Below are 53,700 nucleotides of genomic sequence, written 5' to 3'. Positions count from 1 at the left end.
TCCAAAGGCTCAGGCAAGTGTTAGAACTTGAGGAGGAGATGGAAAAGGGAGTGGAGTTTGTTGGTCTGAAAGAGGGTATAAACGTCCAAAGGCTAAGCGTATCTATTGATGGGAGGGATATTTTAAAGGGAGTTAGTTTTTCCATAAGAAAGGGGGAGAGGGTGGCGGTGATGGGTAGCACGGGCAGTGGCAAGAGCACACTGCTTAGGGTTCTCTGCGGTTTTGTGCCCTACGAGGGACAAGTCTATTACGATGAGAAAGAGCTCAGGGAAATTAACCTTAGCACACTGCGTTCTAAGATCGCCTATCTTTCTCAGGAGAGCTTTGTCCTTTCGGGAACGGTCAGGGAGAACCTCCTTATTGCCAATCCCAACGCAACGGAGGAGGAGATGTGGGAAGCCCTCCGTCTCTCCGCGTGCCACTTTGTGGAAAGCCTTGATGAGGTAGTGGATAAGGAAAGTCGTATGCTCTCGGGTGGAGAAAGCCAAAGGCTGGCGTTGGCAAGGCTCTTTTTGAAAAAGCCCGAAGTCCTCCTTTTGGATGAGGCAACCTCCGCCCTGGATGCCCAAACGGAAAGCTTTGTGCTGAAAAATCTCTTTGAAAAATTTCCCGATACCACCTTCATTGTGGTAGCCCACCGCTTTTCTAACATACTAGCCTGCCAAAGGGCTTTGGTTTTGAAAGATGGTGAGATTATCTTTGACGGCGAGCCCAAGAGGGCTATTGAGGTTTTTCTTTCAGAGGACCTCCAGGTAGATGCCTTTTAAGTACAGTGTGTTTGGCATCTGGAGGATCCAAGGATGGTCTAAGTCCTGAAAGCTTTCACCCACCACCCGCACCTGCTTTTTAACATCCTTGCAGGCTTCCAATATAACAGATAAAAGATGTTCCCTTTGAATATGGAAGGAGCAGGAGTATATGGCAAGGTATCCTCCCGGCTTGGTGATCTGGAGCCCTCTAATGCAGAGTTCCTTGTAGCCTCTCATGGCGTTTTCCACCGTAGCCCTTGTCCGGGCAAAGGACGGTGGGTCTATGACAACCACGTCAAACTTTTCTCCAGCCTTTTGGAGCTTTCTCAAAAAGTGAAAGGCATTGTCCTCCACCCACTCGATGCTATCAATCTGATTTAGCTTGGCGTTCTCCTTTGCCAAGTTTAAGGCCCTTTCGGAAAGGTCCACCGCGATCACCTTGCTGGCACCCTTCTTTTTCATGCTTAGGGCAAAGCCACCCGTATGACAAAATACATCCAAACAAACATCTCCGGGTTTCACCAAGTCCCTTATCATCTTTCTTGCCCTTCTTTGGTCCAAGTAAAAGCCCGTCTTTTGTCCCTTTATCACATCCACAAAGAACTCCAGATCCTCCTCCCATATCTTTATGCGTTCGGGCACCTCTCCATAAAGTACACCCTCCTCCGCAGAAAAGCCCTCTATGTTCATGGCGTAATTGCTCACCCGCAGGTATATACCCTTTGGCTGTAGAACCTCCACGAGGGCTTCTTTAACCCAATCGGTCAGTTTCCACATGCCATAGGTGGTGACCTCCATCACCGCGTACTCGTCATAGACATCCACTATGAGCCCCGGCAGAAAGTCTCCCTCCGAATGGACAAGCCGGTAGGCGTTGCTTTTCAGGTGAAGCCGTTTCCTGTACTCAAGGGCAGACTTTATTCGTTCTTTTATGAGTTCCTTGCTCGGCACTTCATCTTCTTTGAAAGAGAGAAATCTGACCATTATCTTGGTGTTTGGGTTTATGTATCCGTAGCCTAAAAATTTCTTTTTTGAGTCTAGCACCTTTACCAGGTCTCCCGGCTCTGGACTACCTTTTATTTCTTCAATCTCTAAGTTATAGACCCACTGAAAGTACGCCTTTATCTTCTTTTCTACTCCGGGTCTGAGTCTTACTTCAATCATACTTTACAAGCATTCTCTTGGCTACTTCCCTTGCCTTCTCTTTGCCTTCCAGCTTTTCCAAGAGCTTTAGACCAAACTCTAGGGCGGTGCCCGGTCCCTGACTGGTTATAACTCTTTCATCCTCCACCACAGGCATATCTACAAAGACTGCTGGCTTTATTTCCTCCACAAGGGTAGGATAGACGGTTGCCTTCTTACCCTCCAAAATTCCAAACTTTGCCAGGGCGGTGGGTGCGGCGCATATGGCGGAGATGTACTTGCCCTTCTCCTCCATTGCCTTCACAAGCCTTTCTACCCTTGGGTCATGCTTTAGCTTTTCCACTCCGCCCGCACCACCCGGAAGTATCACCATATCAAGTTCGTCTGGGTTTAACTCATCCACGCTAACATCGGGCACGATCTTTACATTTCTGGCACTTGGAACGGGATCCTTTGTTAGCCCTGCGATAATCACCTCTACTCCACCCCTTCTTAGCACATCAATGGGTGCAACCGCTTCCACTTCTTCAAAGCCCTCAGCCAACAAAATGGCTACCTTCTTTGCCATGGCAAAACCTCCTTACTTAATAATTTCTTTTTCTCTGACCCTTGGGTCAATGTACGCCAGCAGTAAGTCCGCCAAAAGGTTCCCTATAAGTAGCATTATAGTACCAATGTACAGCCCACCCATCACCAAAAAGAGGTCCGTAGAAAGCACCGCATCAAGCATCAAAGAGCCAAGCCCAGGCCAGCCCACGATGATCTCCACCAGCGCAGCACCCGAAAGAAGTCCCGCTATCTCGTAGCCTATCAGCGTAGTAAAAGGGTTCATAGCATTCTTTAAGATATGCCTTGTAAAAGCCCAACCCTTGAGCCCTTTGGACCTGAGAAGTTGCACCATGGGAGAGTTTAAAACCTCTATGACGGAGCTTCTCATGAGCCTTATAAGCCCCGCGGAGGATATCAAAGTCAGCGTGACTACGCCCACCACCAAACTTTGCCATCCACCCAACTGGAAAAAGCCACTTTTGGACAAAAACAGCAACAGCAAAAAGGCTAAGAAAAAGGATGGAAAGGACATAAAAACGTAGGAAAAGAGCCTTATGGCTTTGTCTGTCAGGCTTCCCTCTTTCATGCCCGCCAAAAAGCCCAAGGGAACCGCCAAAAGCCAAGACAACAAGGCAGAGGGAACCGTCAGAAGGAGGGTGTTTCCGATTCTCTCCTTTATTAGGTCTAACACGGGTGCGTTGTACTGGAGGGAGATGCCAAGGTCAAAGACCAAGGCAGACTTTAGCCACTTGAGATATTGAATAAGCAAAGGCTGGTCTAAGCCATACTGTTTTCTGAGAAGCTCTATGGTCTGGGGTGATACCTGAGGGTTTAGCTTTAGCTGGGCAAAGGGGTCCGTGGGCGAGAGCTTTATGATCAAAAAGGAAATAAAGGTTACCCCAAGCAGTGTTAAAAAACCCTGAACCAACCGAACGATAATAAACCTAGCCATCAGAAGTAGTTGGCTACGAAGAAGGGAGTGCTCTCAAAGTATCTGTCTATCTCTCCCTTATGCTTTTCCTTCACATACCTAACGAGCTTGTAGTCGTCCCACAGACCTATGATAGGGATGAAATCCGGGATTGAATCCCTTGGTTCCACAAAGTATAGAAGTGCGGATATCATATCTTTCCTTGCGTCTTCTTTCAGAGGAAAATCTTCGTCCAGAAGAATCCTTAGCAACAGCTTAACATCAAGGATGAGGTTTCTAACATGCTCCATGGTGGGAGGAGTTTTTTCTAACTTTCTCTCCACCAAAGCTTTAAGTTCAAGGATGTCTATATCCCTGTAGTACTTTTTAAGCTTCTCCTCCATCTGAACCTTCCCTAATGGATTTAGCTATCCGCCCATACAAAATCCACATAGGGTAATGTGTGGGAACATGTATGAATTATAACATACTCTGCAAAACTACAGCTCACTAAAAGAGCTCTTCCAAAAGGCTGTTGATTACCAAGTAGCCCTCCTCCGGTTTGACCTCTAAGACAAACTCCTTGATAAAGGGAATGATTACCTTTCCATCGTTTATCTCCAAATATACCCTGTCTTTATCTGAGGACAGCCTATCAACCCTTCCCAATACTTTCCCTTCTTGACTTCTTACCTCTAAACCCTCCAGTTCGAAAAAGTAGTATTCATCCTTCTTTCTCTTGGGAAGGTTCTCCTTTGGCAAAAAGACCTTCGCACCCAAAAAACGGGTAGCATCCTCCTGACTTTGCACAGCCTTTAACTTTATAAGCACCCACTTTTCTCCATGTGGTCTGAGCTTTTCCAACTCAAAGGGCACATAATCTCCTCCCCTTTTTTTGAAATAGACTTTCTTTATCCTCTTCCACTCCTTTGGAGGAAGGTATGCGAGCACCTTTAGCTCCTGATTCAACCCGTAGGTGTCTGCAATCTTGCCAATAACCACAAAATCCTCCATTTTTTAAGTTTAATTTAGCCCTTCTCCTTCAGAATTTTCAAGATGCACCTTTCTAAAGCACAAACTCCGTGAGAGTGGCAAAAAATGCACCTTTCCTTTGCATACCTTTTGGCGAGCTTTACCATATTATGCCCACTCATAGAGGTAAAAACGATCACCCAATCTGCACAAGCCAAAGCACTGTCTATGTTCTGCTGGGTCTCTTGATTTATGAACTTAAGGCTGATGTTATATTTCTTTGCAATCTGTTCTACCCTTGCCTTTAGCCTGTCGTGTCCTCCAAGCACAACTACCCTCATTTCAACCTCCTATATTGAGATTTGATTTCAATTTTAATAAGCTTGGCGAAGAGGCGAGTATGATAAATATCAAGGACACCCTTTTTCTGTGTAAAAAGTTGTGTTATAATGCTACATACCTTTTAAGGGAAGTAGAGGGTTCCACTTGGGACCCTTGTTCAACTTGGCAACTGAATATGGGTTAGTGTGCCCTTTCGGTGGCTGTTTCAATTTTGAGAGGGTTAAGGTTTTTATTTTCAGGCTTTTTGGGAGGCAGTATCACCGTAAAGCCGTAATTATGTAATGCCGTAATACCGTAATTATGGTCAGTGGCGGAAAGTGTTGGGAGACAGGGATTTAAATTTGACAATAACATACTCAACTTTGTATGATCTCGGATTTCGGAAAATTAGCTTCATTTGAAAGGGGTACCCTCTTGACAAAATTATTGATATGTCTTATCTTAGTTAATGTGGTCGTTTGGGTTCCTAATGTACCGTGTGGAGTTGAAAGTTGAGATTGTGTCTCAATTTCAAGAAGCGGTTCTTACTGCGTTCCTAATGTACCGTGTGGAGTTGAAAGCGCATCTTGTAGCCTTGACATCAAAGTTTGAAATTCGTTCCTAATGTACCGTGTGGAGTTGAAAGTATTCCGTTGGTTTAGGTTCTTAGCTATTTTGAGATGTTCCTAATGTACCGTGTGGAGTTGAAAGTGGTTGTTTGAGGGTGTGGGATGGCTTGGGTTGAGTATGTTCCTAATGTACCGTGTGGAGTTGAAAGTAGAACTGCCAAGCGAGCGTATCCCAGCGGTCTCCTTGTTCCTAATGTACCGTGTGGAGTTGAAAGTTGTTAAAGGGTCATCCATATAAGTGGCAAGTATACGCGTTCCTAATGTACCGTGTGGAGTTGAAAGACTCTCTTTGAACATCGTTGTAAGCCTCTTGCAAATAAGTTCCTAATGTACCGTGTGGAGTTGAAAGGGGCTTTAACCAAGCACGAATTTCCACAGCAGGAATGTTCCTAATGTACCGTGTGGAGTTGAAATTGTGGAGTTGAGAGATTGACAAGGTGCTTTTTTTTGTAGGATAATAATTCCATGCAGTTGGACGATAAAGCTATAGTCCAGAGGGTAAAGGAGATGGTTTTGCCCATTGTTAGCAAGATGGGATATAAGCTTTTTGATGTGGAGTTTAAACCTGAGAGGGGGTGGGTTTTGAGGATAATAGTGGATAAGGAAGGGGGAATTACAGTGGGAGATTGTGAAGAGATCAGCAAGAGGATTTCCGCCCTTTTGGATGTGGAGGACATTATTCCCGTCTCTTACATGCTTGAGGTTTCCTCTCCGGGGCTTACCCGGGAGCTAACAAAGGCAGAGCACTTTAGCTTTTTTAAGGGTAGGCTCGTTAGGGTTGTTCTAAGGGAGCCCATTCAAAACAGAAGGGAGCTTATTGGAAGAATAGAAGACGTAAAGGATGATGTGCTGGTGCTTAAGGATAAAGGGACTGAAGAACTGCTACATATTCCTCTTTCAATAATAGCAAGGGCGAACTTGGAGATAGAAAAATGGTGAGAAATCTAAAAAAACTCATTGAACAGGTGGCGAAGGATAAAAATCTACCCGAGTGGCTTGTGGAAAAAGCCCTTAAAAATTCAATAGTTTTAGCCATAAAAAAGGACAGAAAAATAAAGAACAATTTAGAAGTAGAGCTCACAGAGGACGGCATAAAGGTTTATCAGGTTAGAAAGGGAGAAAAGTTTCCCTTGGATATTGTTCCGGAGGAGTTAGACCGTATCGCAGCGTACGCTGCAAAGGAAGAATTTCTGAGGGAGCTTGAAAGGGCAGACGAAGAGAGAAGATACTTAGAGTTTATTGAGCTGGAAGGTGAGATTGTAATAGGTATTGTGCGTAGGGTTTTGGAAAACGGCGATTTGGTGGTGGACCTTGGAAAGGTTATGGCGATCCTTCCTAAGAGGGAACAAATACCCAAGGAGAGCTACAAGCCAGGAGACCGAATAAAGGCACTGCTTTTGAAGGTTATCAGAAAAAGAGGAACTTACGAGATAATCCTCTCCAGAACCCACCCTAACTTTTTGAGAAAGCTTTTGGAGGCGGAAATTCCTGAGATAAAAGAGGGAGAGGTGGAGGTTTTAAACATTGCCCGGGAACCCGGCGAGAGGGCAAAGGTGTTGGTAAAGGCTAAGGACCCACGCATAGACCCAGTGGGATTGGTGGTAGGATTACGAGGTTCCAAAATCGCACCCGTAACTCAAGAGCTCTCGGGAGAGAGGATAGACATAATAAAATACACCGACAACATAGAGGAGCTTGTGAAGAAGAGCCTTGCACCAGCCCCTGTGGTGGATATAAGAATTGACCCAAACCAAAAGAGGGTTGAGGTGGCTGTGCCAAAGGAAAAGCTCTCCTCTGCCATAGGAAAAAGGGGCGTCAATGTAAAACTGGCGAACCGAATAACGGGATGGTATATTGATGTGATGTCGGAAGAGGATTTCAAAAAGCTCTCCCAACTAAGCTAATATGGGTTTAGACCTGTTTGTAAAAAAGCTCGTGTATGGTGGATATGGACTTGGGGAGGATAAGGGTAAAAAGTTCTTCATCAGGTACGCCGCACCAAAGGAACTGGTGGAGGTGGAAGTTCTAAAGGAAAAGAAGGACTACACGGAGGCAGTGGTAAAGACCGTAAAGATAGGCTCCCAATGGAGAAGAACGCCTCCCTGCAAATATTACACCCACTGCGGTGGCTGTCAGTGGCAGCATATAGAGTATCAAGAACAGCTTAGAGCAAAGGCGGACATACTCTTAGAATCCTTAGAGAGAATAGGAAAGATAAAACTGGACTCTGTTAACGGTATCCTTGGCTCAAAGGAGGAGTTTGGCTACAGAACGAGGGTTCAGTTTAAGATAAGGGAGGGACATCTGGGCTTCTTTGCTTGGGGCAGTGGAGAACTGGTGCCCATTGAAGAGTGCCTTTTGGCACATCCAAGGATCAATCAGCTGATACCCTCCTTGAAAGAAACTGCAAGATTGATAAAGGAACTTCAGGAAGTCCATGTTTTTTACTCACCTCATGAAGACGAATTTCTTCTAAAGCTCATAACCATAAGCCCTATGGAGACTCAAAAACTGAGAAAGCTAAAAGAACACATCCTGCCCAAAGAGGTGGTAGGGCTTGGCAACTACACTCTGCTCGGTGGAAGGTTCATCAAAAGGGCGGTGGTGGGAAGGGAATTTACCTTTGTTAGGAGCGGGAGGTTTATCCTCAGAGTTAGCAACGATTCCTTCTTTCAGGTAAATCATACCCTCTATGAGGATTTTCCCAAATTGGTGGCGGAGGGAGAGAAGGTAAAGAGGATTCTTGAGCTTCATAGCGGTGTGGGTTTTTTCAGCTTTTGGCTCTCGGAACATTGCGAGTTTCTTTTTGGCTCCGATGCCAATCAGAGTGCGGTCAAGGATGCCATCTACAACGCCAAGCTAAACCAAGTTTCAAATGTCTCTTTTGCCCACGAGAAGGCTATAGACACCCTTAAAAACCATGCGGGAGAGGTCATAGACCTTTTGGTTCTGGACCCTCCAAGGGAGGGGCTCTCGGAGGGCGAGGCAAAGCTCATCGTCCAAAACAAGCCCAAAAGGATCATATACATATCTTGCAATCCCACCACCTTGGCAAGGGACCTAAAGGTTTTAACCTCCGGTGGATATAAAATAGAGGGTGTGCATTTGGTGGATAACTTCCCTCAAACCTATCACATAGAATCTGTGGTTAAAATAACTATTTAGGAGGTTCTGCTATGGGTAAAGTGTTGGTGCTTTATGATTCAAGAACGGGGAACACGGAAAAGATGGCATACCTTGTGGCAGAGGGTGCAAAAAGGGTAGAAGGTATTGAGGTGAGGATCAAAAAGGTGGATGATGCTACAAGGGAGGATGTGCTTTGGGCGGATGGGTTGGCGGTGGGTTCTCCTACCCACATGGGAATAATCTCTTGGAAGCTTAAGAAGTTCTTTGACGAGGAGTTAGGAGAACTTTGGGGCGAGATTGATGGGAAAATAGCCTGTGCCTTTTCCTCTTCCGGTGGATGGGGTGGAGGAAACGAAGTTGCTTGTATGTCTATTTTGACAGTTCTTATGAACTTTGGCTTTTTGGTCTTTGGAGTAACGGACTATGTGGGTAAAAAATTCACACTGCACTACGGTGCGGTTGTGGCTGGAGAGCCTCGCTCCGAGGAGGAAAAAGAAGCCTGCAGACGCCTTGGAGAGAGATTAGCCCAGTATGTGGCAATCTTTTTTGACGGCAAGAAGGAGCTCTTGGAACGTATAAGGACCTTTGAAGGAAAGTTTAAGGATTGAAAAAGGTGGCTTTGAACTCCTCCAAAAACTTTTCCCTATCGCAAACTACAAAAATTTCCTGCACGGAGGTGCCGTTTTTGTATAAAAGCTTATAGCCGGTGGGTGTTTCGTACTTCAAAAACAGACCCTTGGAGCCTATGCCCTTGTTCTGCCGGGCAATCCTGCCGGGAATTATAGACTTTACTGAGCTAAAACTAGAGAGCTTTTTTAAGTACTCCTCCAATCCCTCCAGAAGATGATGCTCTATCTTTACCTTTCCTTTTCGGTGTTTTCCCATAGCAGGCTTTGGGCATCCACCACTCCCCGCCAATCCTTGCCCACTCGCACATCGTAGCCACTGAGGGAGTTTTTGACTCTGCTTGCCAGTATGAGGTTGCTTTCTACCAGTAGGATTTTCATCTTAACTTCTCCTTTAAAAGCTCCAAAGCCTTTTCAAAGTTCTCCGGCTTTGTGCCTCCACCCTGTGCCAAGTCATCCCTACCTCCGCCTCCACCACCAAGGACCTTTCCTACCTCTTTTATAAGTTCTTTGGCAGAAAGGCTACCCACCAAGTCCTTGGAGAGGGCAATGAGGGTAGAGAGCTTTCCTTCCCTCTTGCTTGCCAAAAAGACAACCGTTTTTGTTCTTCCTTGCCTGAACTGATCTGCCAGCTCTCGGAGAAGGTCTCCCTCCACATCCTCCAAAACTCCATAAAAGAGTGTGTATTCCCCAAAGCCCTCTTCCTTTATCCTTTCCTTTGCTTGCTTTCTTGCAGATTCAGACTTTACCCTTTGCAGTTCCCTTTCTAACTCCTTTACTCTTTCTTGGAGTTTGGAGAGACCTTCCAACACCTCCTCTGTGCTGACGCCCAAGCTCTGCGCTACCTGCTTTAGGGTCAAGGATTCCAAAAATGCCTCTTCCACCGCCCATCTTCCCGTTTTTGCCACGATCCGCCTCAGACCCGCACCTATGGAAGATTCGGAGATGATCTTAAAGTAGCCTATTTCTCCGGTCCTTGACACGTGGGTGCCACCGCACAGCTCCTTTGAAAAGTCCCCCACGCTCAGCACCCTTACCCTTTCTCCGTATTTTTCCTCAAAGATAGCTATTGCACCCTCCTTTATGGCTTCTCTGTAATCCTTTTCTTCTACAATCACAGGCTCATTCTTTCTTATCTGTTCATTGACCAGCTCTTCAACCCTCTTTAGCTCATCCACACTCAAAGCCTGAAAGTGGGTAAAGTCAAACCGCAGGTATTTGTCCGCCACCAAAGAACCCGCCTGTCTTACGTGTTCTCCAAGCACAAGCCTAAGGGCTGAATGCAGAAGGTGTGTGGCGGTGTGGTTTCTCTTTATGTCCTCCCTTCTCTCCCGGTCAATGCTTGCGATCACTTGGTCTCCCACCTTAATGGTTCCTTTAACCACCTTTCCTTTGTGGCTTATGACGCCATCCACAGGCGATTGGGTGTCATCTACCACAAAGAGACCATCCACAGACTCAATAGTGCCCGTGTCTCCTATCTGTCCACCCCTTTCCGCATAAAAGGGCGTTATGTCTAAAAATACTTCTCCCTCTTCTCCCTCCTTCAGTTCAGAAACAAGCTCACCATTTTTCAAAAGGGCAATGACCTTTGATTGGGCTACATACTGCTCATAACCCACAAAGGTGGAGGTCCTTCCTATGTTTTTGAGGTGCTGGTATATAGGTTGGACCTCTTTGGTCTGAATTTTGAAGTTCTGCCTTGCCCTTTCCCTCTGAATTTCCATCTCTCTTTCAAAGCCTTCCATATCAAGGCTCAAACCTTTTTCCTTGGCTATTTCCTCCAAAAGGTCCAAGGGAAAGCCGTAGGTGTCGTAGAGTTTAAAGACCTCTTCACCTTTCAAAAAGCGTCTTCCTTCTTCTAAAGCGGTGTTTATAAACTCCTCAACCACAGGCATGCTGTTTCTAAAGGTGTGTAAGAACCTCTCCTCTTCTGCCTTAACTACTCCCTTTACAAAAGCCCTTGTCTGAAGAAGCTCCGGATAGGCATCCTTCATAACTTCTACCACCACATCTACGCCTTTGTAAAGGAAAGGTTCCCTTATTCCCAGCTTGTATCCAAACCTCAGGGCCCTTCTGAGGATCCTTCTGATCACGTATCCCCTTGCGGTGTTGGAGGGCAGAACGCCATCGGAGATGGCAAAGGTAATAGCCCTAAGGTGGTCTGCGATAACCCGCATGGCAACGGTGTCCTCAAAGTTTTCCCCGTAGGTCTTACCGCTGATTTCTTGTCCGAAATCTATCAAAGGTTTTATAAGGTCTATCTCAAAGTTTGTTTTTGTCCCTTGCAGGACGCTCGCAATCCTCTCCAACCCCATACCCGTGTCTATGTTGGGATTGGGAAGAGGTGTCAAATTACCCTTTTCATCCCTGTTGTACTGCATAAAAACCAAGTTCCATATCTCTAAAAACCTCTCCTCTCCATACTCCTCCCCTCTATCCACATAGATCTCCGAAGAAGGTCCGCAAGGACCAGTGTCCCCCATCTGCCAGAAGTTGTCCTCTTCCCCAAGCCTCCATATTCTTTCGGAGGGAAGCCCCACCTCCTCGTTCCAAATTCTATAAGCTTCTTCGTCATCCCTAAAGACGCTAACATAGAGCTTTTCCTTTGGGAGCTTTAGATACTCCGTCACGAACTCCCATGCGTAGAGTATGGCTTCCCTTTTGAAGTAATCCCCAAAGGAAAAGTTGCCCAGCATCTCAAAGAAGGTGTGGTGCCTTGAGGTATAGCCCACGCTTTCCAAGTCGTTGTGCTTGCCGGACACCCGCAAACACTTCTGACAAGAAACCGCCCTCTTATAAGGTCTCTTTTCCAGCCCCAAGAACACGTTCTTAAAGGGTACCATTCCTGCGTTGGTAAATAAAAGGGTTGGGTCCGATTCAGGGACAAGGGAGGCGCTTTTTACCCTTGTATGCCCCTTGCTTTCAAAAAAACTCAAAAACAGCTCTCTAATCTCGTTGCCACTCATTACTTTTTATTTTAATCCTATTTGCAAAAGCTTTTTATTAGCATAGTCAGAAATTCCATGTGATGGGCTAAAGACTTGCCTATATTTATAAGAAATGCCACACTCTACAACCGATCACATCATAGAACTCAAGCTAAAAAAGCTATACCACAAAGACAAAGCGAGCATAGAAGAGCTTTTAAACAGTAGGGCGGGCAGAAACCTTTTGCCCTACGAGATCGTTTTCAACGACCAGGTGGATTGGGAAAAACTTAAAGATTCTTTCCCTGAACTTTCTGAGTACTACCACAAAGCCTGCGTTATCTATTCAAACTACAGATATCTCATAAGAAGAAATAAGCCACTGCCCACTGTTAAAGAAAAGATGAAACAAGAGGATGTAGGAAAGTTTTTTGAGGCTTTGAGGGCTTTGGAATGATAAAAGTTAAAGGGTCAGGAAAAGCATGCGTTGAATATATCCTCGTAGGTTTCCCGCCTTCTTATTACCTTTACCTTTCCTTTTTCCACCAACAGCTCGCACGCCTTGGGTCTCGCGTTGTAGTGGGAAGACATGGCAAAACCGTAAGCCCCGGCAGAGAGCACTGCCAAGTAATCTCCCCTCTCCACATAGGGAATTTCCCTGTCCAAGGCTAAGAAGTCTCCCGTTTCGCAGATAGGACCCACCACATCGGTCTTTATGTATTTCACGTCCCTTTCCACCACCGGCACGATGTGATGATAGGCGGAGTATATGGCTGGTCTTATAAGGTCGTTCATACCCGCATCCACGATCACAAAGTGCTTGTGCCCTTTATCCTTTAAAAACTGCACTTGAGTTAGGAGTATGCCTGCGTTTCCCACTATAGACCTTCCTGGTTCCAAAATAAGCTTAGCTTGGACGCCCCTTAAGCTTGGCATGATCGCCTTTGCCAAGTCCTCGGGTTCTGGGTTTGCCTGGTCTGGCTGATACTTTATGCCCAAACCACCCCCAAGGTCTATGTATTTAATGTCAAAGCCATCCTTTATTAACTCTTCATACAACCCTACCACCTTTTCAACCGCCTCTATGTAAGGAGAAACATCCAGAATTTGAGAACCGATGTGACAGTGTATTCCCACCACCTCCAAGTTTTTCAAGCTTCTTGCATACCTGTACTCTTCCTTTGCCTGCTTTATGTCTATGCCAAACTTGCTTTTTTTCATGCCCGTGGAGATGTAAGGATGGGTCCTTGGGTCCACGTCTGGATTTACCCTTATGGCAACCCTTACCTTTTTGCCTAACCTCTCGCCCACTTCGTTTAAAACATCAAGCTCCATGTGGGATTCCACATTGAACATGAGAATGTCCTTCTCCACCGCAAAGGTGATCTCCTGCAAAGTTTTTCCCACGCCCGCATAGACTATCTTGGAGGGCTCCACACCTGCCTTTAGGGCGCAGTACAACTCTCCCCCAGAAACCACGTCCGCACCAGCTCCCTCTTCCTTTGTAAGTGCCACAATGTGCGGGTTAAAGTTTGCCTTGACTGCGTAGCATATTAGGGCATTGGGAAAGGCTTCTTTGTAAGCCCTAATGCGGTCTCTTATGTAAGAGGCACTGTAAACATAAAGAGGAGTGCCATACTCCTTGGCTAATTCTTTTAGGGATACTCCTTCTAAGAAAAGTTCTCCGTTCTTGTATTCAAGGTATGGGTTATACTCTTTTAAAAGCATAAATTTTAATTTTACCATGGGACTGAAGGAACAGCTTGTTCAGGTTCAGCCTTTTGTTTACAAACTGCCGGAGAACACGATTCAAGGGCAAAAGGTGCCCGTCTATTTCTATCTCAGCGACAGGCTCTTTGAAATCTTGGAGGAGGATGCTATAAGACAGGCGGCGAACGCAGCCACCTTGCCGGGAGTGAAAAAGGCCATATATGTGATGCCCGATGTGCATGTGGGTTATGGCTTTCCCGTTGGTGGTGTGATGGCAACAGACCCTGAGGAGGGTATAATCAGCCCTGGCTCGGTGGGCTACGATATAAACTGCGGAGTGAGGCTCATAGCTACAAACCTTACCGCGGATATGGTCTACCCGGTTAGAAGGGAACTTATGAACGAAATACTCAAGAACGTGCCCGCGGGCGTGGGTTCCACAGGAAAGATAAAGCTGACCAAGTCTCAGATGGAAGAGGTGGCGGTGAAGGGTGCCCGTTGGGCGGTGGAGCAGGGCTTTGGCTTTTTGGAGGACCTGGAGCATATAGAGAGCGGTGGTGCCCTTCCGAACGCGGACCCTTCTAAGGTTTCAAAGGAGGCCTACGAAAGAGGCTCCGACGAGCTCGGAACAGTGGGCTCGGGTAATCACTTTGTAGAGGTGCAAGTAGTAGATGAGATCTACGATGAGGATATTGCGGAGCGTCTGGGCTTAAAGCTTGGTCAGGTTTGCATTATGGTGCACTCAGGTTCAAGGGGCTTTGGGCATCAGGTCTGCGTGGATTATCTAAAAGTCGCAAAGGACGCCCTTAAAAAATACAACATAGACATACCGGATATGCAACTTGCCTGCATGCCCTTTAACTCTCCCGAAGGGCAAGCGTACTTTTCCGCCATGAACAGTGCTGCCAATTATGCCTTTGCCAACAGGCAGATCTTGGGCTTTTTGACTGCAGACACCATAAGGCGATTCTTTGGTCTCTCTTGGAAGGATCTGGGCTACAGGCTTATTTACGATTTAGCCCACAACATAGCCAAGTTGGAAAAGCACAAAATTGATGGAAAGGTTTTAAAGCTGGTGGTTCATAGAAAGGGTGCCACAAGGGCTTTCCCTCCCTTCAACCCTGAAGTGCCACCCGCCTACAGAGAACTGGGTCAGCCCGTGCTAATACCCGGTGATGTGGGAAGGTACTCCTTCCTGTTGGTGGGACAAGACAGGAGCATGGAGATTAGCTTTGGTACCGCATGCCACGGTGCGGGCAGGCTCATGTCCAGGAGCAAGGCAAAGGAGTTTGTGAGAAGAGAAGGCTTAGAAAAGGTGCTTGGAGACTTGGTGGTGGTGGCAAGGGGCAAAGGAACGGTGGCAGAAGAGATCCCGCAGGCTTACAAGGACGTGTCTGAAGTGGTGAGGGTAGTGGATAGCTTGGGCATTGCCAAGCTTGTGTTAAGATTAAAACCTCTGGGGACTTTAAAGGGATGATGCGCACAGTGGATGTATCCCTAAAGCCAATAACTTTAAGGCTGGCAAGGGCTTACGGCAGGATCTCCTTAAAGAAAGAAACAGTTAAAAAGATAAGGGAGGGCACAGTGCCCAAGGGGGATGTGTTGAGTGCTTGCAAGATTGCTGGCTTGATGGCTGTGAAAAGAACTGGGGAGCTTTTACCCTTCTGCCATCCCATTCCCTTGGAGCATGCGGAGCTTGACGTAAAGCTGGGCGAAGACCATCTGGAGGTCTTTTCCCTGGTGCTTGGCACCTCAAAAACGGGCTATGAGATGGAGGCGCTCACTGCGGTATCTGTAGCCCTTCTGACGGTCTATGATATGTGCAAAGGCTTGGACGATAGCATGGTGATAGAGGAGGTCAAGCTGTTGGAAAAGTCCGGGGGAAAATCCCAGTGGGGCAAATCCCTGAAGGGTAAAAGGGTTCTCATAAAGGGCGAGTTTAGGGAACTTATAAAAGAGTATGTTTTAAAGCTTGAGGGGGAGGTAGTTGAAGATGGAAACTTTGACCTACTTATCAGCACGCAGAGGGAGCATATGGAGGAATTCCCCGGTCTTTCTGCGGTTATAAACAGCCATCTCTTTTCTGTACTTCCCACCGAGTTAAGGGAGGGTGTGCGGGTTGGAAGGAGGAATGGCTACACGGTGGTGCAGTTGCAACCCTCCGAAAAGTTGATAAGGGCTTTCTTTGAGGGCTTTGGAAGTCTTTTAGGAAATTGGTAAATAGGCGCAGGCGGACTCGAACCGCCGACCTCTGGCGTGTCGGGCCAGCGCTCTGCCTACTGAGCTATGCGCCTTAGTCTATAATTATAATCCAAATGCAAAAGGTTGCCCTAATAACCGGTGCAAGGCGTGTGGGCTTTGAAATTGCCAAAGAACTTTTGAAGGAAGGTTGGCAATTGGCGGTGGTTTATCACACTTTCCAAGAGGTGGTGGAGGAATTAAAAAAATACGGAGAGGTGGAAGGAATAAAGGCTGACCTTTCGGACTTTTCCTCCTACCAGAGGGTGGTGGCTCAGACGGTGGAGAGGTTCGGAAGGGTGGATGCCTTTTTGCACCTGGCGAGCCCTTACTATCCCACTCCCTTGGAGAGCCTTAGCCTTGAGGATTTTATGAACCACCTTATGCCCATAGCCACTGCCTTTTTGTTTTTGACTAAAGAATGTGCCAAGTATATGCAAAGGAACGACCAAAGTCCCAAGGGAAGGATAGTTGCCTTTGGCGATTGGGCTACCAACACCACTCCTTACAAAAACTACTCTGCCTATTTCCTTGCCAAGGGGGCACTGCATACTGCCATAAAGGTTCTGGCAAAGGAGTTGGCACCGCACATTTTGGTAAATGGCATAGCCTTGGGTCCCACCCTAAAGCCTCCTGACTTTTCCCAAGAAAGGTGGGACGCTTACATACAAAAAACGCCCTTAAAGAGGGAGGTATCCTTGGAGGATGTGGTGGAGCTAACAAAATATCTGCTAAGGGTGGAAACTATGACCGGTGAGATCATAAACTTAGACAGCGGAAGGCACATTGCGGGCGAATGCACTTAAACCTTCTGGCTGTTTAGAAACTCCTGAATTTTCAACTCCATCATATCCTTGTGGTAGAGCCTTTCCTTTTTGAGTTTTTCCAGTTCCATCTTCAAGTCGTGGGTCATGGGATGATGCTTTTCTAACTTGTCTATTTGCTTGTCAAGCTCCTGGTGCTTTTCGTAGTGATACCTAAACTCCTTGTCCTCTTGGAGAAGCTTTTGAATAACCTCTTCCCTCGTCATATTAGGTCCTCCTCTCTTGGTTTTAATAATATTAAACCAGAAACTGTTAGCAGGTAGCCTTCAATCAAAAGGGCAAGGCTCGCAAAGACTATAAAAACCAAAAAGCTGAAGGCAAAGGGAATACCCACCAAAAAGTAGAGCCAAAAGTAGCGGGCGGTTGCCCTCTGGCTCCAGTAGGGCTCTTCCACTTTGATGGGGAACAACCTTTTACGCAAAAACAGGGCTAAGGAAATAAAGATCACACCCAAAAGCAGATTGAAGGCGAGCATACCCAAGACCAAGTTGGGATGCAAAGGCAGTTTAAAGTAAGGATACAAAGGAAGGCACGCAAAGAAGACAAGGCTAACAAAGCCCAAAGTGGCAAAGAAGAACTGTCTTGCCCTTTTAAAATACAGCTCCTTCATAGAAAAACCTTCTCCAAGGTTAAGCCCTTTGCCTGGGCGGTGTAGGGGCACTTTTTTCCCTTTAAAAACTCCCTTATGTCCTCTAAGGAAAGCTTGCCCATTCCCAAGTATATAAGGGCACCCGCTATGCGCCTTACCATGTATCTTAAAAATCTCTTTGCCCTCACCCTTATCTCCACTATGCCTTCATTTTCCACCACCTCGCACTCTTCAATCTCCACAAAGGGGTCCTCATCTCCCTCCAGCTTGGCAAAGCCCGAAAAGTCATGCCTACCCAAAAATAGCCCAGAAGCTTTTTTCATCTCTTCAAGTCCTAAAGTATAAGGTATCCTCCAGAGAAAGGGCTCCAAAAAGGGATTCCTCGCGTGGGAAGGATAGACCCTGTATACGTAGAGTTTGCCCTTTACCGAATACCTTGCGTTGAATTTTTCTTCCGCCAGCCACACCTCAGAGACTCCCACATCCTCGGGTAGGAGGGCGTTTAGTGCCTTCAAGAGACTATCCGGGGGAAAGAACTTTGAAGCTTTGAAGTTTGCTATGTAGTCTTTGGCATGCACGCCTGCATCCGTCCTGCAACAACCCGTCGGTCTTATGCTCCTTCCAAACAGCTCGCCAATAGCCCTCTCCAGAACTCCCTGCACCGTCCTTAAGCCCGGTTGCACCTGCCAGCCGTGAAAGTTTGTGCCCACAAAGGAAAGCCGAAGGCAGTAATTATGCATTCCTAATTCCTCTGAGCCTAACAGGATCCTTCTTACTTCTTATCTTTTCCAAACTAACATCCTCCTCCACACTTGGGTCTGGTGTTAGCTTTTTTAGGCTCTCCTCAAAGGCTCTCTGTGGGTCATAAAAGCTCTGTCTTTTAATCTCCTCCGGGATAAGGTGATAGTCTCCTCTGATTATGGCTTCTGCCAACTCCATGGCGTAGGGAGAGAGGTTAACCTTTTTTAAGAGCTCATCGCTACCGAGCCCTATGTACAGCCCGTAGAGGAATACCCTTTCGTGGTAGCTTAGCTTTTGTCCCTCCCTTGAGCTTTCTAATTTCTTCTGACGGGAGAGATGCTCTCCTATCTTCTCCTTTAGAACCGCCATTGGTAGGTTTGTTTTCTTTGAGAGCGCACTCAAAAGTTCCATCTGTCGGACTTTGTCCTTTACAAAGGCACAAAAATAAAGGTAGTCCTCTAAAGCCTGCTTGCTGTTTTCCTTTAAAAGGCTATCAAAGATCTCCTCTGCGCTTTCTATGGATTTTCTTAGCTCACTGGCAAACTTTTTTACGTAGGTGTCTGGGTCTTCTCCCTCTGGGAGCAAAAGGACCTTTACCTTTAGCCCTTCCCTTAAAAGGTAGGGTGCGGTTTGCCTTACTGCCCTCCTACCCGCCTGGTCTCCATCAAACAGTAGCACCACCTCCTGCACATAGGCGGACAGAAGCTTTGCGTGTTCTTGTCCAAAGGAGGTTCCCATCACCGCCACCGTCTCCTGAAAGCCCTCCTGATGCATACTCATCACATCAAAGTATCCCTCCACAAGGATCGCCCTCTTCCTCTCCTTTATGTAGTCAAGCCCTTCATAAAAGCCAAAGAGAATTTCCCTTTTTTTGAAAAACTCCGTCTCGGGAGAGTTTATGTATTTGGGACCCGCGTCTGTCAGAGTTCTACCACCAAAGCCTACGGTGTTTCCCCTTTGGTCCCTTATGGGAATGATGAGCCTGCCCGCAAAGAGGTCCTTGTAATGTTTTTCGTCTATCTTTAAAAGGTTGCCCGTCTTCTCGTAGAAGGATAACAGTTGGTTTTCCCTCAAAAAGTCCAAAAGTTCCTCTGAGGAAGGCGAGTATCCGAGCCTGAACTTTTTTATAGTCCTCTCTGATATACCCCTCTCTTTGAGGTAATCAATCACCTTTGGATGTTCTTTGAGCTTTCTGTGGTAGTATTCCGCCACCAGGTTGATGGCGTTCAAAAGGTTTTCGTCCTTTTTTTTGCGCTCCAGCTTGACGGGTATTTTGTACTTCTTTGCCAGTTCTAAGAGGGCTTCCGTATAGGTCAGGTTTTCGTAGAGTGCTACAAACTTTACCGCATCGCCCCCCACATCGCAACCAAAGCACTTCCATATACCCTTTGAGGGAGATACGTACAAAGAGGGATTGTTGTCTGGATGAAAGGGACACCTTGCCCTGTAGTTGCTACCACATCTCTCAAGGTCTATGTAAGAGGAGATTACATCCACTATGTCAAGTTTTTTTACTATCTCTCGGAGGTCCATACTATACCTCTTGCAGTGAGGCGCGCAGTCTCTCCTCTATTTCGTGCTCCTCTAAGGCGGAGATGATCTCGTCAAGCTTTCCTTCTAAGATGTCCTGAAGGCGATGGGAGGTATAGTTGATGCGATGGTCTGTAACCCTGTTTTGTGGGAAGTTGTAGGTTCTGATCTTTTCGCTCCTTTCCCCAGTTCCCACCTGCTCCCTCCTCTCCTGTGCGATCTTTTCTTCTTTTTGCCTCTCGTAGTAATCCTTTAACCTTGCGTAAAGTATTTTCATGGCCTTTAGTTTATTCTGAAATTGGGAACGCTCGTCTTGGCAAGTTACCACTATCCCCGTAGGTATGTGGGTAATCCGGACTGCAGTTTCGGTGGTATTCACATACTGCCCGCCTGCACCACTGGCACGAAAGGTTTCTATCTTTAGGTCCTCTGGGTTTATTTGCACCTCCGTTTCGTCTGCCTCAGGAAGAACAGCCACCGTGGCGGTGGAGGTGTGTATTCTTCCTCCCGATTCTGTTTTTGGCACCCTTTGAACCCTGTGAACCCCACTTTCGTACTTTAGCTTTGAGTAGGCATCCTTACCTTCAATTAGGGCTATAACCTCCTTGTATCCTCCGAGCCCTGTCTTTTGGGCGCTCAGTATGGAAAACTTCCAACCTTTTTCCTCTGCGTACTTTTGATACATGTTCAGTAAGTCGGCAGCAAAGAGTGCAGCCTCTTCGCCACCAACCCCCGCCCTGATCTCCAGTATAACATTTTTAGAGTCCTTTTCATCCTTTGGAACCAACAGCCGTTTTATCTCCTTTTCTAACTCCTCCTTTTCTTTTTCTAACCTTTTGAGCTCCTCCTTTGCTAAATCTTCAAACTCCTTGTTTTCCAAAAGCTCCTTAGCAAATTCAATATCCTTCTTTATCTTTACGTATCTGTTGTATGCCTCGTAGGCAGGTTCCAACTCCTTGAATTCTTTGCTTAGCTTAGAGTAAAGGTCTATGTCTTTTATGATCTCTGGGTCTGAGAGCTTAGCCTGAAGTTGAATGTATTTTTGGTGTAATACCCGTAGTCTTTCTTCTAAGTCCTTATGAAGCATTGACGGACTTTCCTGTGGCTTCCAGCAGGAAGGGTTTTATCCTCAACTTGCCTGTGTAGAAAGGATGGCAAGCATTGCATACTTCAAGATAGACAGTGCCACCTTTCGTGGAAAGCAGTGTAAAGGTGTTCCCACATCCGCACACAAAAGTGGTAGGCTTCAACTCAGGATGAATACCCTTCTTCATTTTTACACCTCCAAAAGAGTGAGAAGATATATATTATATCCCTTATAATCAGAAAACAAGGAGGTTTGGTATGCTAACACCAGAACAGTTAAAGGTTTTGAAAGAAAGACTTGAAGAAGAAAAGGCAAAGCTTTTGGAAAGGTTCAGAAAAATTGAAGACACGCAGAGTAAGATTGGAGAGCAGATAAGGGAACCGGGGGACCAAGAGGACATAAGCCAGATGACTTACACCCAAGAGGTCCTTGACAACCTTTCCTCAAGGGAGATGTTCGTGATAAGGGAGATAGACTATGCACTACAAAAGCTTCAAGCGGGCACCTACGGTGTATGCGAGTATTGCGGAGAGTACATAGAGTATGAGAGACTGTTAGCTATACCTTGGACTAGATACCATGCGGTCTGCGCAGAAAAAGCGGAGGAAGAAGGTATAGTGCCTACCTATACACCACTTATTTTTGAAGGTACACTGCCGGAGGAGATGGAGATTCAGAGGGAAGATATCACAGAAGCATGAAGTTTGATTTTTACCTCCCTGTTGAGGTTCTCTTTGGGAGTGGAAGGCTATACACCTTAGGAGAGGTTGCCAAAAGGTACGGCTACAGGGCAATAATCATAACAGGTAAAAACAGCACCAAAGAAAACGGAGCTTTAGATAGGGCTATTCGTTCCCTTAAAAAATGGGGTGCGGAGGAGGTGATCCTTTACGACCGGGTGGAGCCCAACCCTACCGATCAAATGGTAAATGAAGCGAGCGCCATAGTGGTGGAAAACAAAATAGACTACATAGTGGGCTTGGGAGGCGGAAGTGCCTTAGACACCGCCAAAGCGGTTTCCATTGTTTCTTCCAACGAGGGCTACGCATGGGATTATGTGAATTATCCAGAAGGTCCCAGGCTCATTCCCTACCTCAACAGACCGGTAATATGCATACCAACCACCGCGGGCACGGGTAGTGAGGTAAACAGATACTCGGTTATATCAAACCCAAAGAGAAAGGAAAAGCTGGTGATCTCCCACTCCCTGAACTATCCAAAGGTTGCCATCATAGACCCAACCCTGACCCTTTCCATGAGCCCAAGGCTAACCGCCATCACGGGAGTGGATGCCTTTGTCCATGCCCTTGAATCCCTTACCAATAAGGTGGAAAACATCTTTGCAGATGACTTGGCAATAAGGGCCCTAAGGATCATAAAAGAATGGCTACCGGTGGCGGTTAACGAGCCGGAGAACTTAACCGCAAGGGAGTGGATGAGCTATGCGTCCATGCTGGCGGGCATAGCCATAGACAAAAAGAGGGTAGCCCTAATACACGGCATGGAACACCCAGTTTCCGCCCACTATCCGAATGTGGCCCACGCGGAGGGACTTGCAGCGCTTGCCCCGGCAATAACCGCCTTCAACTACAAAGGGAACCCACAAAAGTACGCCCTCTTTGCAGAGATTATGGGCTACGAACCAAAGCCAGAAAAGGCTGTGGATGCGGTCGTTGAGCTCTTGGAAAAGGTGGGATTGAGGGTTTCTCTCAAAGAGCTTGGTGTGGAAAAGGAAAAGTTAGAGAGGCTAACAGAAGATACCTATATGCTCTCCAGAGGACTCTTTCCCATAAACCCGGTGGAGCCCACCGTGGAAGACATATACGAGCTCTACGTAAAAGCTTACGAGGGCTTTTGAGCCTCTGCCAAGACAAAGCTTAGCCTACCCCTCTCTTCATCCACCGATACTAACTTTACCCTAACCTTGTCCCCCAGACGATAGATTTTACCCGTTCTGTAGCCCACAAGCCGGTGGGCTTTTTCGTCGTATATGTATTCATCCTCCTCCAAAGAGGACACGCTTACTAAACCCTCCACCAAGTAATCTTTAAGCTCCACAAAAAAGCCAAAGGATACCACACCCGTTATTATGGCCTCAAACTCCTCCCCTATGTGTGCCTTCATGAACCTAACTTTTAACCGGTCTATGGCTTCCCTTTCCACATCCTCCGCCAACTCCTCTTGTAGGGAAAGGTGCTCTCCCACCATTTCCAAGTAGCTAACCGTCTGTTCGTAGTCTATGCTTTCTCCTCTGAGGGCTTTTTTCAAAAGCCTATGAACCACCAGGTCCGCATACCTTCTTATGGGGGAGGTAAAGTGTGTGTATCCGTCGCTGGCAAGTCCGAAGTGTCCCAAATTGTGTGGAGAATACCTTGCCTTCATCATACTACGCAAGGTCAAAAATCTAACCAAGTGCTCTTCATCCCTACCTTCAAAGTCCTCTATGATTTTTTGGAAAAACTTGGGCTCAAGGGAAAACCTTTTAACTTTGTAGCCAAGTCCCTCCAGTATCTCCAGTAGATTTTCCACCTTTTTAGGGTCTGGCTTTTCATGAATCCTGTAAAGGCAGGGATATCCTACGCTGGTAAGATGCTTTGCCACCGTTTCGTTGGCGGAGATCATAAAGTGCTCTATAATTCGGTGGGCTATGTGGCGCTCATAGGGTACTATGGCGGTAGGTTCCCCATACTCATCCACGATCAGCTCTGCCTCTGGTAGGTCAAAGTCTATGCTACCCCTCTCCCACCTTCTGTAAGAGAGAATTCTGTATAAGTCCTCCATGATTCTAAGTGGTTCTACAAGGTCTTGATACTTTTTCTCAAGGACTGGGTCTCCTACGATAAGTCGGAGGGCTTCATCATACGTTAGCCTTGTCTTGCTCCTTATTACGCTCTCGTAGATGTCATACCAAAGCAGGTCCCCCTTTGGGCTAAAGACCATCTCACAGGTAAAGGCAAGCTTGTCCTCATTGGGCTTTAGACTGCAAAGGTCCGCAGAGAGCCTCTCCGGTAGCATGTGAATTGCCCTGTCGGGCAGATAAAAGGTAAAGCCCCTCTCAAAGGCGCTTTTGTCAAGGGCAGAACCCTCCTTCACAAAGTAAGACACATCTGCTATATGCACCCAAAGGCGGTAGTTCCCCTCGGGCGTTTTTTCTATGGCAACCGCATCGTCAAAGTCCCTCGCCCTAGGTGGGTCTATGGTAAAGCATATCTGATCCCGCAGGTCCCTCCTCCTCTTGAGCTCCTTCTCCCAATCTATGGAGAGGCTTTGGGCTTCTTTTAGGGCTTCCGGTTCATAATCCAGAGGTAGCTTATACTTGTGGATGATTATATCCACAATAAGGTTCTTTTCTGCCGGATGCCCAAGGACCTTTTTAACTTTGCCCAACATTGGGCTTTCTTTGGAAGGGTACCTTACAATTTCTGCCAATACTACGGTGCCTTCCTTTAACCCTTTGCAGGTGTCCTTTGGCAGAAAGACCCTATGAAAGCCGTTCTGGTCCAAGGGAATTCCCACACACTGTCCCTTTTCTTTTTTTACAGAACAGACCAGCTCCTTTGTGCCCCTCTTTAGGACCTTTAGCACCCTTATTTCCTTTTTGCCTTTGAATTCCACCACCTTAGCCTTTATCCTGTCTCCGTGTAAAAGCTTTTCCATCTCAAAGGGTGGTATGTATATATCCTTTTTACCTTCTCCCACCTCAAGAAAGCCAAAGCCGTTGGGATTTGCCAAAACTGTGCCTATCACTACCTCCTCCTGTACCAACCTATACCTTCCGCCCTCCACTATAATAGTTCCCTCTTTTTTTAGCTTTTTTAGCAGTTTTTTCAACGCTTTTCTACCCTTTTTGTCCAAGGAAAAAAGGTGGGCAAGCTCGTTAAAGTGCATAGGCTTTTTGCTGAGGGCTTTTATAATATCCTTCTCCTCAAGGGAATATTCAGCCATAGCCTCTGCTGAGGTTTAAAATTTTAAACTATTTTTATTACGATGATGGTGGAAGATCAAATTCTCTACGAACTTTATAAAGGAAAAGATTACCACATTGAACCCACCTTAGAGCGAATTGAAAAGGCGGTTGAGTATGTGGGTTTAAAAAAGCCCTCCTATGTTTCCCTCTTGGTGGGTGGCACCAATGGGAAGGGCTCTACCTGTGCCTTTGCGGAGCGTATTCTCAGGGAGCATGGCTACAAAACCGGTTGGTTTGTGTCTCCCCACCTTTACGATGAAAAGGAGAGGTGGAGGCTGAACAGACAAAAGATAGAGAAAGAGAGGTTAAAAGAGTATGTAAAGGAGCTAAAGGACGTCTTTGAGAGGTTTAACCTTACCTACTTTGAAGCTTGCACCCTAATAGCCCTAAAGTTCTTTGAGGATGAAAAGGTGGATTTTGCGGTCTTTGAGGTAGGAATGGGGGGCAGGTGGGACGCCACCAGAACCTGCAGACCTTCCGCCTGTGCGGTTACCAACGTTCAAAGGGACCATGTAAAGTGGCTGGGTAAAAGTCCCGAAGAGAGGGCTTATGAAAAGCTTGGCATATATGTGCCCGGCAGACCTATTGTGATCGGTAGTCCCAAAGAACCTTTGTATCCCAAAGCCTTGGAGTTATGCGATCTGAAGGACCTGATAGTGGCGGGCATGGACTTTTTTGCCTACGGCAAAGTGGAAGGCATGCAAACCTACTTGGAGAACTTCAGCTCGGACTTTTTTTCAATAAGCTCCGCCAAGCTGGGGCTTTGGGGCAAGTGGCAAATAGACAACGCAAGCGTAGCCATCGCCTTGGTAAGCCAAGTTATAAAACTAAACGAGGATAAAACACGAAAGGCCCTTGAAGAGACAAGGTGGGAAGGGAGGATGGAAATCTTAAGAAAAAACCCCCTGCTGGTAATAGACGGCGCCCATAACCCAGATGGTGTCAAGAAGGTAGTCCATCAGCTGATAAAACATGGCATAAAGCTAACTCCCGTATTTACCGGGCTAAAGGACAAGGAGTGGAGAGAGTCCATGACTTTCCTCCGAAAGCTTTCGGAAAAGATCTATTTGGTGCCCATCAACCACCACAGAGGAGAGGAACTATCTGAGCTGGTGCAACATGCCCAAAGGCTGGACTTTAGGGAAATCGTCCCTCTAAGCTCTGCGAGGGATGTTTTTGGGCTAAAGGAAGATGTGCTGGTGCTTGGCTCTCTATACTTGTTGGGAGAAGTAAAGAAATGTCTGGAAGAAAAGAGGGAGTAGTCTTTGTAGGCTCTTTTAGGGAGAACTTTCCGGAGGATAACAGAAAGCACGTAGTCTTTGTGGGAAGGTCCAATGTGGGTAAATCCTCCCTTATAAACATGCTGGTGGGCAGAAAGGTAGCCCATGTTAGCAAGGAACCAGGCAGGACGAGGGCTATTAACTTCTTCCTCTGGAACGATGAGCTATATCTGGTAGATGTGCCTGGTTATGGCTACGCAAAGGTTTCCGGCGAAGAAAGAGAAAGATGGAGGCTTATGATGGAAAAATACTTTACCCAGTGCAGAGAAAAAATCCAATGGGTGTTTTTGCTCATAGATAGCCAAGTTGGTCCTACACCCTTAGACAGGTCTATGATAGAGTTTCTTTCTTCTCTTAACATACCCTATGTGTTTGTTTTAACAAAAGAAGATAAAGCAGACCAAAAGGAGAAAGAGAAAACCATAAAGGAACTGAGCCTTCTTTCAAAAGCACCCATTGTTATAACATCAGCCAAGGAGGGAAAGGGTAAAAAAGAGCTTTTAAAGTTTCTGAAAGTTGAATAAATTTAGGTAAATTGTGGTAGAATATTAGCGTAAAACTTTTTGAGGAGGTTTAAAATGGCTAAGAGAGGAAGAAAGAAGGGCGGAGCCAGATACAGAAGGATCACCCTTTCTCTGCCCAAAAGGCTTTATTATGTGCTCAACGGCATAGCCATGGGAGACGAGAGAAAGCTAAACAGATTGATCAAGGGCATCCTTGAGGATAAGCTCATGGAATCTACCGTCGCAGAACTGGAGCTTTATCTAGGAAGAGGTGAGGAGTTAGAGGAAGAGGAGGAAATGGAAGAAGCAGAGGAAGAAAAGAAGGAATAAATGATCCATCCACGCATAAGGGAACTGTCCGCTTACAAAACGGAGACCACTCCCTGCAAGGTAAAGCTCTCCTCCAACGAACTACCCATAAAATTTCCGGAGGAAGTTAAAAGAAAAATAGGGGAGGTGGTCTCCTCCCTACCTTTGAACCGCTACCCAGACCCAAATGCATCAGAGCTAAAAGAAGTCATAGCCAAAAGGTTTGGTGTTTCAACGGATAACCTGGTCCTGGGCAACGGCTCCGATGAACTCATTCAATACTTAACTATAGCGGTAGGAGAATTAAACAGTCCTGTCCTCTATCCTGTACCCACCTTTCCCATGTATGGCATATGTGCTACCGCCTTGGGAAGGAAAAAGGTGGAAGTGCCCCTCAAAGAGGACCTGGACTTGGACTTAGAAACCCTCTTGAGGGCAGTGGAGGAAAAAAGACCTTCCTTAGCCTTCTTCTCCTATCCAAACAATCCCACGGGCAACTGCTTTAGGGAGGATGCCATCAAGAAGGTTAGACAGGAGGGCGTATTTACCGTAATAGATGAGGCTTATTATCACTTTTCTGGAAAGACCTTTCTTGCTGATGCCCTTCAAAGGGAAGATACTGTAGTTCTAAGAACCCTCTCCAAGATAGGTTTGGCGGGCTTGAGGGTGGGCGTGCTGATAGCAAAGGAGGAAACAGCCAGAGAAATAAACAAGCTTAGGCTTCCTTTCAACATAACCTATCCTTCTCAGGTAATAGCCAAGCTTATGTTGGAGGACTTTTACCATATAATAGAGGAACACGTGCAGATGGTCCTGAGGGAACGGGAAAGGCTGATGAGAGAACTTTCTAACATAGAAGGTGTAAAGGTCTTTCCTTCGGATGCCAACTTTTTCCTGTTTAAAACTCCCTACCCGGCAGGTTTGGTGCACGCCGAACTTATAAAAGAGGGGGTTTTGGTTAGGGATGTTTCTTACCTTCCCAACTTGGAAAACTGCCTCAGGGTAAGCGTAGGCTTCCCAGAGGAGAACGACCAATTCCTACAAGCTATGCAAAGGGTGATGAAAAAACTATGCTAAGGGTTGCCACTTGGAATGTAAATTCCATAAGGTCCAGAAAAGAGCTGGTTTTTATGTGGTTGGAGAGGGTTCCCGTGGAGATCTTGTGTCTTCAAGAGCTAAAAACAGAGACCCACAACTTTCCTTTTCTTGATTTTGAAAGGCTTGGGTATAAGTGCTATGTGCATGGGCAAAAAGCCTACAATGGCGTAGCTATATGCTCTAAGTTTGGGTTGGAAGATGTTTTTAAAGGCATAGGAGATGCAAAGTTTGATGTGGAAAGTCGAGTAATAGGAGGAAGGCTCAAGGACCTTTGGCTCATAAACTGCTACTTCCCTCATGGAGAAGAGAGGGGAGGTAAAAAGTTTTACTATAAGTTGGAGTTTTACGATGCCTTCTGTAAATTCTTAGACAGAAGCTTTAGTCCTTCAGATAAGATCGTGCTCGTGGGCGACATGAACGTAGCCTTGGAAGACATAGACGTTTATGACCCCGTTGTTCTGAAGGATACCATAGGGACCATGCCGGAGGAAAGGCAAGCCCTAAGAAGACTCTTAGATTGGGGCTTTGTGGACGCCTTCAGGTATTTATACCCTAACAAGGTGGAGTTTACCTGGTGGGATTACATTGGGGGTGCGGTATGGAAAAACCAGGGCATGCGTATTGATTACATATTTATCACAGAGCATCTTTTAAAGAGCCTGAAAGATGTGTTTGTGGATACATGGGCAAGAAAGAAGAGACAGCCAAAGCCCTCAGACCATGCGCCCGTAGTGGGAGTTTTTGAACTGTGAGGGGAGTGATTTTTGCAATACTTGCCAGCTTTGCGTGGGGGCTTGCCCCCATCCTCTTTAAGCTGGGCCTAAAGGCTGAAGTTAGCAACCTCTTCGCCCTCATTGTGCATAATTTTTCCGCCTTTTTGTTGGCATCTTTGCTCTTTTTTGCCTTGGGAGAACCCCTTAAGGTAGGCTTAAGGGAGCTGGTTTTTATATCCTTTGGGGGCATGCTCTCGGGATTCTTGGGTTTGTTCTTTTACTTTGAAGCGGTTAGGCATGGCAAAGTTTCCATAGTGGCACCCATTGCCTCCACCTCTCCCCTCTGGAGTGTGCTCTTTGCCTATGTTTTGCTTGGTGAGGGCTTAAACCTTCAAAAATTGGTAGGCGTCTTTTTGATAGTGGTTGGCATAACCCTTTTGAGCCTTTCAAAGCAATGAAAGAGGTAATCCTTTCCGTTTTGGCGGGCTTGTTGCTTTACCTACCCTTCTCTAAGTTAAATCTATGGTTTTTGCTCTTTCCTGCCCTCTTTCTTTTTGTTAAATACCGAGGAGTGCCCTTTTGGACCTTGGGAGGGTATGTGTTTATCTTCCTTTCCCTGAGGTGTACCAACATTGCCAGCGTTGAGTTTGGCGGTATAAATCCCATTCTCTCTTACTTTATGTATTCCCTGTTCGTTCTCCTTTTTACCCTTTTTCAGTTTTCCCTGCCAGCTTTTATTGCCCAGAGGTTTTTTAAAAGCTCCCCTTTAGCCTACGGCTTTTTTTATACCCTCTTTGAACTGCTCCGCTCTCACTTTCCCTTTGGTGGCTTTCCATGGCTTTTGATGGGAGAGGTTATCTCTCAGGTGCCCCTTTTGAAATATTCCCTGTACTTTTTGAGCATACCCCTTTACACCTTCTTGCTTTGGGTTTTGGTAATTTCCCTATTCCAAAAAAGGCTTTTCCCTTTTGCCCTGATTCTTTTTGTTTTACTTTCTCTTAGCCTTTCCGCTTACTTTGTACCACCAAAGAAACTAAACGGAGTAAAGGTAGCCCTCGTTCAAACCGCAGTGCCCCAAGAAGACAAGCTCAGCAGAGAGACCTTTGACAAGCATACGCCACAGATACTGCAGATGGTGGAAAGGGTATTGGAAGAAAAACCAGACCTCATAGTCCTACCCGAGTCCGCCCTGCCTTTTTACTTTTCCGAGGAGCAAACAGAAATCTTTTATCATCTGAGCCTTAAAGGTCCCATTCTGGTGGGTCTGATTGATGTTAGGGAAAACCTAAAGCCCTTCAACTCCGCCTACCTGTTTGCGGAGGGTATGCTAATAGACTACTACGATAAGGTAAAGCTCATGCCCATAGGCGAATACATACCAAAGCCCTTTGGATTTTTAAAGGAAATATTCCAAGCCATAGGAGGTATTGACTACGTTCCCGGCAAGTCTACAAAGGTTATCAAATACAAAGACCTTCGCATTGCGGTGCCCATATGCTTTGAAGTTGCCCACTACAGCTACATGGAAAGATTAGCCAAAGATGCCAATCTTATTGTGGTTTTAACCAACGATGGCTGGTTTAAAGACAGCGACTGCACCTTTCAACATTTTAGGTTTGCCCAGTGGACTTCTTTGCGCTTTAAAACCTACACCCTTTGGGTGAATAACTCCGGCGACACCGCCATCATTGACCCCTACGGCAGGGTTCTAAAAAAACTGGGCTATATGGAGAGGGATGTGTTGGTGGAGGTTTTGAGATAGGTAGCTTATAATTAACTTTCTGATGTATATTCCCTTTGCCAGAAAGTATAGACCTCGGAAGTTCTCAGAGCTTGTAGGACAGGAGACCGCCAAAAGGGTTTTGCTCAACGCGGTAAGGCTTGGCAGGCTCTCCCACGCCTACCTCTTTGCTGGTCCCAGAGGAACGGGCAAAACCACCGTAGCGCGTATATTAACAAGGGCAATAAACTGCCTGAGACCCATTGATGGAGAACCTTGCGGTGAGTGTGAAAACTGCGTCGCCATTGAAAAGGGAAATTTTCCAGACCTTATAGAAATAGACGCTGCATCCAACAGAGGAATAGACGATATAAGGGCCCTGAGGGATGCAGTCTCTTACACACCCATAAAGGGAAAGTACAAGGTCTACATTCTGGACGAGGCACATATGCTAACAAAGGAGGCTTTTAATGCCCTTTTGAAAACCCTTGAGGAGCCTCCTCCCAGAACGGTCTTTATCCTGTGCACCACCGAGTATGACAAAATACTTCCCACCATACTTTCCCGTTGTCAGAGGATCATCTTTAGCAGGCTCAGAGAAGAGGATATCGTAAAGTATCTTAAGTTTATATGCGAAAGGGAAAACATAGAATATGAAGAGCAAGCCCTGTATACCATCGCCAAGGTAAGCGATGGAGGGATGAGGGATGCGGTGTCCTTGCTAGACCAAAGTGCCACCTTTGGAGAGGGAAAGGTAAAGGAAGAAATAATAGAGGAGTTTTTGGGTATTCTCTCTCAGGGAAAGGTAAGGGATTTTATAAAGATGCTACTCTCCGGCGATGTGGACTCCGCCCTTGAGTTTTTAAACCAGATAAGGGAAAAGGGCTACAACCTATCAAGGTTTTGGGAGAGTGTGGAGGAGGAAATAAGGACGCTTGTTCTTTACAAAAGCCTAAAGAACCCAGAAAAACTAATGCATGTGGAAGATTTTCACAGAGAAGTTTCCGCAAACCTGAACGCTTTGCTATATCTTGAAAAATTGGTTAGCCAAGTGAGGGTAGAGGCAAGGACCAAGGACCTCTTTAGGGCATGCCAGATAGCCATCATCAAAAGTGCCTTAGTCAAAGACATCCTTTCCATAGAGGAACTTATAAAAGGACTGGGAAGCTCAAGCAAAGAGGCTCCCAAGGAGGAAAAGAAGGAGGAAAAGCAAGAAGAACCGCAGAAGGAAAACCCTTGGGATGTTCTTCAGAAAAACCTTAGCAAAATTGACTTTGAAAGGTTAAGAAGACTTCCCTACGAGGAGAAAGAAGGAAAGCTCATCCTAAAGGTGAGCAAAGAGGATGCAAAGGCTTTGGAAATAGAAAAGCTAAAGGTGAAGTTTCCCTTCCTTGATTTTGTGGTGGAGGAAAAAGAGGAAGATAAAGAGGATCTTCCGGAGTTTGTAAGAAAGACAAAAACCCTCTTCAACGCCAAGATCCTCAAATATGAGAGAGATAAAGGCGAGGATAATCCTTCTTAAGCTACCCGTTCCAAAAATAGGACTGTTCACCGCCCTTATGGACGGTTCTGGAAGAAACGCGGTAGTCCGAACAAAGGAAAAGAAAAAGGATTTAGTCTATGTTATTGCCACACCCGATACTTACGAAAGGACCTTGGAAGTCCTCAATTACATAAAAAGGCACATACCAGAACTGGAAATTCTGGGAGAGGTATCCTCGGAGGAGTTGGACATTGGCTAGTTCTTACATCTTTATCCTCTTGATGGGTGTGGTTAGCCTGCTTTCTGACTTTACCTACGAAGGTGGCAGAAGCATTCTTGGACCATATTTGGCTTTACTTTCCGCTTCTCCCTTCGTTATAGGCTTTCTCTCAGGACTTTCTGAACTGGCGGGATATGTGCTAAGGTTAGTTTCTGGTTATCTCTCGGACAAGCTGAAAAAACCTTGGGCTTTTGTATTTTTGGGTTATGCTATGAACCTCCTTTCTGTGCCACTCCTTGCTTTGGTGCCAAACTGGCAATGGGCTGGTGCCTTGATGATTCTTGAACGCTTTGGAAAAGCCCTCAGAACTCCCTCTCGGGATGCTTTACTTTCTCAGGCTACCGAAAGGGTTGGGCATGGCAAAGGTTTTGGCATCCACGAGTTTTTAGACCAGGTTGGTGCCTTTTGGGGTCCTCTCTTTGTGTCCGCGGTACTTTACTACTTTACCAACAATTACCGCTTAGCCTTTGCAAGCCTTCTGCCAAGCGCCCTCTTAGCCCTTTTTGTTCTCTTTCTTTCAAAAAGATATCATCAAGGAAATGTAAAAACCGCTGAAGACTCCAAAGAAAAAAGCAAAGGAACCCATCCCGGCTTTTGGCACTATGTAGCCTTTTCCTCCCTGCTTGGGCTCTCATTTGTGCCCATTACATTGATCACCTATCATGGTAAAGTTCATCTAGGCTTGTCCGACGCCTTACCTCCCTTTCTCTTTGCTCTTGCCATGCTCATGGATGGCTTTTCCGCCCTCCTTTTTGGCTGTCTCTTTGACAGGATTGGCTTTAAGGCTTTAGCCCTTGGTGTTGTTATCACCGCAATCTATCCCTACTTTATCTTCTCTGGCAGTGAAACCCTCTTCATAGCTGGAACATTGCTGTGGGGAGTTCAGCTTGGTATGCATGAATCCGTTGTGCGCTCGGGCGTTGCAAAACTTTCCACACCTTCCTTCAGGGGAAGGGCTTACGGTATATTTCATCTTTTCTTTGGATTGTCCGTCTTTTTGGGTGCCTCTGTGATGGGGCGTCTGTATGAAATCCTGCCCGTCCTTTTGGCGGTCTTTTCAATCGGTTTTCAACTTTTATCCCTACTGATCCTTAAGAAGGTTGTAGATCACAGCCATCCGAACAAAGGGTCCGTTCTGCACCTGTTTTAAAACCAAAGATTTTTCCCCATAGAGCACCTCTGGGTCTACATCCACATACAGATTTACCGGTCCCGGATGCATGAAGTAGCCCTTTAGCTTTTTGTAGCGTTCCTTTGTTAAACCAAACTGCAGAAAGTAGCTCTCTTTTGAGGGCACATAGCTCTCTTTGAACCTCTCCTCCTGCAACCTAAGGTATACCACAAAATCCGCCCACTCTATGCCCTCATCCACACTGTCAAAAACTTTCACATCTCCAAAGGGTGAAAGGTCAGAAGGGATAAGGGTGGCAGGACCGCAAACTCCAAGCTGGGCATAAAACCTGCTAAAAAGCTCCCCAGAGGACCTAAAAACCCTACTGTGGAGTATATCTCCCACAAAGAGAACTTTCAGCCCCTCCAAGGAGGGATAATGCTCAAGGGCGGTAAATAGGTCTATTAGCCCCTGGGTGGGATGCTGATGGGTGCCGTCCCCTGCGTTTATAAGGCTTATGCCTTCCTTAAGGTAAGGTTCGTATGGAAATAGAACAAAGGGCACTCTAAAGACCAACAGCCTAAAGCCCAAGGCGGAGAGAACTTTGATAGTGTCCTTGAAGGATTCACCTTTTTCTATGGCTGATTCTCCTCTTCCCACATGGTGGGTTTCCATGCCAAGTTCTCTGAGGGCAACTTCAAAGGACAGGCGAGTGCGGGTAGAAGCTTCCAAAAAGAAAAGAACAGCCCTTCCCTTTAACTTTTCTCTCCTACCTCCCTTAAAGCTACGAAAGAGGGAGTATAACTCTTGAATTTCCTCTGTGCTTAGGTCTTTGGTGCTTATAAGGTGCCTCGCTTGCATTTTTTCCAAAGGCGTTTTATATTTTAATTAAACGTTGAGTTAGATGGAGAAGGTAGAGGAGATCATAGACCTCGGAGACCTTGACGAAAGGTTTTATGCCATAGTAGGAAGGGGCGACGAGAACCTAAAGCTTTTTTCCCAACTCTTTGGCGTTAAAGTCCTCGCAAGAGGTACCGAAATACGTATAAGGGGAGAGGAGGAAAAGGTCCAAAATATGAGCAGGTTTATAAGGGAAATTCTAAAGGAGTTTGCTAAGGGTCCCCTAAGCAGTGAAGAGGTAAGAGAGAGGGCAAAGGCTTTCGTAAAGGGCACTACAGAGGTTGTAAGTCCCGACGCAGAGGAGGTGGTGTTAGTAACTTACAGAAAAAAGGCTATAGTGCCAAAGACAGAAAACCAAAGGATATACGTAAGGGAAATAAGGGAAAAGGATATTGTCTTTGGTATAGGTCCAGCGGGCACGGGGAAAACCTACCTGGCGGTAGCCATGGCCCTTGCCCTCATGAAGGAAAACAAAATAAGCAAGATCATACTAACAAGACCGGCGGTAGAAGCAGGAGAAAAGTTGGGCTACCTTCCGGGCACCATAGCGGAAAAGGTGGACCCATACCTTCGCCCCCTTTACGACGCACTGTATGATATGGTGGGATATGATAAAACCGCCTACATGTTGGAAAAGAACATTATAGAGATCGCCCCCTTAGCCTTCATGAGAGGTAGGACCCTAAACGACGCCTTTATAATCCTGGATGAGGCCCAAAACTCCACCCGGGAACAGATGAAGATGTTTTTAACAAGGATCGGCTTTGGCTCCAAGGTGGTGATCACGGGCGACATAACTCAGATAGACCTACCCAGAAAGGAAGAATCCGGTTTGGTGGAGGCAATAAAGGTCCTCAAAGGTGTTGAAGGCATAGGTTTTGTCCAATTTGGACGAGAGGATGTAGTGAGACACCCCATAGTGGCAAGGATCATAAAGGCTTATGAAGAGTATGAGAAAAAACAGGGTGCTGGTCAAGAAAAAGGTAAAAGGAGTAGAAAGCAAACTTCTGAGCAAAATAGCCCGCAGAGCCCTTGAGGTTCTTGGTTTAAGCAAGGTAGAACTCAGCATTGCCTTAGTTTCCGATGCGCAGATAAAAAGGTTAAACAAGCTTTACAGAAACAAAGACAAACCCACCGATGTGCTATCCTTTCCCATAGGTGAGAAAGTGGAGGATTGGCTTATTCTTGGGGACATTGTTATCTCGGTGGATACCGCCAAAAGGCAGGCGCAGGAGCTTGGCCACAGTTTGGAGGAAGAGATAAAAAGACTTTTGGTGCACGGCTTGGTGCATCTTTTGGGCTACGACCACGAACTTGGGGGAGAGGAGGAAAGGAAGTTTTTTGAACTGGAAGAGTTTGTTTTAAGGGAACTTTAAAAGCCCTTATAATCTAATCTATGCGAAACTACTTCAAGAACGCAAGTGAGAGAGATTGGCTTTTGATAAACACTATAAGATTTTTGAGCTTGGACCAAGTGGAGAGGGCAAAGTCTGGACATCCGGGTATGCCCCTTGGGGCAAGCCACATTCCCTACATAATCTACGATAGATTTTTGAGGTTTAACCCAAAGAACCCCAAGTGGTTTAACAGGGACCGCTTTGTACTCTCCGCAGGGCACGCCAGCGCCATGCTCTACTCTTTGCTCTTTGTAATGGGTTATGAGCTTAGCCTTGAGGACCTAAAGGGCTTTAGACAGCTTGGTAGCAGAACGCCGGGGCATCCCGAGAGCTTTCTTACACCAGGGGTAGAAGCAACTACTGGACCCCTCGGACAGGGCATTGGCAACGCGGTTGGCATGGCTTTGGCAGAAAAATTCCTTGCGGACAAGTTCAACAGGGAAGGTTTTCCCATAATAGACCACTATACCTTTGCCCTTGTGAGCGACGGGGATCTTATGGAGGGTGTCTCCTGCGAGGTTGCCCAGCTGGCGGGACACTGGAAATTAAACAAGCTAATAGTTATATGGGACAACAACAAGGTTTCCATAGACGGACCCACATCCTTAGCCTGGTCGGAGGACGTGCTAAAGAGGTTTGATGCGTCGGGCTGGTTTGTGCAGGAGGTGGAGGACGGCTACGATTTGGCGGAATTGGAAAAGGCTATAAAGAGGGCGATGGAACAGAAACAAAAGCCCTCCTTTATATCTGTCCGAACTCACTTGGCTTATGGCTCTCCAAAGCAGGATGATGCCAGTGCCCACGGCGCACCCCTTGGAAAGGAAGTAGCCCTGCAAACCAAGAAAAACTTTGAATGGCCTGAAGAGGAGTTCTTTGTCCCCGAGGAGGTGTGGGGCTACAGAGAAGAGAAAATAAAAAAAGGTGAGCTTTTGGAAAGGGAGTGGAACACCCTTTTTGAGAGGTACAGAGAAAGCTATCCAGAGTTGGCAAGGCTTCTGGAAAAGTCTTTGAACAAAGATTGGGAAGAAGATTACAGGAAGCTGTTGCCCGAGTTCAAGGATGCTATGGCAACCCGTCAGGCGAGCGGTAAGGTCCTGGCGTCCATATCAAAGGTCATTCCCACTCTCTTTGGAGGTTCTGCGGACCTCTCGGAATCCAACAACACCTACCTTCACGGAGAGGGAGACTTTCCACAGGGCAGGAACCTACACTTTGGAGTTAGAGAGCATGCCATGGGGACCATTCTCAACGGCATGGCATACCATGGTGGTATTATTCCATACGGTGGCACCTTTTTGGTGTTCTCCGATTACATGAGACCTTCCATAAGGATAGCTTCCCTCTCCAGCTTGCAGATCATTTATGTTTTCACCCATGATTCCATTGGGCTTGGAGAGGACGGACCCACCCATCAACCGGTGGAACAGCTTTCATCCTTGAGGCTCATTCCAAACCTTTGGGTTCTCAGGCCTGCGGACCCCAACGAGGTTAGCGTAGCCTGGCACATGGCACTAAAAAGAAAGGATGGACCCACCGCAATAATCCTTACAAGGCAAAAGGTCCCTCTTATAGACCGCCAAGAATATCCCTCCCACTGGTCTGCACTGAAGGGAGCCTACGTGATAGCGGACACGGAGGGAACACCCGATGTGATAGTCTTTGCCTCCGGCTCGGAGGTTTATCCATCCTTGATGGCAAAGGAGATTTTAGAGAAGGAGGGCATAAAGGTAAGGGTGGTAAACGTCTTTTCCTTTGAAGTCTTTGAACACCAGCCAAAGGAGTATAAAGACTATATTCTTGCACCGGAGGTGAAAAAACGGGTAGCGGTGGAAGCGGGAAGAGGATTGCTCTGGCATAAATTTGTTGGGATGGATGGTCTTTTGATCACCCTTGAGGAGTTTGGAAGGTCCGCACCCGGTGATGTGCTCATGGACTACTTTGGCTTTAGCCCCGAAAAAATTGCAAGGAGGATCAAGGAATGGCTGTAGATAAAGAGAAGTTAAAGCAAGCCATAAGGCTCTTTTTGGAGGCAATAGGAGAAGACCCAGATAGAGAAGGGCTAAAAGAGACACCCGAGCGGGTGGCCCGCATGTGGGAGGAGTTTGACCGCCAAAGGTCCTTTGACTTCAAGCTGTTTGAGGAGTTTGGAGATTACAACGAAATGGTTTTGGTTAAGGACATAAATATATACAGTTTGTGCGAGCATCACCTCTTGCCCTTCTTCGGGAAGGCACACATAGCGTACATACCCAACGGTATAGTCTGCGGTCTTTCAAAGCTTGTCCGAACGGTCCGAGCCTTTGCCCTCCGACCTCAAGTCCAAGAAAGACTCACCAATCAAATCGCAGACTTTTTGATGGAGCAGTTAAAGCCAAAGGGTGTGGCGGTGGTCTTGGAAATGGAGCATCTGTGCATGTCCATGAGGGGGGTGATGTCCCCGGGGCATATTACAACTACTTCAGCCCTTAGGGGTATATTCCTCTCTGACCTGCGCACGCGGGAGGAGTTCCTCAAGCTAATAGGGAAGTCTAACCAATGAAACTGCAAGCCTTTTTGGAAAGAATGTTCAATCAAAAACGGGTACCTCAAGCCTTACTTTTTTATGGAAAAGAAGGAATAGGAAAGCGTGAAATTGCCTTTGAGCTCTCCAAGGCTTTGTTGTGCTTGAAGTCCCAGTATCCTGCCTGCGGAGTCTGTGAATCCTGCCGTCTTTTGAAGGACTTTTTCTCCCAGCCCGAAGAAAAGCTAAAGGTATATGAGGACGATAAGTTCGTTTATCTTCAAGGGGACCACCCGGACTTTATCTATCTCAAGCCCGAAAAGACGGAGATAAAGGTTGATCAGATTAGGGCTGTTAGAGATTTTGTTTATATAAAGCCTGCCCTTTCTCCAAAAAAGGTGGTTGTTATATATAACGCAGACGCCATGAACCCTTACGCCCAAAATGCCCTGCTGAAAGTTTTAGAAGAGCCTCCCTTAGACACCCACTTTATACTTGTCTCACATAATCTAAACAGCATATTACCTACCATAAAGTCAAGGTGTTTTATGTTAGAGGTTCCACCCCTTACAAAAGAGGAGCTTGCCCAAAGGACAGGTATAAAGGATGATCTTCTTTTGGAGCTTTCGGAGGGTAGTATTATCTTACTTGAAAGCTTGAAAGAAAAGAAAGAGATAGTGGAAACCGCACTGAAGTTTTGGCAGTTAGATTGGGTCAGTCTCTTTAAATTAGCCAACAAGTTGGAAGACTGGAGCACGGAGGATAAGCTCTTATTTCTTAAGATCCTATCGGGTTTGATCCAAAAAAAATATCTACAAGAGCGGGATGAAAGGTACAAACTCATGCTTGATAGGGTATACTTTGCCATGGAGTACCTGGGCAAAGGCATTAACTTAAAGCTCACATTGTTTTATCTTTATTTAAAGGGAGGTGATAAAAATGCTTCATATAAAGGCGCGCTATCAGGACACTAGGAAGATCATAGAAGTGGATGGTGTTAGGGAGGATGTTCAAAGGGGGGAGTTGGTGGTTGTCAGTTCTGAAAAGGGAGAAGAGTTAGTGGAAGTTCTCGGCTATTCAAAGGAAGGACTGTCTTCAAAGGTGACCTTTCTAAGAAAGGCAACGGAAGAGGATAAAAGGAAAGCTCAAGAAAACGAAGAGCGTGCAAAAGAATTCCATGAACTCTGTAAGAGAAAGATAAAAGAACATAACTTGGATATGAAACTCTTAAAAACCTACATTCCCTTGGATGGGTCCAAGGTGTTCTTTTACTATACCGCAGAACAAAGGGTGGATTTTAGGGCTTTGGTGAGGGATCTGGCAAAATCAATAAAAAGGCGTATAGAGATGAGGCAGATAGGGGTCAGGGATGCGGTTCAGATGATGGGTTGGCTTGGGAACTGCGGTAATGATGTTTGCTGTGCAAAGTTTGCGGAAAAATTGGATTCCGTTTATGTGCACGATATACACCTTCAGAACCTTCCCCTGTCTCCCTCCAAATTTACCGGACCTTGTGGAAGGCTCTTGTGCTGTTTAGCCTACGAGCGGGAAAACTACTTGATAAAAGAGATTCTACCAGATGTGGGGACTTCTATATGCTACAAGGGAAGCGAATACAACCTAATTTTTGTGGAACCACTGCGAGGTTATGCCCTGTTGGAAAGGGAAGGGAAAAAAATTGAGGTACCCTTGAAGGACCTTCTGCCCAACCATTACGAAAGGGCTTTGGAGCATTGCAGGGTGTGTCCCGCGTGTTGTAGAAGGGTGAACGCAGACCATGAAGCTCCTGTTGGAGCTACAGAGTGAACTAAACCGATTGTTTTTGTTTGAGTTGAAGGATGGCTCAAGAATTGAGTCAGTTTTTTACAGGGGAGACACCCTCTGCATTTCCACACAGGTGGGCTGTGCGTTGGGATGTCCCTTCTGTCTTTCAGGTTCAAAGGGGCTACTGAGAAATCTTTCTGCAGAGGAAATATACTCCCAATACAAGCTTTTAAAGGATAGACTCCCAATAAAGAGAATAGCTATGTCAGGCATTGGGGAGCCTTTGATGAATTACGCGAACGTCCAAGAAGCCTTCTGGATGTTAAAAGAGGAGGGACTAAAGGTTTCCTTCTACACCACCGGCTTCCCTACGGAAAAACTGCCCATGCTACTTAGTCTTCCCCACAATGGCGTAACCATATCTGTGCATACAGTAAGAGAGGAAAAAAGAAAACTTCTAATCCCTCATGGAGGAAGTCTTGAGAAGCTCATCAGTACACTGAAACATTCTCTCAAAGAGCTCAGTTCAAGCAGGAGAAAAAAGATTGCCTTAGCATATTTGCTTATGAAGGGCATAAACGACACAGAGGAAGAACTTTTGGAGTTTTCAAGGCTTGTCAAGGAGCTGGGCTTGAGGGCGGTGCTTCTTTACTATAACTCCACAAAGCCTGACTTTGAAGCGCCATCTCCAGAGGAATATGAAAGGGCTTTTTTGACATTAAAGGCTCAGGGTATAAAGGTTACCCTTTCCACAAGATACAGAAAGGACAAACTTGGGGGTTGTGGAACACTCTTGGTCAATCGGTCTTTATAAGGTCCACTATTACTTCCTCTTGGTCATCCTTTGCCACGCAGTGCAAGGGCATCACCTGAACCTTGGCCACTCCCTTTTTGAGCATTCCGAGCTTTTCCGCCGCAGACTTTGATAGGTCTATGATCCTGCCCTTTTTGTGTGGTCCCTTATCATTAACCCTAACCACTACCTCCCTTCCGTTTTCCAAGTTTCTCACCAGGAGGTATGTATGCATATCAAAGTACTTTGACGCAGCAGTGTATTTGAATTTATCAAACCTTTCTCCGCTAGACGCTTTTCTTCCGTGGAACTTTTCGCCATACCAGGAGGCATAGCCCTCTAAAACCTTGCACTCTTGGGCGTAAGAAAAGCCAAAGGCAAGGCAGAGGACAAAAAACCACCTCTTCATAGCAAAAAGGATACCACAGACTGAATTGCTGGTCAAGAGGCCGGTCTTTTACGAACCCTTATCTCTTGTTGGTTTTATGCATGGAGATAGTTGAATATTTCAACAAGAAGCCCTTAAAATACTTTTGCCATGGAAACCTATAAGGGCTGTAAGATTCCTAAGGAACTTTACTATGATATAGAGAACCAAGTTTGGTATCGCCTTGAGGAAGATGGCACCGTTACGGTTGGTGCCACGGACGTAGGGCAAACCCGCGCGGGCAGAATGGTAAACGTCCGGATAAAGCCACCCGGCAAACACGTGCCCAAAGGAAAGCCCATAGCGTCCTTAGAAAGTGGCAAATGGACTGGTCCAATACCTGCGGTCATAGAGGGTGAGATTGTGGAAAGGAACGAAAAGCTCTTTGACCAACCGGACCTAATAAACGACGACCCCTACGGAGAAGGCTGGATCGCAAGGCTAAAGCCCACAAACTTGGAAAGGGACCTAAAGGACCTAGTAACAGGAGACGTTGCCCTGCAAAAGATGAAAGAGTACATAGAAAGGGAAGGTGTAGAGTGCAAGGGTTAAGGGCAGTGGAACTTTTCTCTTAGCTTTTTTGCCACATAGGGATGTACCAAGCCCTCTAAAGTTCCGCAGTAGCTGGCTATGTCCCTCACTATGGTGGAGCTTATGTGTATGTATTCTTGAGAGGGCATCATAAATATGGTTTCTACGCCTGCCAACTTGCTGTTATTGAGGGCAATCTGAAGTTCATACTCAAAGTCCGTAAAAAGCCTAACACCCCTCACTATCACCCTCAGCCCCTCCTTCCTCATAAAATCCACCAAAAGTCCATCAAAGCCCTTAACCTCCACCTTTGAACCTAAGGGTTCAACCATCACTCTAAACATATCTACTCTCTCTTCCAAGTTAAAGAGTAGGTATTTCCTTGGGCTTTTGGCTATGGCCACTACTACCCTATCAAATAGCTCACAGCTCCTTTTAACTATGTCAAGATGTCCCAGGTGAGGAGGGTCAAAGGTGCCCGGATATACTACGCTAATCATCCTCCTTCCTCCATATAGATAGGGCGGTATCTCCGTAAGTTTTTACCTTTTCTGCTCCAAAGTTTTGGCCTTTCCTGTGTTCAAGGATAAAAAATCCTCCATTGTTTAGTTTTTCTAGGGCTAATTCAATAAGTTTTTGGTAGTTTTCATAATCATAAGGAGGATCTGCAAAGATTATGTCTGGCTTGTCTTCCAAGTGTTCTAAAAACTTTATTGCATCTGAAATAATGACTTTTCCCCCTTTTTCCTTTATTGCTTGGGCAAACTTCCTGTTCTTTTCCACGAAAATTACCTCTGCACCCCTCTCCATAGCCATAAAACCCATCTGACCAGTCCCGGCAAACAGGTCTATAAAGAGCATGCCCTCTATGTCTCCCAGCATGTTGAACACCGCCTGTTTTACCATAGATGAAGTGGGTCTGAGGAGTTTTTTTCTACTTGATTTTTTCATAAAAGTTATTATAATTTGTTTTTCTTGCAAAAGGAGGTTTTTTACTATGGTTTGGCTTTGGAAGCTTTTAAAAAACCTTGACAAGGAGGAGAAGAAATGGCAAAAGCCCTCGGACTGCATATCTTAGCGGACCTGCACGGCGTTAACCCTGACCTTATTGACAGGGTAGAGGACATCAAAAACCTTTTAGAGACCGCCGTCAGGGTAGCAGGTCTCACCAAGATCTCCTCTCATTACTACCAATTCCAACCCCACGGTGCCACAGGTGTTATCCTTCTTGCGGAGTCCCACATATCCATCCACACATGGCCCGAGCATGGATTGGCAACGGTAGATGTCTATACCTGTGGAGATCCTTCCAAGGCTTACAAGGCTATGGACTACATAATATCCACCTTGGAGCCTTCTCGGGTCGATAAGCAGGTTCATGAGAGGGGCTTGGTGGGAAGTTCCGAGGGTCAAGAGTTGCGAAGTATTTTGCTGAACATATAAATTTTTACAGTAGAGGGCTGAAATGTTTAAGTTTACAGAGGAGCAGATAAAAAGATACGCAAGGCATATAATCCTGCCCGAGGTGGGCGGTAAGGGGCAGGAAAAGTTGTTAAATTCCAAGGTGCTTGTGATAGGCGCAGGGGGTTTGGGTTCCCCCGCCATACTGTACCTGGCAGCAGCCGGTGTGGGAACCATTGGCATAGTGGATTTTGATGTGGTGGATTTGTCAAACCTCCAAAGGCAGATTATCCACAACACCGAAAGGGTAGGCACCCCAAAGGTGGAATCTGCCAGAAGGACCGTGGAAATGCTAAACCCGGATGTGAAGGTGATCACTTATAACACCCGCATAAGCAAAGAAAACATAATGGATATAATCAAGGATTACGACGTGGTCTTGGATGGCACCGACAACTTCCCCACCCGCTTTCTTATAAACGACGCTTGCTACTTTGCGGGCAAGCCTTTAGTTTCCGCCGCCATGCTGAGGTTTGAAGGTCAGGTTTCTGTCTTTGACTTCAGAATGAAAGAACAGTCTCCATGCTATAGGTGTCTCTTTCCAGAACCTCCTCCTCCAGGTCTTGTGCCTTCTTGCCAAGAGGCGGGAATTCTCGGAAGTATTGGGGGCATAATGGGTTGTATTCAGGCCACAGAGGCAATAAAGCTGATATTGGGCATAGGAGAGCCATTAGTTGGTAAGCTCCTTATCATGGATGCCCTTTCTATGGACTTTAGGAAGGTAAAACTGCGCAAGGATCCCAACTGTCCCCTCTGCGGAGAAAAGCCGGTAATAAAAGAGCTTATAGAATACGAGCAGGTTTGTGATGTGCATTTTTGAGCATGAGGCTTGGGGTAAATATTGACCATGTGGCAACCCTAAGGCAGGCAAGGAGGACCTTTGAACCAAGCCCGGTTTTTTGTGCCCTTTTGGCAGAGCAGGCGGGTGCCCATCAAATTACCTTGCATCTGAGGGAGGACCGCCGACACATCCAAGAGGAGGACCTCAGGCTTATAAAGAAATTGGTAAGGGTACCTGTAAACTTGGAGATGGCACCCACCGAAGAGATGAAGAGGATCGCTTTGGAGGTAAAGCCCAACAGAGTTACCTTGGTGCCCGAAAGGAGAGAAGAGATAACCACGGAAGGCGGCTTGGATGTGGCAAGGTTGAAGGACTATCTAAAGGAGTTCCTAAGGGAAATAAAGGAGGAGGGCATCGAGGTTTCCCTCTTTGTAGAGCCAGAGGAGGAACAGATTTATGCATCAAAGGAGGTGGGGGCAGACGCGGTGGAGTTGCACACGGGTAGGTATGCGAACCTTTGGAACGCCCATAATTGGAAGGGTGTTGAGGAGGAACTTCAGAGATTAAAGACTGCAGCTATAAAGGCAAGGGACTTAGGATTGAGGGTCTATGCGGGGCATGGTCTTACCTATCAGAATGTTAAGGATCTGGTAAAAGAGCTCAAAGACTATGTGGAAGAGCTGAACGTGGGACATTCCATAGTTTCCAATGCGGTGGTCTTTGGCTTTGAGAGGGCGGTTAGGGAGTTTTTGATGATCATACAATAATGAAGAGAGGGGTGCTTAAACACGATCCAGAGCTTTTTAGGAATGAACTGCTTGCTTATAAGGGTTCTTATTTTGACTTTTTTATGGAAAAAGGAAAGTCGCTATCCAAGTTAGAAAAAAGAAAGCTTAGGGAGTGGTTAAAGTCCCAAAGACCACCTCAACCACCCTTTTTAGAACTCTATCATAAGGATGTGAGGGACTATAAGGATATCCTTTTGCCTGAAAGTGTAGATTGGGTTATCACGGACCCACCTTACTCCAAAAAGTTTTTGTGGGTTTATGAAGTTTTGGGTGAGCTGTCTGCATATGTTTTGAAGCCCGGAGGGGGATTGCTTGTAATGGTAGGGCAAAGCTATCTGCCGGAGATAATTGGCAAGCTTTCCAGTAAGCTTAACTACGTTTGGACGCTGGCTTATCTAACTCCAGGAGGGCAGAGTCCCTATCTGTGGAGGATAAGGTGCAATTCCTTCTGGAAGCCAGTGCTTTTGTTCAGCAAAGGCAAATACTCGGGCGATTCTTTTGGGGACGTGGTTAAAACCTCTCCTAACAACAACGACAAACGTTTTCACAGGTGGGGGCAATCGGAAGAAGGTTTTGAATTACTGTTTGATAAGTTCGTTTTCCCAGGACAGACCATCTTAGACCCTTTTGTAGGAGGAGGAACCACCGCGGTGGTAGCTTTGAAAAGAGGTTGCAATTTTATAGGCATTGACAACGATTTGTCCGCTTTGCTAACCACAAAGAAAAGGTGCCAAGCCCTTGGATTAGATTTTATTCTAAAGGGACATGTTTGACCCGTCAAAGGTAAGAAAAGAAAGGACAGAGTGGAGGGATTTGGAACTGAGCAAACGCCACAGGGAGTGGGGTTTCCATTGTCCAGCAGTGGATATAGACTTTCTAATGGTTGAATATTACTACGGAAAGCCTGTGGCAATTATTGATTACAAAAGATTTACAGGTAGCAAAAACAACACCCATCCCAAAAGTTATGAGGCGATTTCTATTTTAGCCGACAATAGCCATATACCCTTTTTCGTTGTTTACTATTACGACAACCCTTGGAGCTTTAGGCTTGAGCCAATTAACAACATTGCCAAAAAGATATTTGAAAAAAATAAGAAAAGGCTTAATAAATGTTTGACGGAGCGAGAATATGTGGAATTTCTGTATTGGTTAAGAGGACATAAATTAAGTCAAGAGGAAAAAAGAATACTAGAAGGTTTAAATAACACCCTACCCAAGCACTGCAAAGGAAACAGAGATGTGTTATAATTAAATAATACAGTCCCCGTAGCTCAGGAGGATAGAGCGCGAGATTCCTAATCTCGAGGTCGGAGGTTCGACTCCTCCCGGGGACGGATGGGCGATTAGCTCAGTGGTAGAGCGCCATCCTCACACGATGGAGGTCGGAGGTTCGACTCCTCCATCGCCCATTTATAATTTATTCTGTGGAGCTCTTGGAACTTTGGAGGAGGCACTTAGAGAAGACAAAGAGCGAAAGGACCACCATAACCTACTTAAACGCCATCAACTCTTTTTTAAGAAAACTCCAACTGCCAAGTCATAAACTCGTTGAGGTCTCTTCTGCAGACCTTTACCAGTATGCGGATAGTTCAGAACTTTCTCCTGCCTCTTTGCTTACCCATTTTTCCGCCCTCAGGCACTTCTATAGGTTCCTTGCCCGCAGAGGCTACATAGAAAAGGAAAAATACTCAGAAATTGAAGAAACCATAGAGGATATAAAGGAGGACTATGGGTTAAAAGTTATACACAGAAAGCCTAAGGCACTTAGTAAGTCTGAGCTTGAGAAGATATTCCAAAAGGTAAAAGGTTCAAAGTATGAAAACGTATACAAACTCTTTTTATACAGCGGTGTAAGGCTGTCGGAGTACAAAAATCTAAGCTCGGATCACTTCTTCTTGGATAAAAGCGGTATATACTGGCTACATCTACCCGCAGAGATTACTAAGAGGAAAAAGGAAAGGATTGCTCCACTGATAGGTCCCACCAAGGAGGAAACCTTCCGTTTTACTCAAGAGCTCTCCCGGTGGTTGGAAGACTATGACGCAAACCTGAGGGTCAAAGCAGGTTCTTTGCAGGTATATACCAACAGACTTTCAAAAAGACTTGGCATAGACTTTTCACTCCATAGCTTTAGGCATACCTACATAACAAACCTTATAAACCAGGGCTTTCCTGCAGAATTAGTAAAGGAGTTTGCGGGACACGCTAACGTGAAAACCACCATTGATATATACTATAGGTTTAACCAGGAAAGGGCAAAGGCGTTGGTGGATGAATTTCTAAAAAGATGAAGTTTTTCTTCCTTACCATATTTCCAGACCTTGTGAAATGCTTTTGTGAGCATGGGATTGTATCCCAAGCCATAAAAAAGGGTGCCTTAGAGGTGGTAGTCATAAACCTAAGGGACTATGCGGAAAAGGGGAAGGTGGATGACTATGCCTACGGAGGGCATCCGGGCATGGTTCTAAAGCCCGAACCCATCTTTTTAGCTTACGAAGACCTTGTGAGCAAGTACGGAAAGCCTTACGTTATAATCCCACAACCTTGGGGAAAGGTGATAGACCAGAGGGACTTGGACAGGCTTTCAAAGCTTGACAGCTTGCTTGTAATATGTGGAAGATATGAGGGCATAGACGAGAGGGTAAGCACTTTGGCGGACGAGGAGCTTTCTTTAGGAGACTTTGTGCTCTCCGGTGGTGAGCTCTTTGGCTTAGTGCTCTTGGAAGGCATTGCAAGGCTTTTGCCGGGTGTTCTCAGCGACCCACAGAGCATAGAGAGGGACTCCTTCAGAAGGTGGCTGGGCTCTCCCGTATACACCAGACCGGCGGAGTTCAGGGGCATGAAAGTGCCCGAAGTTTTGCTTTCAGGCAACCATAAAATGATTGAGCTTTGGGAACTGTGGCACTCTATAAAAAGAACCTTGGAAAAGAGGCCAGACCTCATTCCCAAAGACCTTACACCCTTGGAGGAAGAGATGTTAAGGGCTATAAAAGAAAACCTCAGCTTTGAGGAGTGGGTCCAAAAAAGATGATTCTGTTCTTGGTGGAATCTTTCACAAAGGCAAAGACCATAAGTAAGTATTTGGGAAAGGACTATTTGGTTAAGGCAACCGGTGGGCACATTAAGGATCTACCCGAGGACCGATTGGGTGTAGACTTAGAAACGCTAAATCCTACCTTTTTGTGGAGGAAGGGAAAAAAGAAATTGTTTGATGAGATAAAGAAAAGTAGCCTTAAAGCCCAACTTGTGCTTTTGGGAACGGACCCAGACAGAGAAGGAGAAGCAATATCCTACTTTCTTTGGGAAGAGTTAAAAAGGGTTGTAAACATCCCAATAAGGCGTGTGTACTTTTACGAGATCACCAAGCCTGCCCTCCAAAAGGCCATAAAGGAGCAGACAAACATCAACATGAACTTGGTTAAAGCCCAGTTTGCCAGAAGGGTCCTTGACCGGCTCATAGGCTATCTTCTTTCGCCAGAACTTCAGAAAAGCTTAAAAACAAGAGGGCTCTCTGTAGGAAGAGTTCAATCTCCTGCCCTAAGGCTCATAGTGGAAAGGGAGAGGGAAATCCAGTCCTTTAAGAAGAAGAAGTTTTACTACATCAGAGCGCTCTTTGAAGGATTTTCTGCCTACTTGGGCGTGAGGTTTGAAAAGCCAGATAACGCCAAGCCCTACTTGGAAAAGCTAAAAGATGTCTTCTTTGAAGTCAAGGAAGTTCAAGAGTGGGAGGAGATGGTGCCACCGCCCAAGCCCTTTAACACACCCGAGCTACAAAAGACCGCCAACGAAAGGCTCGACTTTAGCGTGGAAAAAACCACAAGGCTTGCCCAACTGCTCTACGAAGAAGGCTACATTACCTACCCAAGAACGGACGCCCACCGGATGAGTCCTGAAAAGGCTACAGAGTTCCTCCAGTGGATAGAAAAAAACTACGGTGTGGAGTACGTGGGAAGGTTAAGAAAGTTCAGAGAAAAAGCCCATGTGCAGTCTGCCCACGAATGCATAAGGCCCACCAGCTTAGTCAAAAAACCGCCACCGGGGGATAGCCTTGAGCTCTTTGAACTGATCGTAGGCAGAACTTTGGCAAGTCTTTCTACTCCTGCAGTCCTGAAGAACACCAAGGTAATGCTAACTCCTTTGACGCAAGGTATTCCCTTTGAGTTTATCGCAAAGGGAAGGACCTTAGTCTTTGATGGATGGACAAGGTTTGAAGATTATGACTTTATGGAGGAGAAACTGCCCAAGCTTGAAAAAGGTCAGATTCTCAAGCCACAAAAGATCATCTTGGAAGAAAGGCAAACAGAGCCACCAAAAAGATACACGGAAGGCTCCTTAGTAAAAAAACTTGAGAGCTTAGGCATTGGAAGACCCTCTACCTATGCGACGATCATAAAAACCCTAAAAGAGAGAGGCTACGTGGTGGTGGAAAAGGGCTACCTAAAGCCCACAGAGACCTCCTTTTTGGTGCTTGACTATCTTATGGAGAACTTTCCAAAGCTGGTGGATTACCAATACACCGCCAAGATGGAGGAAGTGCTGGACTTGGTGGAGGAGGGAAAGAAGGACTGGAAAAGTGCAGTCAGAGAGCTTTTTAAAGAGATTACAGATGGAAATCCTTACCCAAATAAACTTCCCTGACCCTCTGGTTCAAAATAACATCCTTTGGCGGACCCTGGGCTATCACCGTGCCCTCTGAGATTATGTAAACCCTATCCACTAGCCTTATGGTTTCCCTTACGTTGTGGTCGGTAATCAAAACACCTATATCTTGAGCCTTTAGGTTTAGAATTAACTCCTTTATGTCTGCCACCATTATAGGGTCTATGCCCGCAAAGGGCTCGTCAAAGAATAGATACTTAGGCTTTGGGATCAGCGCCCTTGCGATCTCTAACCTTCTCTTTTGACCGCCGGAAAGATTTCCTGCCTTTTGGTTTCTCAGTTCATAAAGCCCAAAGTCCGAAAGCAATTCCTCCGCCCTTGCCAAGGCGCTCTCCTTGCTCTCTTCAAAAAACTCCAAAAAGATCAGAAGGTTTTCTATAACGGTTAGATCCTCAAAGAGGGTGTGTTCCTGTGGCAAAAAGGATATGCCCTCCTTAGCCCTTTTGTGGGTAGGCAGATGGGTGATGTCCTTTCCTTCCAACTCTATGGTTCCATCATCCACCGAAAGAAAGCCCACCAAACAGTTAAAGAGGGTGGTTTTACCCGCCCCATTGGGACCCAGTAGCCCTACCACCTCACCCCTCTCAATGTAAAGGTCTATACCCTTTAGAACTTCCCTACCCTTGAAACTTTTTCTCAAGCCATATGCAGAAAGCCTTTTCTCCAAGCCAAGTTTAATTATAACTCGTGAAACTGCACCCTCAACCTCTGAAGAGACACAACACCCTTGCAAATTAAGATATTTAGAATATACTTATATTCTTATATTAAATCCCCTTAGGAGGTGTGCTATGTTTGGAGCAAATAGGATCGTAGATATTCCAGAGGATGCCATTATGAACATAAATTATGTAGTGCTCAAGGAGGGTGTAACCCTTGACGATGTAGCTGAAAAGGTTGCTTACCTCTGCGAGCATGTTAAGACGTACCACTCAGACACGGGCTTTTACGGAGGCTTTGTTGCCCTTAATACAGGTGGTGTTTCCCTCGAGGGCTCCACTGCTGGACAAGTCACCGAACATCCTCTAAAGGAGAGGGAAGTCCTCATAATAACCTTCTGGAGAAGCCTTGAGGACCACGAGGAATCCCACAGAAGCGAAAGGTTCAACCAGCTCTTTAAGGAATTAACCGAGTTGGCGGAGAGCACCTTTGAGGTTGTCTATCAGGTTCTTTGGCAAGGGAAAGCATACGACCCAGAAATGGCAAAGAAAGCAAAGGAAGTAAAGGAAACCTACGCAGAGAAGTAAGTGATCAGTACTGGAAAAGTGGGCACCGCTCCTTTGGTGCCCCTCAACCAAACAACTCCTTAAAAATATTCGGTCGTCTTTGTTTGAGTTTGTTTAAGTATTCGTTGAGGTACATATAATCGGGCTCGCTCTTTACGGCCCTTGTCCTTATGTAAAATCTGGGCTCCTTTCCCTCAATTTCAAAGAGTATAAGCCCTAACCCAAACCTTAAACACAAAGACTCAAGCCTTCCGATCTCCTCAGAACCTTTGGGCACTACCAAATAAACCTTATGGCTGAATAGTTTGTAGGCACACGCCTGACCAAAGGCAACCACCAACTGATTGGGATCAAGCTTTATCTCTGCACTGACGATTTCTGGAACGGGCAACTTTATGGGTTCATAATCGGGAAATCTATATATCCCAAAAACATCTGGAGTTCCCCACTTGTCCTCAAAGACTTTTCCACCTAAGGGTACTGCCTTGGAACACTCTTCCAACTCGTCGGTCAAATATTGAGCAAAGGGCTGGTACAGGTCCTGCTCTCTTATTTCCTCCACTGGCTTTGGAGGTGCCTCTTCCCTCACCAAACGGAACAATCCCCTCTCGGGTATAGCTATATTTTTTATGTCTCCCCTTCTAATTTTTTCCCTTAGATTGTGAAGGGCACCATGAATAGTGTTTTCCTTTATCTCCGGGTGTTTTTCTTTGATATACCTCACCAGCTCGGAGTATCTCAATCCTTCTTGAGATGATGCTAAGGCTTCTCTAATTGCTCTCTCTATCTTTTCTCTGTGGGTGGGCACAAAGGCATAGTATATTACATTCTGGAGGAAGATGCTAACTTTTGGCGGAGGTTGTTCTAAAAATATAAACCCATTTACACACAAGAGTTATAAGACTAAAATCTAAGCTTGATGTTTGTAAGTCTATAGTTTAAGCTTTAACTATGCACAGATGGGCAGGTGTTCTTTTGCACATAAGTTCTCTACCTTCTCCCTTTTGCGTAGGAGACCTTGGGCGGTCTGCCTATCTTTTTGTGGATTTTTTGTCTAACAGCGGGCAAGGGCTCTGGCAGGTGCTACCCTTGAACCCTACCTTTGAAGAGTTCGGAAATTCCCCATACTTTTCTACATCCCTATTTGCGGGAAATCCCCTGTTTGTGAGCCCGGAGATCTTAGAGGAAGAAGGGCTTATTTCCAAAGAGACCTTAGATAAGGTAAAAGAAAAACCCACCCAAAGGGTTGATTACTCAAAAGCTTACTTTGTAAAAGACCTGATCCTTGAGGAAGCCTTTAGGAACTTTTCGGAGGATAGGGACTTCTGGCAGTTTGAGGAGGAAAATGTCCATTGGCTGGAGGACTACGCCGTCTTTTCTGCCCTGAAGAAGAAAAACCGAAGTTCTTGGGACCGTTGGACTGAGCTAAAGCCAGACCCTTTGGATGTGAAGAGGGAGAAGTTCAGGCAGTATGTCTTTTACAGGCAGTGGTTCAGGTTAAAAAGCTATGCCAATGAAAAGGGTGTAAGGATCATAGGGGACATTCCCATTTATCCTGCCTTTGACAGTGCAGACGTGTGGAAAAATCAAAGGCTTTTTAGGCTTGATGTGTGCGCGGGCGTTCCTCCGGATTACTTTAGCCCAGAGGGTCAGCTCTGGGGAAATCCCGTCTATAATTGGCAGGCACTGAGGGAGGAAAACTTTGAGTGGTTGGTCAAGAGGATAGAACACTCCTTAAAACTCTATGATCTTTTACGCATAGACCATTTTAGAGGATTTGTATCCTATTATGTGGTTCCCAAAGGAAGGCAAAACGCCAAAGAAGGCTGGTGGGAAAGGGCATATCCGGAGGAGTTCTTTAGCCTGTTGAAGGATCGTTTTCCGGAATTTCCTTTCATAGCGGAGGACCTGGGAACCATAGACCGAGAGGTGGAGGAGCTCAGAGATCGCTTTGGCTTTGTATCCACAAGGGTTTTAGCCTTTGCCTTTTTTGAGCCAAACAGCACCCATCTACCCCATAATCACAATCAAAACTGCGCAGTTTATACAACCACCCACGACAACATGCCCCTAAAGGACTGGTTTGTGGAAGAACTAAATCCTGCACACAGGGAAAGGCTTGAAAAGTATTTGGGAAAAAGCTTGGACAGAGAAAATGTTTCGAAAGAGCTAATAAGGTTGGCCTATATGTCTGTAGCTAAGTACTGTGTGATTCCAATGCAGGACCTTTTGAACCTTGGCAAAGAATCAAGGATGAACACACCAGGAACTGCCAAAGGTAATTGGGAGTGGAGGATGGATCAATTACCTCCCGCGGAGTTAAGCCTTTGGCTTTTGGAGCTTTCGGAGATCTACCAACGCCTCAACACTTGATGGGTTCGTAGATCATATCGTAAAGCTGGTTAAGTTTCTCTACTACCTCTTCTTCCGTGCTTGCCACCAGATTAATGTGTCCCATTTTCCTCCTGTGCTTTTTTTCTTTGCCGTACCAATAGAGCTTGGTGCCCTCCACAGAAAGAACTTTTTTCCAGTCAATTTCCTCATAGGAAACTCCGAGCAAGTTCAACATGCCTGCGTGAGACTTTAGCTTTGTAGAACCCAAGGGAAGCCCGGTTATTGCCCTGAGCAGGTTTTCAAACTGGGATGTGTAGGCAGAATCTAAGGTGTGATGTCCGGTGTTGTGCACCCGGGGTGCCATTTCGTTTATCAAAAGTTTTCCTTTCTTGGTGTAAAAGAACTCTACACAGAGCACACCTACTAAGTTTAGCTCCTCCATCAAAGATCGCACTATCTCTTCACCCTCTGGGAACACCATAGAGGTAGTGTGGTTGTAAAAAAGAATACCTTCTCTGTGATAGTTTATGGTGGGTGGATATAGCCGCACCTCTCCCCTTAGGCTCCGCACTCCTATTATGGAAAGCTCAAAGTCAAAGTCCACAAACTCTTCTACCAAGAACCTCTCCTTTTCTCCATGGTTGGCTTTTACCTTCTGAAGGTCCTGTAGGCTTTTTATCAAATACTGTCCCTTGCCATCGTACCCCAAAGCCTCCGCCTTCACCACCACGGGAAGGTTCAAAAGTCCTACCTTTTGTTCTAAATCCTCCTTAAAGGCTACGGTAAAAGTAGGTACGGGATAGCCCCTTTTTTTCAGAAAGAGCTTTTCTTCTACCTTGCTCTTTTTTAGCTTCAAAATCTCCACGGAGGGAAAGGTCAAGGGCGCAGTCTTTTCCAAAATCTCCTCCGGTATGTGCTCAAACTCATAGGTTATAACATCGCAGAGCTTAACAAACTCATCTATTTCACTGTAGTCAAAGCAAAGGTCTGCCACTTTG

The 53,700-nt window shown here is 46.0% G+C and carries 63 protein-coding genes, 3 tRNA genes and 1 CRISPR repeat array (2 of these 67 cut by a window edge); of the genes, 41 read left to right on the top strand and 25 right to left on the bottom strand.

Translation table 11 applies throughout. The features are described 5' to 3' along the window. Window positions 1-767, top strand: partial view of an ABC transporter ATP-binding protein gene (locus THERU_RS07510; RefSeq protein WP_025306660.1) — the 3' end only. Its footprint begins 916 nt before the window's first position; only the last 767 of its 1,683 coding nucleotides appear in the window; its start codon lies off the left edge, out of view; its stop codon occupies window positions 765-767. Here THERU_RS07510 and THERU_RS07505 read toward each other — a convergent pair. The 6 genes from THERU_RS07505 to THERU_RS07480 form a co-directional block, all read right to left on the bottom strand. Next, window positions 738-1,913 (bottom strand): class I SAM-dependent rRNA methyltransferase, encoded by a 1,176-nt coding sequence (locus THERU_RS07505; RefSeq protein ID WP_025306659.1) that lies wholly within the window; start codon window positions 1,911-1,913, stop codon window positions 738-740. The two genes, THERU_RS07510 and THERU_RS07505, sit on opposite strands and share 30 nt — an antisense overlap. Continuing rightward, window positions 1,906-2,460, bottom strand: coding sequence for a DJ-1 family glyoxalase III (locus tag THERU_RS07500; RefSeq protein WP_025306658.1), 555 nt, complete (start codon window positions 2,458-2,460; stop codon window positions 1,906-1,908). The genes THERU_RS07505 and THERU_RS07500 overlap by 8 nt, the downstream gene beginning before the upstream one ends. A gap of 12 nt (window positions 2,461-2,472) precedes the next feature. Continuing rightward, the gene (locus tag THERU_RS07495; protein WP_025306657.1) at window positions 2,473-3,393 is read right to left on the bottom strand and encodes an ABC transporter permease; all 921 of its coding nucleotides are present in this window, start codon (window positions 3,391-3,393) and stop codon (window positions 2,473-2,475) included. Continuing rightward, window positions 3,393-3,755, bottom strand: coding sequence for a DUF1232 domain-containing protein (locus THERU_RS07490; protein ID WP_025306656.1), 363 nt, complete (start codon window positions 3,753-3,755; stop codon window positions 3,393-3,395). Before THERU_RS07490 ends, THERU_RS07495 begins: the two co-directional genes overlap by 1 nt. 106 nt (window positions 3,756-3,861) lie before the next feature. Then, window positions 3,862-4,365, bottom strand: coding sequence for a ribosome maturation factor RimM (gene rimM / locus THERU_RS07485; protein WP_025306655.1), 504 nt, complete (start codon window positions 4,363-4,365; stop codon window positions 3,862-3,864). A gap of 14 nt (window positions 4,366-4,379) precedes the next feature. Continuing rightward, complete coding sequence (locus tag THERU_RS07480) at window positions 4,380-4,664, bottom strand: DUF2325 domain-containing protein (RefSeq protein WP_025306654.1); 285 nt, start codon at window positions 4,662-4,664, stop codon at window positions 4,380-4,382. A gap of 463 nt (window positions 4,665-5,127) precedes the next feature. Then, a CRISPR array of direct repeats spans window positions 5,128-5,687; the repeat unit is 29 nt; unit sequence GTTCCTAATGTACCGTGTGGAGTTGAAAG. A gap of 51 nt (window positions 5,688-5,738) precedes the next feature. Between THERU_RS07480 and THERU_RS07475 the strand changes: the two genes are divergently transcribed. Genes THERU_RS07475 through THERU_RS07460 form a run of 4 tightly spaced genes read left to right on the top strand, consistent with a single transcriptional unit; the run spans window position 5,739 to window position 9,007 of the window. Beyond that, the gene (locus THERU_RS07475; RefSeq protein ID WP_025306653.1) at window positions 5,739-6,212 is read left to right on the top strand and encodes a ribosome maturation factor RimP; all 474 of its coding nucleotides are present in this window, start codon (window positions 5,739-5,741) and stop codon (window positions 6,210-6,212) included. Further along, on the top strand, window positions 6,206-7,177 hold the full coding sequence (gene nusA / locus THERU_RS07470; RefSeq protein ID WP_025306652.1) for a transcription termination factor NusA: 972 nt from the start codon (window positions 6,206-6,208) through the stop codon (window positions 7,175-7,177). The genes THERU_RS07475 and nusA overlap by 7 nt, the downstream gene beginning before the upstream one ends. A 1-nt stretch (window position 7,178) precedes the next feature. Beyond that, entirely contained in the window at window positions 7,179-8,438 is a 1,260-nt protein-coding gene (rlmD, locus tag THERU_RS07465) for a 23S rRNA (uracil(1939)-C(5))-methyltransferase RlmD (RefSeq protein WP_025306651.1), read from the top strand. An 11-nt stretch (window positions 8,439-8,449) separates the two neighbouring features. Next, window positions 8,450-9,007, top strand: coding sequence for a flavodoxin family protein (locus tag THERU_RS07460; RefSeq protein ID WP_025306650.1), 558 nt, complete (start codon window positions 8,450-8,452; stop codon window positions 9,005-9,007). On the opposite strand, the gene THERU_RS07455 is transcribed toward THERU_RS07460, so the two are convergent. Genes THERU_RS07455 through alaS form a run of 3 tightly spaced genes read right to left on the bottom strand, consistent with a single transcriptional unit; the run spans window position 8,997 to window position 11,994 of the window. Then, window positions 8,997-9,284: a DUF2103 domain-containing protein gene (locus tag THERU_RS07455; protein ID WP_025306649.1), complete on the bottom strand. Its 288-nt coding sequence runs from the start codon at window positions 9,282-9,284 to the stop codon at window positions 8,997-8,999. The two genes, THERU_RS07460 and THERU_RS07455, sit on opposite strands and share 11 nt — an antisense overlap. Next, window positions 9,257-9,406: a hypothetical protein gene (locus THERU_RS08585; RefSeq protein WP_156916207.1), complete on the bottom strand. Its 150-nt coding sequence runs from the start codon at window positions 9,404-9,406 to the stop codon at window positions 9,257-9,259. Before THERU_RS08585 ends, THERU_RS07455 begins: the two co-directional genes overlap by 28 nt. Further along, on the bottom strand, window positions 9,403-11,994 hold the full coding sequence (gene alaS / locus THERU_RS07450; RefSeq protein ID WP_025306648.1) for an alanine--tRNA ligase: 2,592 nt from the start codon (window positions 11,992-11,994) through the stop codon (window positions 9,403-9,405). Before alaS ends, THERU_RS08585 begins: the two co-directional genes overlap by 4 nt. Window positions 11,995-12,088: 94 nt before the next feature. Here alaS and THERU_RS07445 point away from each other — a divergent pair, with 94 nt between their 5' ends. Continuing rightward, the gene (locus tag THERU_RS07445) at window positions 12,089-12,412 is read left to right on the top strand and encodes a hypothetical protein (protein ID WP_025306647.1); all 324 of its coding nucleotides are present in this window, start codon (window positions 12,089-12,091) and stop codon (window positions 12,410-12,412) included. 14 nt (window positions 12,413-12,426) lie between these two features. Here THERU_RS07445 and lysA read toward each other — a convergent pair whose 3' ends face one another. Next, window positions 12,427-13,683, bottom strand: coding sequence for a diaminopimelate decarboxylase (gene lysA / locus THERU_RS07440; protein WP_038532517.1), 1,257 nt, complete (start codon window positions 13,681-13,683; stop codon window positions 12,427-12,429). Window positions 13,684-13,699: 16 nt separating this feature from the next. Here lysA and THERU_RS07435 point away from each other — a divergent pair, with 16 nt between their 5' ends. Next, a complete protein-coding gene (locus tag THERU_RS07435; protein ID WP_025306645.1) occupies window positions 13,700-15,142 on the top strand; it encodes an RtcB family protein in 1,443 nt (480 codons plus the stop codon). Further along, on the top strand, window positions 15,139-15,885 hold the full coding sequence (gene moaC, locus THERU_RS07430) for a cyclic pyranopterin monophosphate synthase MoaC (protein WP_245565818.1): 747 nt from the start codon (window positions 15,139-15,141) through the stop codon (window positions 15,883-15,885). Before THERU_RS07435 ends, moaC begins: the two co-directional genes overlap by 4 nt. A gap of 1 nt (window position 15,886) precedes the next feature. Here the strand turns inward: moaC and THERU_RS07425 are convergent. After that, window positions 15,887-15,959: transfer RNA gene (locus tag THERU_RS07425), tRNA-Val, on the bottom strand. 21 nt (window positions 15,960-15,980) lie between these two features. On the opposite strand from THERU_RS07425, the gene THERU_RS07420 reads away from it, so the two are divergent. Further along, a complete protein-coding gene (locus THERU_RS07420) occupies window positions 15,981-16,709 on the top strand; it encodes an SDR family oxidoreductase (protein WP_025306643.1) in 729 nt (242 codons plus the stop codon). Here the strand turns inward: THERU_RS07420 and THERU_RS07415 are convergent. The 6 genes from THERU_RS07415 to rpmE are packed head-to-tail and all read right to left on the bottom strand — an operon-like array spanning window position 16,706 to window position 20,861. Next, a complete protein-coding gene (locus THERU_RS07415) occupies window positions 16,706-16,933 on the bottom strand; it encodes a DUF465 domain-containing protein (protein ID WP_025306642.1) in 228 nt (75 codons plus the stop codon). The two genes, THERU_RS07420 and THERU_RS07415, sit on opposite strands and share 4 nt — an antisense overlap. Further along, on the bottom strand, window positions 16,930-17,337 hold the full coding sequence (locus THERU_RS07410) for a hypothetical protein (protein ID WP_025306641.1): 408 nt from the start codon (window positions 17,335-17,337) through the stop codon (window positions 16,930-16,932). Before THERU_RS07410 ends, THERU_RS07415 begins: the two co-directional genes overlap by 4 nt. Further along, complete coding sequence (truA, locus tag THERU_RS07405; protein ID WP_025306640.1) at window positions 17,334-18,056, bottom strand: tRNA pseudouridine(38-40) synthase TruA; 723 nt, start codon at window positions 18,054-18,056, stop codon at window positions 17,334-17,336. The genes THERU_RS07410 and truA overlap by 4 nt, the downstream gene beginning before the upstream one ends. After that, the gene (gene dnaG, locus THERU_RS07400) at window positions 18,049-19,590 is read right to left on the bottom strand and encodes a DNA primase (RefSeq protein ID WP_025306639.1); all 1,542 of its coding nucleotides are present in this window, start codon (window positions 19,588-19,590) and stop codon (window positions 18,049-18,051) included. Before dnaG ends, truA begins: the two co-directional genes overlap by 8 nt. A 1-nt stretch (window position 19,591) precedes the next feature. Then, window positions 19,592-20,674 carry a peptide chain release factor 1 gene (gene prfA, locus THERU_RS07395; protein WP_025306638.1) on the bottom strand — a complete coding sequence of 361 codons (1,083 nt, stop codon included), beginning with the start codon at window positions 20,672-20,674 and terminating at the stop codon, window positions 19,592-19,594. Beyond that, entirely contained in the window at window positions 20,664-20,861 is a 198-nt protein-coding gene (gene rpmE / locus THERU_RS07390) for a 50S ribosomal protein L31 (protein ID WP_025306637.1), read from the bottom strand. The genes prfA and rpmE overlap by 11 nt, the downstream gene beginning before the upstream one ends. A gap of 70 nt (window positions 20,862-20,931) precedes the next feature. On the opposite strand from rpmE, the gene THERU_RS07385 reads away from it, so the two are divergent. Both THERU_RS07385 and THERU_RS07380 read left to right on the top strand, forming a co-directional pair. Continuing rightward, window positions 20,932-21,375 (top strand): TraR/DksA family transcriptional regulator, encoded by a 444-nt coding sequence (locus THERU_RS07385; protein WP_025306636.1) that lies wholly within the window; start codon window positions 20,932-20,934, stop codon window positions 21,373-21,375. Then, the gene (locus THERU_RS07380) at window positions 21,372-22,532 is read left to right on the top strand and encodes an iron-containing alcohol dehydrogenase (RefSeq protein WP_025306635.1); all 1,161 of its coding nucleotides are present in this window, start codon (window positions 21,372-21,374) and stop codon (window positions 22,530-22,532) included. Before THERU_RS07385 ends, THERU_RS07380 begins: the two co-directional genes overlap by 4 nt. Here THERU_RS07380 and rnr read toward each other — a convergent pair. Next, complete coding sequence (gene rnr / locus THERU_RS07375; protein WP_025306634.1) at window positions 22,517-24,619, bottom strand: ribonuclease R; 2,103 nt, start codon at window positions 24,617-24,619, stop codon at window positions 22,517-22,519. The genes THERU_RS07380 and rnr overlap by 16 nt on opposite strands. Window positions 24,620-24,661: 42 nt before the next feature. Between rnr and THERU_RS07370 the strand changes: the two genes are divergently transcribed. The 10 genes from THERU_RS07370 to THERU_RS07325 are packed head-to-tail and all read left to right on the top strand — an operon-like array spanning window position 24,662 to window position 33,177. Beyond that, complete coding sequence (locus tag THERU_RS07370; RefSeq protein ID WP_245565817.1) at window positions 24,662-25,903, top strand: bifunctional folylpolyglutamate synthase/dihydrofolate synthase; 1,242 nt, start codon at window positions 24,662-24,664, stop codon at window positions 25,901-25,903. Next, the gene (yihA, locus tag THERU_RS07365) at window positions 25,879-26,445 is read left to right on the top strand and encodes a ribosome biogenesis GTP-binding protein YihA/YsxC (protein ID WP_025306632.1); all 567 of its coding nucleotides are present in this window, start codon (window positions 25,879-25,881) and stop codon (window positions 26,443-26,445) included. Before THERU_RS07370 ends, yihA begins: the two co-directional genes overlap by 25 nt. A gap of 54 nt (window positions 26,446-26,499) precedes the next feature. Continuing rightward, window positions 26,500-26,754, top strand: a complete 255-nt coding sequence (locus tag THERU_RS07360; protein WP_025306631.1) for a hypothetical protein — start codon at window positions 26,500-26,502, stop codon at window positions 26,752-26,754. Then, window positions 26,755-27,810: a histidinol-phosphate transaminase gene (gene hisC / locus THERU_RS07355; protein ID WP_025306630.1), complete on the top strand. Its 1,056-nt coding sequence runs from the start codon at window positions 26,755-26,757 to the stop codon at window positions 27,808-27,810. It begins immediately after the preceding gene. Beyond that, window positions 27,804-28,583: an exodeoxyribonuclease III gene (gene xth, locus THERU_RS07350; RefSeq protein WP_025306629.1), complete on the top strand. Its 780-nt coding sequence runs from the start codon at window positions 27,804-27,806 to the stop codon at window positions 28,581-28,583. Before hisC ends, xth begins: the two co-directional genes overlap by 7 nt. Beyond that, complete coding sequence (locus THERU_RS07345; protein ID WP_025306628.1) at window positions 28,580-29,002, top strand: EamA family transporter; 423 nt, start codon at window positions 28,580-28,582, stop codon at window positions 29,000-29,002. Before xth ends, THERU_RS07345 begins: the two co-directional genes overlap by 4 nt. After that, a complete protein-coding gene (gene lnt, locus THERU_RS07340) occupies window positions 28,999-30,306 on the top strand; it encodes an apolipoprotein N-acyltransferase (protein WP_038532251.1) in 1,308 nt (435 codons plus the stop codon). The genes THERU_RS07345 and lnt overlap by 4 nt, the downstream gene beginning before the upstream one ends. Window positions 30,307-30,328: 22 nt before the next feature. Next, window positions 30,329-31,786, top strand: a complete 1,458-nt coding sequence (gene dnaX, locus THERU_RS07335; RefSeq protein ID WP_038532249.1) for a DNA polymerase III subunit gamma/tau — start codon at window positions 30,329-30,331, stop codon at window positions 31,784-31,786. Further along, the gene (locus tag THERU_RS07330) at window positions 31,752-32,006 is read left to right on the top strand and encodes a hypothetical protein (protein WP_025306626.1); all 255 of its coding nucleotides are present in this window, start codon (window positions 31,752-31,754) and stop codon (window positions 32,004-32,006) included. Before dnaX ends, THERU_RS07330 begins: the two co-directional genes overlap by 35 nt. After that, window positions 31,999-33,177: an MFS transporter gene (locus tag THERU_RS07325; RefSeq protein WP_025306625.1), complete on the top strand. Its 1,179-nt coding sequence runs from the start codon at window positions 31,999-32,001 to the stop codon at window positions 33,175-33,177. Before THERU_RS07330 ends, THERU_RS07325 begins: the two co-directional genes overlap by 8 nt. Here the strand turns inward: THERU_RS07325 and THERU_RS07320 are convergent. Further along, complete coding sequence (locus tag THERU_RS07320; RefSeq protein WP_025306624.1) at window positions 33,109-33,999, bottom strand: aspartate carbamoyltransferase catalytic subunit; 891 nt, start codon at window positions 33,997-33,999, stop codon at window positions 33,109-33,111. The two genes, THERU_RS07325 and THERU_RS07320, sit on opposite strands and share 69 nt — an antisense overlap. Window positions 34,000-34,042: 43 nt before the next feature. Here THERU_RS07320 and THERU_RS07315 point away from each other — a divergent pair, with 43 nt between their 5' ends. Genes THERU_RS07315 through THERU_RS07285 form a run of 7 tightly spaced genes read left to right on the top strand, consistent with a single transcriptional unit; the run spans window position 34,043 to window position 40,513 of the window. Then, window positions 34,043-35,074 carry a PhoH family protein gene (locus THERU_RS07315; RefSeq protein WP_025306623.1) on the top strand — a complete coding sequence of 344 codons (1,032 nt, stop codon included), beginning with the start codon at window positions 34,043-34,045 and terminating at the stop codon, window positions 35,072-35,074. After that, window positions 35,004-35,414 (top strand): rRNA maturation RNase YbeY, encoded by a 411-nt coding sequence (gene ybeY / locus THERU_RS07310; RefSeq protein WP_425427063.1) that lies wholly within the window; start codon window positions 35,004-35,006, stop codon window positions 35,412-35,414. Before THERU_RS07315 ends, ybeY begins: the two co-directional genes overlap by 71 nt. A gap of 20 nt (window positions 35,415-35,434) precedes the next feature. Then, entirely contained in the window at window positions 35,435-37,423 is a 1,989-nt protein-coding gene (gene tkt, locus THERU_RS07305) for a transketolase (RefSeq protein WP_025306621.1), read from the top strand. Next, window positions 37,414-37,974, top strand: a complete 561-nt coding sequence (gene folE, locus THERU_RS07300) for a GTP cyclohydrolase I FolE (protein WP_025306620.1) — start codon at window positions 37,414-37,416, stop codon at window positions 37,972-37,974. Before tkt ends, folE begins: the two co-directional genes overlap by 10 nt. Next, window positions 37,971-38,909 (top strand): DNA polymerase III subunit, encoded by a 939-nt coding sequence (locus THERU_RS07295; protein ID WP_025306619.1) that lies wholly within the window; start codon window positions 37,971-37,973, stop codon window positions 38,907-38,909. Before folE ends, THERU_RS07295 begins: the two co-directional genes overlap by 4 nt. Next, a complete protein-coding gene (locus tag THERU_RS07290; RefSeq protein ID WP_025306618.1) occupies window positions 38,875-39,741 on the top strand; it encodes a PSP1 domain-containing protein in 867 nt (288 codons plus the stop codon). Before THERU_RS07295 ends, THERU_RS07290 begins: the two co-directional genes overlap by 35 nt. Then, window positions 39,713-40,513, top strand: coding sequence for a radical SAM protein (locus THERU_RS07285; protein ID WP_025306617.1), 801 nt, complete (start codon window positions 39,713-39,715; stop codon window positions 40,511-40,513). The genes THERU_RS07290 and THERU_RS07285 overlap by 29 nt, the downstream gene beginning before the upstream one ends. On the opposite strand, the gene THERU_RS07280 is transcribed toward THERU_RS07285, so the two are convergent. Next, window positions 40,497-40,901, bottom strand: a complete 405-nt coding sequence (locus tag THERU_RS07280) for a septal ring lytic transglycosylase RlpA family protein (protein ID WP_025306616.1) — start codon at window positions 40,899-40,901, stop codon at window positions 40,497-40,499. The two genes, THERU_RS07285 and THERU_RS07280, sit on opposite strands and share 17 nt — an antisense overlap. A 129-nt stretch (window positions 40,902-41,030) precedes the next feature. Between THERU_RS07280 and gcvH the strand changes: the two genes are divergently transcribed. After that, the gene (gcvH, locus tag THERU_RS07275) at window positions 41,031-41,471 is read left to right on the top strand and encodes a glycine cleavage system protein H (protein WP_025306615.1); all 441 of its coding nucleotides are present in this window, start codon (window positions 41,031-41,033) and stop codon (window positions 41,469-41,471) included. Here the strand turns inward: gcvH and coaD are convergent. Next, window positions 41,468-41,950 carry a pantetheine-phosphate adenylyltransferase gene (gene coaD, locus THERU_RS07270; protein WP_025306614.1) on the bottom strand — a complete coding sequence of 161 codons (483 nt, stop codon included), beginning with the start codon at window positions 41,948-41,950 and terminating at the stop codon, window positions 41,468-41,470. The two genes, gcvH and coaD, sit on opposite strands and share 4 nt — an antisense overlap. After that, on the bottom strand, window positions 41,943-42,401 hold the full coding sequence (locus tag THERU_RS07265; RefSeq protein WP_025306613.1) for an RsmD family RNA methyltransferase: 459 nt from the start codon (window positions 42,399-42,401) through the stop codon (window positions 41,943-41,945). The genes coaD and THERU_RS07265 overlap by 8 nt, the downstream gene beginning before the upstream one ends. Before the next feature lie 96 nt (window positions 42,402-42,497). Between THERU_RS07265 and speD the strand changes: the two genes are divergently transcribed. The 10 genes from speD (at window position 42,498) to topA (ending at window position 49,121) form a co-directional block, all read left to right on the top strand. Further along, window positions 42,498-42,893, top strand: a complete 396-nt coding sequence (speD, locus tag THERU_RS07260; protein WP_025306612.1) for an adenosylmethionine decarboxylase — start codon at window positions 42,498-42,500, stop codon at window positions 42,891-42,893. 22 nt (window positions 42,894-42,915) lie between these two features. Beyond that, entirely contained in the window at window positions 42,916-43,731 is an 816-nt protein-coding gene (thiF, locus tag THERU_RS07255; protein WP_025306611.1) for a thiazole biosynthesis adenylyltransferase ThiF, read from the top strand. Window positions 43,732-43,733: 2 nt separating this feature from the next. Next, a complete protein-coding gene (pdxJ, locus tag THERU_RS07250; protein ID WP_025306610.1) occupies window positions 43,734-44,459 on the top strand; it encodes a pyridoxine 5'-phosphate synthase in 726 nt (241 codons plus the stop codon). Next, window positions 44,459-45,253, top strand: coding sequence for a DNA methyltransferase (locus tag THERU_RS07245; protein ID WP_025306609.1), 795 nt, complete (start codon window positions 44,459-44,461; stop codon window positions 45,251-45,253). The genes pdxJ and THERU_RS07245 overlap by 1 nt, the downstream gene beginning before the upstream one ends. Then, window positions 45,246-45,731 (top strand): hypothetical protein, encoded by a 486-nt coding sequence (locus THERU_RS07240; protein WP_025306608.1) that lies wholly within the window; start codon window positions 45,246-45,248, stop codon window positions 45,729-45,731. Before THERU_RS07245 ends, THERU_RS07240 begins: the two co-directional genes overlap by 8 nt. Before the next feature lie 12 nt (window positions 45,732-45,743). Next, window positions 45,744-45,817, top strand: a tRNA-Arg gene (locus THERU_RS07235). A gap of 3 nt (window positions 45,818-45,820) precedes the next feature. Further along, window positions 45,821-45,892, top strand: a tRNA-Val gene (locus THERU_RS07230). A gap of 15 nt (window positions 45,893-45,907) precedes the next feature. Continuing rightward, window positions 45,908-46,774: a tyrosine-type recombinase/integrase gene (locus THERU_RS07225; protein WP_025306607.1), complete on the top strand. Its 867-nt coding sequence runs from the start codon at window positions 45,908-45,910 to the stop codon at window positions 46,772-46,774. Continuing rightward, complete coding sequence (gene trmD / locus THERU_RS07220) at window positions 46,771-47,514, top strand: tRNA (guanosine(37)-N1)-methyltransferase TrmD (protein ID WP_025306606.1); 744 nt, start codon at window positions 46,771-46,773, stop codon at window positions 47,512-47,514. The genes THERU_RS07225 and trmD overlap by 4 nt, the downstream gene beginning before the upstream one ends. Further along, the gene (gene topA, locus THERU_RS07215) at window positions 47,511-49,121 is read left to right on the top strand and encodes a type I DNA topoisomerase (protein ID WP_025306605.1); all 1,611 of its coding nucleotides are present in this window, start codon (window positions 47,511-47,513) and stop codon (window positions 49,119-49,121) included. Before trmD ends, topA begins: the two co-directional genes overlap by 4 nt. Here topA and lptB read toward each other — a convergent pair. Continuing rightward, the gene (lptB, locus tag THERU_RS07210; RefSeq protein ID WP_025306604.1) at window positions 49,084-49,809 is read right to left on the bottom strand and encodes an LPS export ABC transporter ATP-binding protein; all 726 of its coding nucleotides are present in this window, start codon (window positions 49,807-49,809) and stop codon (window positions 49,084-49,086) included. The genes topA and lptB overlap by 38 nt on opposite strands. A 124-nt stretch (window positions 49,810-49,933) precedes the next feature. Here lptB and THERU_RS07205 point away from each other — a divergent pair, with 124 nt between their 5' ends. Further along, window positions 49,934-50,389 (top strand): hypothetical protein, encoded by a 456-nt coding sequence (locus THERU_RS07205; RefSeq protein WP_025306603.1) that lies wholly within the window; start codon window positions 49,934-49,936, stop codon window positions 50,387-50,389. A 43-nt stretch (window positions 50,390-50,432) separates the two neighbouring features. Here the strand turns inward: THERU_RS07205 and THERU_RS07200 are convergent, their stop codons facing one another. Beyond that, window positions 50,433-51,260, bottom strand: coding sequence for a hypothetical protein (locus THERU_RS07200; RefSeq protein ID WP_025306602.1), 828 nt, complete (start codon window positions 51,258-51,260; stop codon window positions 50,433-50,435). 59 nt (window positions 51,261-51,319) lie between these two features. On the opposite strand from THERU_RS07200, the gene malQ reads away from it, so the two are divergent. Then, window positions 51,320-52,741 carry a 4-alpha-glucanotransferase gene (gene malQ, locus THERU_RS07195; RefSeq protein ID WP_025306601.1) on the top strand — a complete coding sequence of 474 codons (1,422 nt, stop codon included), beginning with the start codon at window positions 51,320-51,322 and terminating at the stop codon, window positions 52,739-52,741. Here the strand turns inward: malQ and THERU_RS07190 are convergent. After that, window positions 52,731-53,700: the 3' portion of a 5-(carboxyamino)imidazole ribonucleotide synthase gene (locus THERU_RS07190; protein ID WP_025306600.1), read on the bottom strand. It continues 113 nt past the right edge of the window; only the last 970 of its 1,083 coding nucleotides appear in the window; the start codon falls outside the window, past its right edge; it ends in the stop codon at window positions 52,731-52,733. The two genes, malQ and THERU_RS07190, sit on opposite strands and share 11 nt — an antisense overlap.

Origin of the sequence: Thermocrinis ruber (assembly GCF_000512735.1) — a bacterium.
Taxonomy (GTDB): Bacteria; Aquificota; Aquificia; order Aquificales; family Aquificaceae; genus Thermocrinis; species Thermocrinis ruber.
The sequence above is the reverse complement of the archived record's forward strand: the minus strand, read 5'-3'. Positions and strand labels throughout refer to the sequence as shown.

Bases quoted from the DNA above. Each gene is read 5' to 3' on its own strand.
- rnr (WP_025306634.1), bottom strand. From the start codon at position 24,619: ATGGCTGAATATTCCCTTGAGGAGAAGGATATTATAAAAGCCCTCAGC.
- gcvH (WP_025306615.1), top strand. From the start codon at position 41,031: ATGGAAACCTATAAGGGCTGTAAGATTCCTAAGGAACTTTACTATGAT.
- THERU_RS07480 (WP_025306654.1), bottom strand. From the start codon at position 4,664: ATGAGGGTAGTTGTGCTTGGAGGACACGACAGGCTAAAGGCAAGGGTA.
- THERU_RS07360 (WP_025306631.1), top strand. From the start codon at position 26,500: ATGGCTAAGAGAGGAAGAAAGAAGGGCGGAGCCAGATACAGAAGGATC.
- THERU_RS07320 (WP_025306624.1), bottom strand. From the start codon at position 33,999: ATGCAAGCGAGGCACCTTATAAGCACCAAAGACCTAAGCACAGAGGAA.
- topA (WP_025306605.1), top strand. From the start codon at position 47,511: ATGATTCTGTTCTTGGTGGAATCTTTCACAAAGGCAAAGACCATAAGT.
- THERU_RS08585 (WP_156916207.1), bottom strand. From the start codon at position 9,406: ATGAAAATCCTACTGGTAGAAAGCAACCTCATACTGGCAAGCAGAGTC.
- THERU_RS07205 (WP_025306603.1), top strand. From the start codon at position 49,934: ATGTTTGGAGCAAATAGGATCGTAGATATTCCAGAGGATGCCATTATG.
- yihA (WP_025306632.1), top strand. From the start codon at position 25,879: ATGTCTGGAAGAAAAGAGGGAGTAGTCTTTGTAGGCTCTTTTAGGGAG.
- hisC (WP_025306630.1), top strand. From the start codon at position 26,755: ATGATCCATCCACGCATAAGGGAACTGTCCGCTTACAAAACGGAGACC.
- rlmD (WP_025306651.1), top strand. From the start codon at position 7,179: ATGGGTTTAGACCTGTTTGTAAAAAAGCTCGTGTATGGTGGATATGGA.
- THERU_RS07290 (WP_025306618.1), top strand. From the start codon at position 38,875: ATGCTTCATATAAAGGCGCGCTATCAGGACACTAGGAAGATCATAGAA.
- THERU_RS07455 (WP_025306649.1), bottom strand. From the start codon at position 9,284: ATGGGAAAACACCGAAAAGGAAAGGTAAAGATAGAGCATCATCTTCTG.
- THERU_RS07410 (WP_025306641.1), bottom strand. From the start codon at position 17,337: ATGAAGGAGCTGTATTTTAAAAGGGCAAGACAGTTCTTCTTTGCCACT.
- thiF (WP_025306611.1), top strand. From the start codon at position 42,916: ATGTTTAAGTTTACAGAGGAGCAGATAAAAAGATACGCAAGGCATATA.
- THERU_RS07495 (WP_025306657.1), bottom strand. From the start codon at position 3,393: ATGGCTAGGTTTATTATCGTTCGGTTGGTTCAGGGTTTTTTAACACTG.
- THERU_RS07370 (WP_245565817.1), top strand. From the start codon at position 24,662: ATGATGGTGGAAGATCAAATTCTCTACGAACTTTATAAAGGAAAAGAT.
- tkt (WP_025306621.1), top strand. From the start codon at position 35,435: ATGCGAAACTACTTCAAGAACGCAAGTGAGAGAGATTGGCTTTTGATA.
- lnt (WP_038532251.1), top strand. From the start codon at position 28,999: ATGAAAGAGGTAATCCTTTCCGTTTTGGCGGGCTTGTTGCTTTACCTA.
- rimM (WP_025306655.1), bottom strand. From the start codon at position 4,365: ATGGAGGATTTTGTGGTTATTGGCAAGATTGCAGACACCTACGGGTTG.
- trmD (WP_025306606.1), top strand. From the start codon at position 46,771: ATGAAGTTTTTCTTCCTTACCATATTTCCAGACCTTGTGAAATGCTTT.
- lysA (WP_038532517.1), bottom strand. From the start codon at position 13,683: ATGCTTTTAAAAGAGTATAACCCATACCTTGAATACAAGAACGGAGAA.
- xth (WP_025306629.1), top strand. From the start codon at position 27,804: ATGCTAAGGGTTGCCACTTGGAATGTAAATTCCATAAGGTCCAGAAAA.
- speD (WP_025306612.1), top strand. From the start codon at position 42,498: ATGGCAAAAGCCCTCGGACTGCATATCTTAGCGGACCTGCACGGCGTT.
- THERU_RS07330 (WP_025306626.1), top strand. From the start codon at position 31,752: ATGAGAGAGATAAAGGCGAGGATAATCCTTCTTAAGCTACCCGTTCCA.
- folE (WP_025306620.1), top strand. From the start codon at position 37,414: ATGGCTGTAGATAAAGAGAAGTTAAAGCAAGCCATAAGGCTCTTTTTG.
- THERU_RS07385 (WP_025306636.1), top strand. From the start codon at position 20,932: ATGCTAACACCAGAACAGTTAAAGGTTTTGAAAGAAAGACTTGAAGAA.
- THERU_RS07285 (WP_025306617.1), top strand. From the start codon at position 39,713: ATGAAGCTCCTGTTGGAGCTACAGAGTGAACTAAACCGATTGTTTTTG.
- THERU_RS07295 (WP_025306619.1), top strand. From the start codon at position 37,971: ATGAAACTGCAAGCCTTTTTGGAAAGAATGTTCAATCAAAAACGGGTA.
- THERU_RS07490 (WP_025306656.1), bottom strand. From the start codon at position 3,755: ATGGAGGAGAAGCTTAAAAAGTACTACAGGGATATAGACATCCTTGAA.
- THERU_RS07445 (WP_025306647.1), top strand. From the start codon at position 12,089: ATGCCACACTCTACAACCGATCACATCATAGAACTCAAGCTAAAAAAG.
- malQ (WP_025306601.1), top strand. From the start codon at position 51,320: ATGCACAGATGGGCAGGTGTTCTTTTGCACATAAGTTCTCTACCTTCT.
- coaD (WP_025306614.1), bottom strand. From the start codon at position 41,950: ATGATTAGCGTAGTATATCCGGGCACCTTTGACCCTCCTCACCTGGGA.
- THERU_RS07420 (WP_025306643.1), top strand. From the start codon at position 15,981: ATGCAAAAGGTTGCCCTAATAACCGGTGCAAGGCGTGTGGGCTTTGAA.
- dnaX (WP_038532249.1), top strand. From the start codon at position 30,329: ATGTATATTCCCTTTGCCAGAAAGTATAGACCTCGGAAGTTCTCAGAG.
- dnaG (WP_025306639.1), bottom strand. From the start codon at position 19,590: ATGGACCTCCGAGAGATAGTAAAAAAACTTGACATAGTGGATGTAATC.
- truA (WP_025306640.1), bottom strand. From the start codon at position 18,056: ATGCATAATTACTGCCTTCGGCTTTCCTTTGTGGGCACAAACTTTCAC.
- THERU_RS07505 (WP_025306659.1), bottom strand. From the start codon at position 1,913: ATGATTGAAGTAAGACTCAGACCCGGAGTAGAAAAGAAGATAAAGGCG.
- THERU_RS07500 (WP_025306658.1), bottom strand. From the start codon at position 2,460: ATGGCAAAGAAGGTAGCCATTTTGTTGGCTGAGGGCTTTGAAGAAGTG.
- THERU_RS07240 (WP_025306608.1), top strand. From the start codon at position 45,246: ATGTTTGACCCGTCAAAGGTAAGAAAAGAAAGGACAGAGTGGAGGGAT.
- THERU_RS07475 (WP_025306653.1), top strand. From the start codon at position 5,739: ATGCAGTTGGACGATAAAGCTATAGTCCAGAGGGTAAAGGAGATGGTT.
- alaS (WP_025306648.1), bottom strand. From the start codon at position 11,994: ATGAGTGGCAACGAGATTAGAGAGCTGTTTTTGAGTTTTTTTGAAAGC.
- moaC (WP_245565818.1), top strand. From the start codon at position 15,139: ATGATGCGCACAGTGGATGTATCCCTAAAGCCAATAACTTTAAGGCTG.
- THERU_RS07265 (WP_025306613.1), bottom strand. From the start codon at position 42,401: ATGAAAAAATCAAGTAGAAAAAAACTCCTCAGACCCACTTCATCTATG.
- THERU_RS07415 (WP_025306642.1), bottom strand. From the start codon at position 16,933: ATGACGAGGGAAGAGGTTATTCAAAAGCTTCTCCAAGAGGACAAGGAG.
- nusA (WP_025306652.1), top strand. From the start codon at position 6,206: ATGGTGAGAAATCTAAAAAAACTCATTGAACAGGTGGCGAAGGATAAA.
- THERU_RS07380 (WP_025306635.1), top strand. From the start codon at position 21,372: ATGAAGTTTGATTTTTACCTCCCTGTTGAGGTTCTCTTTGGGAGTGGA.
- THERU_RS07245 (WP_025306609.1), top strand. From the start codon at position 44,459: ATGAAGAGAGGGGTGCTTAAACACGATCCAGAGCTTTTTAGGAATGAA.
- THERU_RS07315 (WP_025306623.1), top strand. From the start codon at position 34,043: ATGGAGAAGGTAGAGGAGATCATAGACCTCGGAGACCTTGACGAAAGG.
- THERU_RS07280 (WP_025306616.1), bottom strand. From the start codon at position 40,901: ATGAAGAGGTGGTTTTTTGTCCTCTGCCTTGCCTTTGGCTTTTCTTAC.
- THERU_RS07435 (WP_025306645.1), top strand. From the start codon at position 13,700: ATGGGACTGAAGGAACAGCTTGTTCAGGTTCAGCCTTTTGTTTACAAA.
- rpmE (WP_025306637.1), bottom strand. From the start codon at position 20,861: ATGAAGAAGGGTATTCATCCTGAGTTGAAGCCTACCACTTTTGTGTGC.
- prfA (WP_025306638.1), bottom strand. From the start codon at position 20,674: ATGCTTCATAAGGACTTAGAAGAAAGACTACGGGTATTACACCAAAAA.
- THERU_RS07460 (WP_025306650.1), top strand. From the start codon at position 8,450: ATGGGTAAAGTGTTGGTGCTTTATGATTCAAGAACGGGGAACACGGAA.
- pdxJ (WP_025306610.1), top strand. From the start codon at position 43,734: ATGAGGCTTGGGGTAAATATTGACCATGTGGCAACCCTAAGGCAGGCA.